We start from the raw sequence: 57,671 nt of genomic DNA on the forward strand, positions 1-57,671 counted from the left end.
TGCCGGCATTGGCACCATCATTTTGATCAAGTCATTCAAAAATTTTTCCCTCTGGAAGTTCAGCGGGATTGTGCCTCATGACGACTTGAAGGAAAAACAGGAACTGGTGGTCGAGGGCATTCACAAGTATTTGCGCCATCCCATATATTTAGGTCTGATTTTCATTTTTTCAGGCTACCTGCTATTTACACCAACTTGGACTTCCCTAATCCATTTAATAGCCTTGGCAATTTATCTCCCGGTGGGCATTAATTATGAGGAAAAGAAATTAATTGCCATTTTTGGGGCAAAATATACAGCATACAAGTCCAATGTGCCGGCATTACTTCCAAGATTTACAAAATGACTGAACTTATACTTTACGCCCTATTATTCCTTTTACTCATTGCTCACACCCTCATGGCATCCAAAATGTACATGACCGTCCACCAAGACGATTCCCTCACCTTGAGAGAAAAAAACGACTGGAAACTAAAAGCCCTCATCTTCCCCGCTTACTATTTCAGACAATACAAGAAACGTAAATAGTAGACTAGTAAAAAGGGGACACAGACCTGCCTGACGCAGGCAGGGTTTCGCCGAGTTTGTCCCGATATAGCTTTCGGGAGAGTTTAACAGTGGACTCTTCGCGGAGAAAATTTGAAGCGGAGAACTGGAACTGATTCCTCTTTGCCCCCCTTTATTGCTTTGCGGTTTATTTAAAAAACTCTGTGTGCTCTGCGCCTCTGTGGTTCATTTAAGGTTTCTTTAAAACCGCAAACAAATACGACAAGGTAAACTCCAAGTTCGTAAAATTCATATCATACACCCTCTCAAACCTCTCCGGCCTACCAAATTCATATCCAAACCTGACCTCCGCCTGAATGGTGTTGCGTCCCAAGAGTCTGGAAACTCCTACCCCTCCGGTAAGTCCGTACATAAAACGCTTCGGGTCATCCAGCTCCTCTCCATAGGTGGGCATCGCCGCAAAACCCAACTCGTTAAACTCGTGTGTTCGGCTGATATCCCTTGCACTTAGGAGGGTTCCAAAGTGGGGTCCTAACTTGATATGAAATCGGTTTTTATTCCCAAAGTAAAAATTTGAAAGCAATGGTATCTTTAGATAGTCCAGTTGGCTTTCGTTTACATTACCCAATGTGTCACTTTCGGCAAACCCATGGGTAACCCATTGCACTTCCAGTTGAGCGCCTGCATTTTTGGAGAAAAATTGCTCTATCACAATTCCAAAAGTGTTGCCCCTCACATCACCAGTTCGTCGATTAGGAGTTGCGGGAATGGAACGGTAACTCACATTGGAGGAGGAGATGCCATATCTTACCCCGATGCTAGTACTACTCTGGGCCTGTACTTCCATAGCCATCCCAAAAATTAGCATGGCCAATAAAACTATTCTTCCGATCATGGACCAAAGTTATGAAAATATATAATTATGAATGGATAATTATGAATTAGAGGGCCCCAAAAAGTAAAAGGCCATCAACCGATGGCCTTTTAGGCTTATTTTATTTTTCGTCCTTCTTCTTTTTGGATTTTTTGACATCCTCGATATCATCCCTATCTCTCAACTTCTTGTCATCGACATTTCTGTTGAGAAACTCATTGATCTTGTCAATGGGAAACGAACTGGATATTTCCCCAAAGGAATTGATCTTCATTTTGAACCCTTCAAGATCGGGGTTCACTTTAGGGTTTTCATCTTTTTTGGACTTCTTGGCCATGGCTAGGATTTGGGTTAAGCATTCACCTTTAGAGTATCTAACGCAAAATCAATCCTTTTGGATAACTCTTCCTTGCCAATGATTGCAAAAACTTCCATCAGATCAGGCCCGGCACCTACACCAGTCACGGCTAATCTTACTGCCTGCATCACTTTTCCAAGTTTTAGCTCATTCTCTGATGCTGACTCCTCCAAGAGGCTTTTGGCCTGCACCGGGTCAAGATCTCCTTCCAAGGCATTGATTTTACCTTTATAAGTTGATAACACGCTCACCGCATCATTGTTCCAGCGTTTTTCGGCTACCTTTTCGTCAAATTCAGCAGGAGCGATCAGCATAAACTTCCCTTCTTTCCACAGATCAGCAGGGAAAGTTGCTCTTTCCTTCATCAGGCCTGCAATTCTTTCAGCCTTTTCAGGAGAAAGTTCAATGCCTTCCTTCTTCAAATCATCCATAAGATACGCCGCCAATTCGCCATCAGATTTTGCTCTGAGGTATTGTTCGTTGTACCATTTGGCCTTGTTGATATCGAATTTGGTTCCTGACTTGCCGATTCTTTCTACTGTGAAAGCCTCAACTAGTTCCTCCTTCGTAAACATTTCCCTATGATCACCCGGATTCCAGCCTAGGAAAGCCAAGAAATTAATCATGGCCTCAGGAAGGTAACCCTGCTCTTTGAATCCAATCGCCACTTCTTCCGATTTAGGATCTTTCCAGTCCATTGGGAAGATCGGGAAGCCGTGCTTATCAGCATCTCTTTTGGAAAGTTTGCCATTTCCATCTGGCTTCAATAGCAATGGCAGGTGGGCAAACTGTGGCATGGTATCCTCCCAGCCCAAGTATCGATAAAGCAAGACGTGCAGAGGTGCTGATGGCAACCACTCCTCACCCCTGATCACATGGGTGATACCCATCAGGTGGTCATCCACAATGTTGGCAAGGTGATAAGTCGGCATGCCGTCTGATTTCATCAAAACTTTGTCATCCAAAGTACTGGAATGAACCATCACCCAACCACGGATCATGTCATTCAATCTCACTTCTTCCTTACGCGGGATTTTGATCCGGATCACATAAGGTTCACCAGAAGCCAAGCGCTCCTTTACCTCATCTTCCGGCAAGGTCAGGGAGTTTTTCATCTGTGTCCTGGTGATGGAGTTATATTGAGGGGAAACCACTCTGGCAGCGGTCAGCCTTTCGCGCATGGCGTCAAGTTCCTCAGAAGTATCAAATGCATAATAGGCATGGCCTTTTTCTACAAGGTCCATGGCATACTCCATGTACATTTCTTTTCTTTCAGACTGTCGGTAAGGCCCAACAGACCCGCCTACCCATGGACTCTCATCCGGGGTGATGCCAAGCCAGTCCAAGGCATCTTTGATATATTCTTCGGCACCAGGCACAAAGCGTGTCTGATCGGTATCCTCCACTCTAAGGAGAAATTTACCGTTGTTTTTCTTTGCAAAAAGGTAGTTGTAAAGGGCCGTTCTCACACCCCCAATATGAAGCCCGCCCGTAGGGGAAGGGGCAAAACGTACACGTACTTCTCTATTCATGGATCAGAATGTTTCCTTATATGATTACCCCGACGGATTTGCGTAGCATGCCGCCGGATTTTAAAGGGCAAAGATAGAGATTTTGAGGCGTGAAACCGATTTTTTGAGGGGGAAAAGGAGGGGAGCTAGATGTTGGATGTGGGACATCGGTCATCTCGCATCCGACACCGGGCAAAAAAAAAGGGGAACCATCTCTGGTTCCCCTTTTTCTTATTGTCCTGAAAATAAATTATTTTCTAGGTCTCATTTTCTCTTTAATCTTGGCAGCTTTACCATGACGTCCTCTCAAGTAGAACAATCTGGCTCTTCTTACCTTACCTTCTCTTAGCAATTCGATTTTTTCGATGCTTGGACCCAAGATTGGGAAAATTCTCTCCACGCCGATACCGTTAGAGATTTTTCTTACCGTGAAAGTCTCCCCGTTTGAGTTAGGATTCTTTCTTTGGATCACAGTACCTTGGAACTGCTGGATACGCTCTTTGTTACCTTCCGTAATTCTTACGTGTACATTGATGGTATCTCCTGCCTTAAAAGAAGGGAACTTAGATCGTACATCTTTGTATTCCTCTTCTACAACTTTAAGTAGTTCGCTCATATCTTTATTTATTTATATGCTTTCGCAAATTGAATTGCAAATGTATGCAATTTTTGGTTCTATTAAATTATCTGTCAAATATTTACGTTAATCGCCGTTCATCAACCCTTTGCCTTTGAGCAAGTCAGGCCTTCTCTCTTTAGTGCGGCGAACCGATTCTTCAAACCTCCAGGTTTCTATTTTGCCGTTATGTCCAGAAAGCAATATATCCGGCACTTTCATCCCATCATAATCTGCCGGCCTGGTATAAACTGGCGGGGCCAGCAAGCCATCTTGGAAGGAGTCTGTCAATGCGGAAGTCTCATCGTTGAGAACTCCAGGTATCAGTCGGATCACTGCATCAGCCACTACAGCTGCAGCAAGTTCTCCACCGGACAACACAAAGTCACCAATGCTGATTTCCTTGGTAATGTACCGCTGTCTGATCCTTTCGTCCACACCCTTATAGTGGCCGCAAAGTATGATGATATTCCCTTTAAGGGAAAGTGAGTTGGCCATCTTTTGATCGAATGGTTGCCCATCCGGTGTCATGTAGATCACCTCATCGTATTCCCGCTCGCTCTTGAGTGCATCAATGCACTTGGCGATAGGTTCCACCATCATGACCATCCCTGCACCACCACCGAAAGCATAGTCATCAACTTGATTATGCTTGCCGATGGCATATTCCCTAAGGTTATGCACCTTGACCATGGCCAGCCCTTTATCCTCCGCCCTTTTCAGGATGGAATGGGAAAAAGGCCCCTCCAACAGTCCAGGCACTACCGTAATGATATCAATGCGCATGGATCAATCCTCCAAATAAATGTCAAGTAAGCCTTCAGGCAAATGGCAGTAAACTTTCTTTTCTGCCTTGTCAACCTTGGTAATGATGCCATCCTGTATGGGAATCAGCACTTCTTTGCCTTTATAGTCGAGCCCGATCAAATCCTGGGTCTGAAGGTCATATAAAACTTTAATTTCCCCGAGCTCCCCGTGATTCTCGTCGATCACGGTAAACCCGATCAGTTCATGGTAATAATACTGGTCATCCTCCAATTGAGGAAGAGCATTGAGCGGCAGGAAAATCCCAGCGCCAACCAATGTTCCGGCGGCATTCACGTCATCATATTCCTCAAATTTGGCCAAGACCTTTCCTCCGGTCTGATAGACAAAGTGTTCGAGAAAGTATGGGACAAGGCGACCTTTCTGTTCCAGGAACACATGTTCCAGGTCTTCGTATTGCGAAGGGTCATCCACGTCCAATTTGACGGTCACCTCACCATGAAGCCCATGAACTTTTGAAATGTAGCCGATCTGGAAACAATTGTCTTTGTTCATGGAAGGGGGTACTCTTAAGCGTTGTTTTCTTCTTCGTTGGAATCAGCAGCTTCTCCACCTTCTTCCTGAGCAGGAGCTTCCTCAGCTGCAGCAGCGGCTTTGGCATCTTCCTCTCTCTTTCTGATAGCTTCAAGACGAGCTTCTTTCTTAGCTGTTTCAGCAGCAAGAGCAGCGGCACGTTTCTCTTCTTTGGCCTGAGCCAATTTGTCCACTTTGCCAGAGATAGCATCTTCTTTAGAAGCCAACCATTCTTCAAACTTCTTGTCAGCGTCTTCTTGCTTGATCGCACCTTTCAACACACCGATCTGAAGGTGTTTTTTCAACATCACACCTCTGTACGAAAGCATCGCTTTCACGGTGTCAGTTGGCTGAGCACCGTTCAACAACCACTTAAGCGCACGCTCATTGTTGATGTTGATAGATGCTGGGTCAGTGTTTGGGTTGTAAGACCCGATTTTTTCGATAAAGCGTCCATCACGTGGAGCTCTTGCATCAGCTACTACGACGTCATAGATGGCCATTCTTTTTCTACCTCTACGCGCTAATCTGATTTTTACTGCCATATTTTATTGATATTTAGTGTATTGATGGATCCCGTCCATCTTATTTTTGGACTGCAAAGATAGCTGAATTATCTTGAAAAGAACAACTTAGCTATACAATATTTGCGGAAGTACGGGAAATTGGTTTAAATTGCATGAAGATGAACGATGTCCGATGACAGATGACAGATGTCCGATGACAGGTGTCCGATGACCGATGAGAGTCAACCGCTCCCCCTTCGTACTTCTAACTTCGTACCTCTTACTTTCAAATATGGCCCCGTAGTTCAATGGATAGAATAGAAGTTTCCTAAACTTTAGATCCAGGTTCGATTCCTGGCGGGGCTACATAATCCTCAACTTATCATCATACCCAATTACCTCCTGCTTAGAAACGCCCAGGCCCTCTATACCCAACTCCACTACGTCACCTGCTTTTAAGTACTTTGGAGGGTTTAAACCCATGCCAACTCCTGATGGAGTGCCTGTAGAAATCACATCACCGGGAAATAAACTCATAAATTGGCTGATATAGCTAACCAGTTCTGGAATATCGAAAACCAGGTCAGAGGTATTACTGTCCTGCATTATTTCACCATTAAGACTTAGCCACAACCTTAGGCTATGTGGATCAGGAATATCTTCCTTGGTTACAAGATAAGGCCCGATTGGCGCAAAAGTATCATTACTTTTTCCTTTCACCCACTGACCTCCTCTATTCAACTGAAAGTCTCTTTCACTCACATCATTATGTATTGTATAGCCGGCTACATAATCCATCGCTTTTTCCTTGGACACGTAGGAGGCCTTTTTACCTATCACCACAGCCAATTCAACTTCCCAATCAGTTTTGTGTGATTCTCTGGGAATGATGATCTCATCAAAAGGCCCAGTTAATGATGAACTAGCCTTCATGAAAAGCACTGGCTCTTTTGGAACCTCCATCCCGCTTTCTTTAGCATGAAGAGAGTAGTTCAAGCCTACACATATGATTTTGGAGGGTCTTCCAATAGGTGAGCCCAATCTAATATCGTTGGGAATACTTGGGAGCGAATCTTTATGGCTGCTCAGGTATTCCTGAAGTCTTGTCAGTCCGTCTGTTTCAAAAAATAATTCATTCCAATCTTCACCAAATCCACTACAGTCCAGTCTATTGCCGGCTTGAGTCTCTATGCCCGGCTTTTCCTGCCCCGGGCTTCCAAATCTTATCAATCTCATCTTTAAGGTTTTAAATGTAAAAATCCACCATCTACAGGATAATTAGTCCCAGTAATAAAAGCAGCTTCATCTGAACAAATGTAATAGGCAAGAGAAGCAACTTCTTTTGTACTGCCCATCCGACCAATGGGCTGTGTTTGGGCAAGCTTTTCAAACATCTCCTGCTCTTTTCCAGGATAATTCTTACTCAGAAAATCATCCACAAAAGGGGTATGTACCCGTGCGGGTGAAATGCAGTTACACCTTATACCTTCCTTAATATAATCACAGGCAACAGACAAAGTCATTGACAATACCGCACCCTTAGTCATGGAATAGGCAAATCTATCAGGAATCCCGACTAAAGCCACTATAGAAGCCATGTTAAGGATAACCCCACCTCTACCTTTCATCTGAGCTATTGCCTCCTGAGTACAATTGTAGACACCTTTGACATTGATTTGAAATAATCTATCGAAATCTTCCTCAGAGGTATTTTCAATGTTTCCTACATGAGATACCCCAGCATTGTTGACCAAGATATCCACAGGAGCTTTTAACTGAGCAAACACATCTTTTACTGCTGACTGCTTACTGACATCACAGGATAAAAAAGTAACATCATAGCCCTTTTCTACCAATTCACTTTCAACTTTTTCACCTGCTTGGATATTGAAGTCCAGCATGATGACCGAAGCCCCTTCTTTAGCAAAACGCTCCGAAATAGCTAAGCCAATTCCACTAGCTCCCCCGGTAATTATTGCTGATTTTCCTTTCATACAATCTTAATTTAAACCCCTTAAAAGGTCATTTTTTATGACAAATAAGTTTCAACCCTGGAACATCCATAGGTAAAGTAGCTACATGCCATCTTCCCAGATTTGCTACATATAAAGTGGAATAATCCTTTCCGCCAAAAGCTATATTGGTGGGGTTGGCAAGAATATGGCCTTCCCAGTCATCAATTAAAAGGACAACCTCCCGTTGTTTACTAACTTTATAAATTCTATTTGGGGCATAACATGAAACATAAAGGTTTTCCTCCGCATCAAAAGCAATTCCATCAGGACAGGTTTGTGGCAAGGTGGCATATACATCTCTTTCCCCTGCACTACCATCATCCGAAATGCTAACCGTTTCTACTCCCGGCAGAAATGTCGAAACTATAAATAAGGTTTTCTCATCTTTGCTAAGAGCTAGGCCGTTGGCAAAATTGAAAGGCCCTTGATGCCAAATTTCTCCATCTCCTGAAGGTGAAAATTTGAAAATTTTACCCGTAATGGTTCGGAAAGCACCACTTTCGGACACATACAAATTACCTACTGAGTCAAATACCGGATAATTCGGAATTTGGAAATCCTCACCATCTGCTCCAACAGCAAATTTTTCGAGTTTGAAACTTTCAAGTTCCAGTTTCCACACACACTTATGCTTTAGATCACACAAGGCCAACCAACTACAGTCAGGCGAAAAAGCAATTCCTAAAATAAAACCTCCCGTAGAACAGATTTCCTCTGTCTTCTTGCCATCCGGAGAAATTTTATAAACCTGACCTGCTTCACCACCAGCCCAAACAGAACCATCCGGATGGACAGCAATACACTCAGGGTGGTCTAGCCCTTCAGCCAAAGTCCCTACATCTGCTATTGAATATTTCATGGTTATTTATCGGTTAATTCTGCCCACCTTCTTTCTGGCAGGATACTATACCAATCCGGCCTCTCCGGGTCTCTATCATAAGTATACCCACCTACTTCCTTATATAATTCAGCATATTTGAGAAGCTTTTCGCGGTCTAGTTCTACTCCAAGTCCAGGTCCTTCCGGCACTTTTATGCACCCGTCCTTATATTTCATTTTACCTCCTACTATAATATCATCTACTAGATGGTGATAGTGGGCATCGGCCGAAAAGGATAAGTTGGGTGTGGATGCCCCAAGATGAAGCATGGTGGCCAGTTGGATTCCAAGTTCTCCGGAACTGTGCACAGCTACTCCCAATTGAAACTTTTCACAAATTACCCCTGCTTTCCATGCCTGCCGTAGACCTCCCCAAAAAGTGGTGTCTAACAAAATCACATCCACCGAATTGGTTCGAATGCAGGAAGTCAGCTGCTCAAAGTTTACCACAACCGTATTGGTTGCAGTGGGAATGCGAACCTTTTCGCGGACTCTTCTCATGCCCTCTAAACCCCAAGTGGGATCCTCGAAAAAATCATTGGGCAAATCCTCAATAGCCTTACCGAATCTAATAGATTCCTCCACGCTCCACGCAGCATTCGGATCAATTCTAAAGGTATGCCCAGGAAAACTATTTGCCAACTCTCGAAAAACCTCCAGTTCGTGATCTGGATGAAAAACACCGGCCTTTAATTTATGGGACCTAAAGCCGTAAAGTTTCTCCAAGGACTTGGCATGCGCCACCATTTGCTCTACCGTTTCAACTTCTCCGAGGCCAGTATTTTTATTTGGATATCGGAAAAACAAATATGAGGCAAATGGGATATGCTCGCGAATGGCACCGCCAAGGAGATCACATGCTCTGATCCCCAGTTTCTTCCCGATAATATCAATACATGCAAACTCAATAGCCGCATGTAGCTGGGTTCTGTTGTTATAGAGTGAGGCAGTAGGATTACAAATCTTCCAGTACAGTTCTTCTAGCTGCATGGGATCATGACCAATCAAATAACTCTTTAATCCGTTAAATGCGTCTGCAGCTGACTGGCCTCCCCCACCCATTTCACCAAGTCCCACAATCCCCTCATCAGTTTCGACCTCTATGATTGTCCTGACAAATCTTCCCCAATGCGCACCATTTGCATGTCGAATGGGAGCCTCTAAAGGCATAGCGACCGTGTTAGCTTTAATATCTGTAATTTTCATTAAATGTCTTTTTTACTTCCCCCAATAGAAATTCCCAATCCTCCATCAATTCTAATGGCTTCACCTGTAATAAAGGATGCTTTATCCTCACACAAAAAAGCTATTAACTCCGCTACCTCTGTTGGCTCACCAATCCTATTAGTCAAATGCATATCCACACACTCCTGCATTACTTCATCAGGATTGGGTGAGAGAGCAATAGAATCGTGGACCATGGGGGTGTTTATAGTCCCTGGACATACCGCAACACATCTGACGTAAGGAGCATAGTCAATTGCAATACTTCGGGTAAGTCCCAGCATGGCCGTCTTGGCGGTAGTATAAGCCGCAACTTTTTGCTGGCTTACAAAAGCCTGTACGCTGGCAACATTAATAATTACGCCTTTCTTTTGGGAAACCATCAACGGCAGCGCATTTTGAGCACAGAGAAATGCCCCCTTCAAATTGACATCGAATACTAAATCCCAATCGGATTCTGAGGTTTCGGTTACAGAACCATATTTCTGAATGCCTGCGTTATTTATCAAATAATCTATGTGATCAAATTTGCTTTTTATCGATGAAAAGGCCTCTCGCACTTCTTCTCCCTTCGCAATATTACAGTTTTGGTAATGCCAATTTGCTTTAGTTTCAAAATCGAATGGCTTTTCAATATCTAGCACAATTACATTGGCGCCTTCATCATAAAATAGCGTAGCGCAGGCCGCTCCAATCCCTTTGGTTCCTCCAGAAATCACTACTGTTTTATCTTTGAATCTCATAAATACTCCCCCAATGAGGTTTTTAATTCTAAAATTTGATTCGCCCTTTTTTCTTTAATCTGAATAATACCATCAACAAAACTTACATCCTCAACACCTTCAAATGTTCTATCCAGGTTCATTTGAAAAGACACATACTTTTTATGAATACAAGCTCCAGCATCAAGGTAATCGAAAGTCTTTTCTCCAAACAATACCGGGTGAGAATGGATGAAATCTCCAAAGGGCTTATGCACCCCTGCAGTACCAAACTCAATACCTCTATACTTGATGATTCCCTCTTCAAAATGCTGCCATAGATGAATCCAGGGATAGTCCTCTCTCTTCCACATATAACCTAAAAGTAGCTGATGGGTAGGCGAATATGCTGTAATCCAACCCAAATTGTCTTCTTTGCTGCAGATGAATGAATAGACTGCATTTTCTACTGCTTTAGGGCATTCTAATGAAAATTCATTCCCGTTTTCTAATTTGCCTAAAGGCCAATTTATTGGAGTATTATCTATGGCCCCATCAAAAGACTGTTGAAAACCAACCTTTGCACTGCAATTCACTTGGGTTCCCTCATCCAAAAAAGGAAAAGTTAAAGTTGGATGTTGAACAATGGCACTTGCTCTTCCGAGTGGATTTATATTGGTTATTGTTTCAGCAACCCCGAAAACAGCCTCTGTCGGATCTAAACTCACTTTTCTTTCTACTCTTAGTCCTTCCAAGGGAGCTACGGCGCTCATTAATGACGTGAGGTTATCTTGCTCCCCTTTATCCCATTTTATATTGGCAACCTGGCCGTGATTGGGCAAACCAGCCATAATCTCTCCTTTAGAAGGCTCACCCCATCTCCCCAAGCATAAAAAATGCCCTTGGTATGGATACCCCCCCCGATTGTTGGAAGGCATTTGGTCAGGGTTAAACCGAAAGTTTAAAGGATTGATTTTATGATTAAGAAATTGAAAACCTGAAATTGCCCCTCCATTTAACTCCAATGTAACAGTGGATTTTCCATTTCTGAGGACAATCTTAGAGTCATGATCTTTCCCTGGTTCCTTAACCATAATATCCCTAATATTTTAAATTTATAAACCGTGGACGAAGGTGGTAAGGGTGTGCATGGATATCCGCCATAAAATCAAATGAGTTAACATTATAGCTTATTAATAACTCTCCAGGTTTTGATAAATGGGGGTGAGCCTTTGCATTGTAAGTATAGAAATCGATGTCCTCATATATTTCAGGAGTTTCGTAAATAGCTTTATATGGCTGGAAAGGCCCGGTAGGTGATTGACCAACTTGTATAGCTACCGTGGGAGAATTAGTATCTAGTTGGTAAACGGATATGACCCTTCCGTCTTCCATAAAACTGACACTCATTTCATTGGATATTCGACTGGTTAAGGCCGCAGCTTTATGAATATTTGAGTCCCATTCTGCCCCATTCCAATAATTCCATTCAGAAAATTCTTCAAATTCTAAATCTTTGACCCTTGCTACCAATAACTCCTTATTAGGCCCTCGTACACCATAAACATAAATATACCCATCAGGATTAGGTGCGCCAGCTCCTTCTGTATTGGCCAGGACGCTGATACCAAATGCGACTTTACCTTTCCCCTCACTATCCTTGTGGAAAAGTGGAGTTTCCAATTGCCGCTGTTCTTCAAAAGGTGGTCGGCTGCCCTTAGGTAAGGCTATCAAAGAAACCCCGACGTCATCAAATGGATAAACCCCTCCTGGCACATTTATAATCTCGTAGGCAAAAATATAGATGGTGCTATCTACTGCATGATTGAAAAAACCATCACCTAGCCAGAAATACTCTCCCTTTTCAGTTTTGGTTGATGGTTCAAACATTGAACTTGCCTCTCCATTATCACCATTCTTCCAATGGAATTTAATGTTTGAAGGATCTGGAACCGCTCCTTTCATATATCCAACAGAATTATGGACCATTTCCCAATCACTTTTGAGCGAATCATCTTTTATCTCACCAATTATGGTGTCACTGAACCAAAATAAAGTTTCTGTTTCATCAGCCTTTCCAGGTTTTTCTACACCATTTAAGGCTACAGAATAAACCCCATCAGCGCCTATCCACCCATTATCGTTTCTAAGCATTTCCTCCCATTCAGACACCGAAGTAGCTTTTATAGAGGATTCAGTCCTATTGCCCTGATTATTGCCGTTATTGTCTTCAGCATTAGTATTGCAGCTTGAAAGCACACCTAATAATAGAATGCCTGTCAAAATTGGGGGGATGTTAATTTTGTGTTTCATATCAGTTATTTTTTAGGCAGTAAATGCTATCAGTCCGTCCATTCATCTGTGCGGAAAGGGTAAGCAGGTAATCCTTCTTTATTTTGAAGATTGGTAATTGGATAATTGGTGAAGGCATATCGAACAGCTACCGGGGCATTAACCTCATTGGAATTAAGCACTATGCTATTATTATCAATTTTAGCGTCGGCAGGGTAGAAAACCTGATCGTCTCCAGCTACATAAAAATGCTTTGGTGCTTGTCCATCATTCGTAACTAATCCACTACCTAAACTTTCCTCTTCAAACTCAACTATTACAGTACTTTCATTTATTTCAAAAGAAGAAAAAAGAGGTCCTAACCAAGCCGTTTCATTTTTACCATAAGTTTTATTTAATGCCAAATTTGAAAGTCGGAGTCCTACATCTTTTTTGTTTCGAGGATGAATGTTGTCAACCTCACCTATATCCATGGTGCTGATCATACCTGTATTGGCCACCTGACTTAACACGGCCTCTTGGGCTTCTCTAAATCGGGCGTAATATGTTGCAGTGGAATCATTCTCCTCCCAATTATAGGCCGGCATTTGGACGTAATAAAAAGGATGGCCTTCACCTGGAAAATCCTTCCTCCATCCTTCGATCATTGCTGAACTTAATAAAGGATAGTGTTGTGCTTCAAGTTTATTGGATTCACCCTGGTACCACAAAAAGCCCCTAACTGAAAGATTTCTTATGGGATAGATCATACCATTATAGAGCAAGGTTGGGCGAGCCAAAATCTCGAATATTTCCTCAAAGGTTTCTACATTCTCCAAGCTTTCTTGAGGCTTATTACTTTTATCGTAAGGATCCAAATACTTGGATTTGATATCCTCATTTGTATTTAATGCCTCCCTGCTCGTCCATGCCTGAGCTGCCGAACCACCAAAAGATGACACCACTAGCCCTATAGGAATATTGAGCCTTTGATGTAACTCTCTCCCGAAGTAATAGGCAACTCCACTAAGGTCTCCAGCCGTTTGTAGTGTGACCAACTGCCAGGTTCCCTTAGCCTCTTCGATGGGCTCCTTGGTAAACTTTTTCTCAATCTTGATAAACCTGATTTCAGCAAAATCAGCCGCAGCAATTTCTCTCTCAAAATCTAACACCCCTTCCAACCAGGGTGGATTGGCTTCCATTTCCATATCCATGTTGGACTGACCGCTACATAACCAGACTTCTCCTATCAATAGATCGTGTAGCTTAATTTTTTCCACCCCTTGGGTAAGGGAAATATTATGTTTTGTAAAATCCCCTTCTGTGGCTTTAGGAACCATTATTTCCGCCAACCACTTTCCATCCGGATCAACCTTACTTTCGACTGGTTCTGAAGCCCAATCAGCTTGGATTCTTACCGTCTCACCTTGATTTCCAGTGCCCCACAAAACTAAAGTCTGCCCCTGCTGGATTACCATATGGCTTTGGAGCACTGGATTGATAGAAAACTCCCCCTCCCTGTGATAACTATCTTTCTTATTCAGGGCTTCACAATCATGAAAATTCATGAGTGTCAGCAAAAACATAAGGAAGGGGAAAATTTTCATTCAAAATAGGTTTAAGGTGGTCAGTTTCTCTTTCCCAATTTAGTCTTCTAATATTACTCGGATAAACCGTGGTCTGTACAGATTAGGATGATCCATTATTTCATTGAAAAAATCAAAAGAGTTGATGTTATAGCTTATTAATAACTCCCCTGGTTTGGAAAGATTTGAATGAACTTTCGCATTGTAACTGATAAACTCTCGCCCAACATTTACATCCTCAGACGCATCCCAAACCGGAATCATTGGACCAAAAGGACCTTCCGGCGATAATCCTAAACGCACCCCTACTTCTTTTCCAATTCCATCTTTTTGGAACACCATCGCATATCTGCCATCCTTTAATGGAGTTACGCTCATCTCATTTGAAGCTCTATCAGCTATGGCTTTCGCTTGACTCATTTCTGATTGCCAGGTCTCTCCATCATAAAAAGTCCAGCTAGAGAAATTTTCAATATCACTTGGCTTAACTCTAGCCACTACTACTTCCTTATTTTTGCCTCTAATTCCGTAAACATATAAATAGCCATCTGGCCTAGGTGCACCAGCGGCTTCAGTATTTACCATTAACCCCGCACCAAAGGATCCATGGCTATCCGCGGCATCACCTTCCATATAGAATGGAGTGTCAATTTGTCTTTGATCACTGAAAGGCGGTTCACTTCCTGCTGGAATTACAATTAATATGTTGCCTACTTCCTGAAATCCAAAAGTCTCTGCACCCGTGTTGGTGATTCTATATCCAAAAACATAAGTATCATTGTTTTTCTCTGTGTTCACAAATCCATCACCTAACCAAAAATAATCACCTTCATTGGTGTTAGGGGTTTTAGGAATAAAAATGCTTTTGGGATCTCCATTAGGTTCTTCGTCCCAATGGAAGGATAAATTCTCCTCCTTAGGTTCTACTCCTTTCAGCATCGCTATGGAGTTGTTGATCATTACATAAGAGCTATCTAATTCCCCGTCTTCAATTTCTCCTATCAAGGTATCGCTAAACAATATCATTGTGGTATTATCTGCAGCTGCTCCTGCAGAGTCTACCCCATTCATGGGAATAGCAAAAATGCCATCTCCACCAAACCACCCACTATTTCGATTAAATAGTTCTGACCATTCCGGCGCTTCAACTGTTCTAAAATTCAATTCTGTGATTGAGGTATTTTCTGCCACGGATCGTTCCTCAGATGGTCCGTCCTGTTGGGCACAACCCAGCAAAGCACCTGACATCAATACAGTTGCGGTAAACACAGTTCCTTTAATTGACTTCATAACTATCATTATTAATGTGTGTAATTATAATTTAATGTCTAACGGGAGGTTCGAAACTCCCCAGTTTTTATTTGGCTCTGGCCCTAACCAGATCTCCAGTTCCCCTCCATTGGCAAAATCCTCATGGGTAAACCAGAAATTCTGGAGTTCCTCACCATTCAGACGAGCCTTTTGTATGTAAATATTCTCTGATGAATTATCGAATGTTTTTATCACAAACCTTTCTCCTAGATAATACTTCTGATCAAGTTCAATACTTATCTCATCGAAAACTGGACTGGTAATTTCATAAAAGGGATTGCTGTTGACGTTACCTAGTATATTGAATAATCCAATTGACATCAAAGCGCTAACACCTCCCATTTGACCCTGATCTTCATCATGCCCCCCGTATCCCAAATCGGGAGTTACACCTCCGTAAGCTTGTTCATTAACTTTTCGCACCCAATACTGAGTCAACCATGGTTTTCCAGCGTGACTAAAAACATGCGCATTTGAGCATCCTGGCTGGTTGGCATAGCTTACATATCCATCATTATAGGCAAAAACAAAGTCTGAAGGTTGGGCTTGTTCGAATGCAAAGTTGAGTTTACTGGTTACCGTATCGGCACTTCCAGCAAGGCTTATCAAACCACTTATATCATGGGATACTCCCCATGTGGCTTGCCAGGCATTGGCCTCCACCCAGCCTTCTCCACTTAAGGGGTTGCTATGCAAAAAATTACCATTTTTATCTTTTGGAAACAGGAGGTTTTGCTCTGGGCGAAAAAGCTTTTTCCAGCCTTCAGATCTATTTTTAAAATATTGATGATCCTCCTCATACCCTAACTTTTCTGCCATCTGCGAAACTGCAAAATCCTGAAAGGCGGCTTCTATCGTTACGCCAGCATTTCCTGGCCAATAGCCATTTGCTGTATAAAACTCTATATCATCCTTATCACCCAACATTCCACCCGGAAGGTGATTTTGTTTTACAATTTGGTAGGCCTCTTTTTCATCCACCTTAGTCAGTAAGCCCTTCATAAAAGTACTTGCAATGAGATTAGTGACCGGATTACTAGTCATGATGTAAGAGTAGCCGCCTCCAGCTGGGCCTCGCGGTAGTAAGTATCCGTTTTTAGCATATTGGATCATTGAGGCAGACATCTCATCTTGCATTTCCGGCCATGCTAGTCCCCAGAGGACATTCAAATTCCATTGGCTAAGCCACCATGCATCAGAATTGTACATGTTGTATGCGAGACCACCATCCTCATTTTTTGGAAGGGTTTTTACTTTGAAAACGGCATCTGTAAAATTGCCATCTCTTTCCCCCTCCGTTCTGTCAGGATAATCACCATTTAGGTCATTGATTTTATGCCTGCCCAATAGCACATGCCACAAGTCAGTGTAAAATTTAACCTGCTGATCCATACTGCCACCAGTGACTGCAATCTTCCCTAACCAGTCATTCCAAATTGCTCTAGAATCTTCCCGTACCGCTTCAAAATCCCAAGAATTACATTCGGAAATTAAATTGTTCCTGGCATTCTCTACACTGGTGTAGGAAATACCAATCTTCATTTGAATTTCATCCCCGCCTTCCACACCATATAAGGCGGAAATTCCCGCATTATTCCCTTCTGAACTTGTGATGTTTTCTGATATGGAGTCTCCTTCCCAGCCATTAAGCGAGTCAAAGGGCTTGTCAAATTGAATTACAAAAAACACTTTGACATCTTTTGGGCCTCCCCAATACCTATCAATAGTACTAAAAGACCCCTCTAATTCATTCTCATTTACTTTATTCACCGTGGCATTAGTCATGGTACTGTTTCCCAAATACCCTCCCAAATTGGCGATGATCTGGGCCTCCATGTCTTCCGTGTAAGTGAATTTATAAAAGCTAACCCGATCGGTGGAAGTCAACTCTACCCAGGTTTTGTAGTCTCTAAGAAATACGCGTTGATATCCTGGCTGAACAATCTCATCATCATGGCTAAAGGTTGATTTCCACCCATTTTCTCCCAATGTAGGGTTCACATTCTTGGAGGTTGGCATAATTTCCAAACCAGCCATCATCCAGTTATGAATCTGGCCGAAACCTAAGATTTCGGTTTCATTATAATTATAACCGCCTCCATTTTGATTTTTATTCCGTGTATGTGGAGCAGCTCCTACCATTCCAAAAGGTCTTCCTCCTGGCACAAAAAAGAAATACCGCCCTCTGTTAGTTTCAATGTAGGGATCCACCAAACTCACATAGTCTACATTTGGCGAAGGGGCAGCATAAACCTCAATTTCCGAAAAACCTAAATCCTTACCTTTTCCGTCAGTTGTGACAAATTTTATCCACGTTACCTCCTTCGAATCAAAATGAACGGCCTTCGCAGTTCCATCATTTGGAATCTGGTTTACCCATACCTCAGACCCATCACTAAATTGTAGCCTACCTCCAGCAATATGGTCTTTAGCGATAGGCCGATCATACAATACAACTCTATTTATTGTTTGGGGCTCATCCCAAGTCAGCTTGATCCAAGGAAATCTCACATACCCCCAATCGGTGGTATCTCCCTCACTGGCCCATTCACCATTATTATGAATACCAATAACCCCATCCACCACATTTTCACCCCTAAAATCATTATTCAAGTCAGTTGAAGTTTCAACCTTAGCTTTGGGAGCAATATTATCCGGCCCAGCAACCACATTGAATAGTATAACAAGCATTAAGAGCCCTAAAAGAACAACTCGTTTCAATAGTTTTGTGAAATAGGTAGGTTGTGGTATTTTCATAAATTTAGTGTTTCCAGCTTAGCTCAATTTCTTCCAAAGTGCGCTGCTTTGTTTCCGGTATCATTTTATAGGTGAAAATCAACAGGATAATTGCGTTAACCATAAACACCCAAAAGGTAAATGCTCCACCAATATTTTCTAATAGGACGGGAGTCATTTGGGTAATCAAAACCACTCCGATCCACAATATTACGGTACAGAATGACATTGCTACCCCTCTGGTTTTAGTAGGAAATATCTCCGAAATTATCACCCAGGGTACTGGTCCCAATGAAGTGGCAAAACATGCTATAAAGCCCAAAATAAATATCAGTAACCAGGGTCCATCGGTAAATTGAAAGTGAAAACAGATTCCTACAGCAAATAAACAGAGTATCATTCCGCTCACCCCCCAAAGAAGCAGAGATTTTCGCCCTGCTTTATCAATAAGCCAAAGAGCAACAAAGGTGAAAAGAGTGTTCACTACTCCGATAAAAATCGTCTGCGAAAATGCTGAGTCGGTTGCAAAACCTACACTCTTAAAAATCTCCGGAGCATAATAGATGATGGCATTTATTCCAGTAATCTGTGAAAACAAAGCCAATACAACCCCTACTACTAAGGCTATGCGAAAGCCTGGCTTAAATAATTCTCTAACCGTACCCGATTCCATTGATAAGGCTTCCTTTATTTCATCCAGAACCTGTCTTGCCTTCTCAGGACCATTCACCTTTTCAAGAATAGTAAAAGCTTCTTTCTCCCTTTTATTTTTCACCAACCACCGTGGACTTTCAGGAACCAAAAACAATAATGCCATGAAAATTACTGCCGGGATAGTCTCTGAACCTAGCATATATCTCCAGCCATATTCTACATTCCAACTTTCAGGGTTTTGCACCGCTATCCGCATATTAATGAAATAAACAAGGTTTATTCCTACTACTATAGCCAATTGATATAAACTCACCAATGTACCGCGAATCCGAGATGGAGCAATTTCCGAAATGTAAAGCGGAGACAGCATAGATGCTGCACCCACTCCCAAACCACCGATAAATCTGGCAATAAAAAACTGAGTAAGAGAATTGGGAATAGCTGACCCAATCGCTGAGGCTGCAAATAAAAAGGCTGTAATGATTAGCATTTTCTTTCTACCGATTCTATCGCTCAGATACCCAGCAAACATGGCCCCTACGATACATCCCCAAATCGCACTACTGGCAGCCCAGCCAACCATGGCAGGAGATAGATTAAACTTAACTTGAAGGTACCCGATAGCACCTGCAATTACAGCTGTATCATATCCAAATAACAGCCCTCCCAATGCTGCTACTATTGACACCTTTAATACAAAAAGAGTAGCTGACTTAGGTGGCTTTTCTACCATGGAGATTGAGGATGAATTCATAGTATGGAAATAGGTTTAGGTTCTAACATAGGCTTTAATGGTTGCACATTGGCTTCCCTCCGACTCACCGTATGGGCGGATAGTATACTGCCCTACTGCGGCAGGAACTATAAAGGTTTCTGCGTAATGAACTACAAAAGGGTCAAAAGCACCGGATGGACTCTCCACAATAGCTTCTTTGCCCTCTACCAGATTTAAAACATTTACCTTTCCTTGAGTATCATGAGGCACTTGTTTGCTAAACCAATGGCGTCTTGTTTCTATAAATTCAAGTTCATTTAGACCGGTCCGTTCCTCTTTCCAACCCTCACCTTCACCTACTGTCTCTACAAGGTCCAAAGCATTTTCTTTTACCCAAGAAGCTGTTCTATCCCACTGAATAACTTTTTCTCCATGTTCTATATTAATTGGCCTTGGCTTGCCATCCAATCCCATTCGTCCCCAATCCCAAAGCTTAAAGGTGAAAATGAATGGAGTAGCGCTAATCTCCAAGACCATGCAGCCAGTTGCCGAACAATGCACCGTCCCTGCTGGTATTGAAACATGGTCATGCTTTTTTACTACCCATTTTTCTACATGTTTATCCGCATCGAATGAAGCTCCCTCCTGGGCTTCTTTCAATTCGGTAATCATTAATTCAGGATTAACGTCATCCTTAAGCCCTAAGTAAACATAAGGATCATCTTCCGCATCCAAAATGTAGTAGCTTTCATCTTGGGTATATTTCATCCCGAATTTTTCCTGGATATAACCCGTTAGCGGATGAACCTGTAAACTTAAATTTCCCCCTTTGATGGTGTCTAAAAAATCAAATCGAATTGGGAATTCTTCTCCAAACCGAGCATGAACTTTTTGTCCTAATAGATTCTTGGGCTGATTAAACACCAGGTTTATGGAAGGGATTTCCACTTTTACATCGCCATAAGCTAGCAATAAGCTATTCTCTTCCGGCACACAATCAAAACACCAGGCATAATTGACAGCGTCCCTATCTAAATCACAGACATCTTTCATCCACTGGCCTCCCCATGGTCCTGGATCAAAAAATGGCACTACTCTGAAAGGTCTTTTTGCTGCAATTTCTAACCCTTTAAGAATGTCTTTTCCTTCCACAAGTTTAGGGTGATTTGCAACATGGGTATCCAAAACATAATCCCACTTATGCATCAATTCCTTTTTATGCTTGTCCAACACCCTCCAGTCCACAAAAAAGGATTGCTTGTATTTTTCGGAAAACTCAGCATCCTTATTGCAAACACCTAAATTTGAGACTTCATTGGACCTCATTCTGGTCTGAATTTCCCAACGAGCCATATCCACATAGACAACCAGATCTGGGTTTGGGATCAAACGACTGGAGCCCATACCATATAATATAATGGTACCTTCACTAATCATGGTTAATCCTTGGGATAAGACTGATAGCTTTTGATTTGAAAAAAAATCATCGATTGACAGTCTGGTCATGAATCCAAATACCCGGTCATCCGTAACATCCGGACAGACCATTTCCTTTACTTCTTCGGTGCTTTTAAAGGCTTGGTCAGCATTAATCCAATTTGTATAATTCAATTTGGATTTCAATTCATTAAGAACCTCCTGATCATTTACCCCTTGGTAGCATTCAATTACGATATACTTAACCTTCTTTTCAACTGCGGAAATCCTTTCATTCAATGCCTCTGCTATACTCTCCCAATTTTCGATACAAGAAGTGTTTTCCTTTTCGACCTGTACAAATGGGTATTTATCGTAATTAGACCTCTTCAAAGCTTTAATTTTTTAAATTAGAAATTAAATAATCCATCCCTAACAACCCAGCATAATCAACTTGAACGGATGGTAAGATTCGAACATTCTGGGATGCTGGTGCCCATGCATGTTTTTTTACAAAATCGTTTAGATAAAGCAGTATGACATCCTTTTGATTCATAATACCACCTCCGATTATTATTATTTCTGGATCATATGAATGAACCATATTTACTACTCCAACCCCCCATGCTTTCAGACAATTTTCAACCAATTCCTTTGCTAATGCATCACCTTTTTCTGCTTCTTGAAAAAGGGTTTCAAAGTGCACTTCTTTTTGGCTTAAGCTGCTTTTATGAAAATGAGGATGTTTTTTGGCCTTTAAGGGTAGGCTCCAAGTAGACGCTTCTGTTTCCAAGCAACCTATATATCCACAGTTACATTTATCTCCATTCAAATTGATCGAGATATGCCCACCCAAGTTCCCAGCCATAAAGTTTTTCCCTTTCAAAAGATTACCTTCCACCAAAACCGCACTTCCTACACCGGTACCCAATGTCAGTAAAACGATATTTTCATAACCTTTTCCAGCCCCGTTTGACCACTCACCTAATAACGCTGCTCGAGCATCATTTTCTACTACACAGGGCAAGGACCATACATCCTGAGCCCATTTGTCAAAATCAAAAAGATGTGCATTTTTATATTTGACATATTCGGATAAGATTTTATTGTGATTTGAATCCACAATACCCGGGAAAGAAATACCTACACCACCTAGTTGCTCAAGAGTTATTTGATTATTGGTGAGCAGTTCATTTACTACCTTTACCACCTTATCAAGATTCCACTCCAATGATTGGTCGCTGCACGCTTTGATTTGAGTTGATGCTATTAATTCCCCAAGTTTTATTAATCCAATTTTTATATTGGTCCCTCCCAGATCAACTGCAACATTTATCATAATTGTAGTATTGGTAAAAGTTAATCCTAAATTTTTTCCGTCTCCGGTCTCCAGTCTTTCTTTCATAGGTATGCACATATGAACAAATACCTCCAAGTTATTAAAAATTCCCCCTGGAGAACCTCCAAGGGGAATCCAATCCATTAGTCGTAAACCCAAATATTATCTAGGCGTAGCTACATATGTGAAGATAAAAGTCTCCTCAGTGCTCTCGCCGAAATCGGAAAGGTCCATCGTTTGTTGCAACTGGATTTCTTCAGTTGTAAGCTCTACTATCATATAGGTATCTACAATGACCGTTTCTGGATCAAATATTCCATATCCTTCTCTAGTGAAATATTGAACACCATCTTCTTCAGTTATATACCACTCAGTATATTCAGTAAAACCATCAAAATCGCATGCTACATCACCATAGTCAATGTCTATTGACCCATCTTCATTCAATAACATTGAATTGTCCTTTTCACAATCATTAATACCCTCTTCATCCTCATTTACGTGGAAAACAGAAGTTAATAACCAACGTCTTCTCGTTAGATTATCAATTGGTGACATATTAACTACTAAGATCAAATCGATTTCTTCGGTTGCTCCAGTGGAGTTTGTCCCTCTAAAATTGAATCCAACCAATTGGTCTACATCATCTACCTCTGGGGTATAATTAAAGGCATGAGAAGATTCGTTTCCTGACAAATCAACAGTGGTTGAGCCACCAGTGCCATAATCTGCATCCACGGCATTGTTGACCGTTTTAGTAATAACTAGGTTAGTCAATGGGACGGCTGATTGCAAATTGACCGTCAAATTAACCTCATTCCCTGATTCAACTCTATAACTGTATTCACCTGGATTGGTGGATTCCACCTCTTCTCCAGATATGGTCATATTTATAGAAGGATCCGGCGTATTCTCATCCTCCGAACAGGAAGAGAACGCTGCCATAACAGCAAAAACTGTTAAGTACTTAAACATGTGATTTAATTGTTTCATAAAATTGGGTTTTAATTGTTAGTTATAATTTATTAATATCCTGGATTTTGAGTTAAATTAGGGTTGGTATTTCTTTCACGTTGGGGAATGGGAAATTTATAATAAATTGGATTTACAACTACCCCTTTAGCACTCTCTACCTTTTCTTCCAGTTTATTCAGCCTCACTAGATCAAACCACCTGTGTCCTTCTGCAACAAATTCCTTTCTCCTTTCCAATAGTATGGCCTCGATGAAGCTTTCACTATCTACAATATTGACCTCAGCCAATCCAGCTCTAGTTCTTACCCTATTTAGATTTTGATTGGCAGTGGCAAAATTCCCGAGTTGGGCTTCTGCTTCGGCTAGTATCAATAATACCTCTGAAAATCTGATTACCTGAAAATCATTGTAGGACCCACCTGCAGTGGGATCGGCTTCACTGTCCCAGTATTTGTGAATGTGGGGTCTTTCAAGTTCAATCACGTTGCCATTATCGGCCACAAAGTCGGTCATAAATGTGACATCTTTACGTGCATCATCCTCCGAATAGGAATTGAATAAATCAATAGTGGGTAACTGCCAACCATGTGTATTGGATACTGCGGCTCTGTGACGAGTTAGCTCCAATGGAAGTAATCTCACATTAAACTGACCAACCTCCCAAAAGGAAATCGCACCATCCCCATCGCCGAAACCAACTGAAAAAACGGACTCTCGGCCTCCTCTACTACTTAATTTAAAAACTTCAGAAAAATCATCCCAAAGTTCATAAGTTCCAGAGTTCACTACCTCTTGAGCTTTTGCTGAGGCATTTTGATAATCTCCACGAGTTAGGTACACTTTAGCTAACAATGCCTTTGCAGCTCCTTGAGTAGCTCTACCAAGTTGTATATCTCCCTTCTCAGGTAAATTTTCGGCAGCTGTTAAATCACTAATGATTTGAGCATATACCTCTTCTTCTGGACTAGACTCAGGATAAAGTGGACTATCTTCACTCAGAATTAAAGGCACATCCCCGAACATCCTTACCAGATTAAAGTACAACAATCCTCTTAAAAATTTTGACTCGTTTATAAATCTGGACTTTAAAGTCTCATCCATATCAATAAGTGCAATTCTCTCTATGGCGATATTGGCGAGGAAGATAGTTTTATAATGTATTTCCCAAATCTGTAAAACAGTGGAATTCTCCGCATTATATCCAATTATTGCCAATTCATCATTCTCAAATCTTCCCAATTGATTATTATCCATTTCATCAGAGGCCAATCCCTGGGTAAACCAAAGTCTACTATGGTAAATACCAGCTGTACTTCCGGATGAATAGGAGCCCAAATAGGCATAAACCGCATTCACTGCAAATTCCGCATCCTGAGCATTGACATAAAAATTACTTTGAGCAACCCTGTCATTGGGGTTTTCTTCTAAAAAACCTTCGCAGGAGAAAAGACAAATCACCAATAGACCTAGTATTGCAATTTTCTTCCCGATTTTAGTATGTATGAATGTATTTAACATCTTGATTCTAAATTAAAAGCCAAAATTCAATCCCACCAAATAGGTTTTTGCTTGAGGGTAATTCCCATTATCAATCCCCACTAAATTTGTTGTAAATCCATATGCATTTCCTTCTGGATCATATCCACTATAATTTGTCAATGTCCAAAGATTGGTAGCGCTTACATATAGCCTTAAATTTGAAACTTTTAGGCGACTTAAGAGGGAAGGGTTAAAGTTATACCCTACGGTTAGGTTTTTCAGGCGTAAATAAGATGCGTCCTCAATAATTCTCGATGAAAAGAAGTTGTCCGTAGAAGTTGCTAACGCCCTCGCATATCTATTGCTGGGATTTTGGGGAGTCCATCGGTTCAACCCTGCCTCTGCCAACACGTTTTGCTGTCCGTTTACATTTTCAAGGTTCAACAGATTCATATTGACCATGTCATTTCCATAAGACCCTTGAAAGAAGACTGATACTGTGAAATTTTTATAAGTAAAGTCATTGGTGATTCCATAGGTGAAATCAGGCTGGGCTGATCCAATCACTGTGCGATCATAGTCATTTATAATTCCATCAGGGACACCATCGGGACCACTCAGGTCCCGATACTTACGATCTCCTGCGCGGGGTTGCTGACCGACTATGGCAGCACTTGAAGCAGCCTCATCGTCACTTTGATATATCCCGTCAAATACATATCCGAAGAATGTTCCTATAGGATACCCTTCTCTTAAAATACTTCCTGCTCCTAAAAATATATCCTCATCAGAGGCAAGATTTAGCACTTTATTTCTGTTTATTGAGAAATTGAAGGCAGTTCTCCAAGAGAAATCTCCGTCAACATTTACGGAATTAATACCGAGATCAAAGCCTCTATTTCTTACATTACCAATGTTTAATAATGTGCTTTCAAATCCAGAAGTAAAAGGAATAGGCGTGTTTAGTAATAGATCATGGGTATTCTTTTGATAGATTTCAGCGGTAACGTTTATTCTGTTTTCAAACAATGATAAGTCCACACCAAGGTTACTCTGCTCAGTGGTCTCCCATTTCAAACCCCTATTTGGATATGACAACGGTTCTCTTCCTCTAAAAATAGTAGCACCTGCTCCACTATTAAAAACCCCTTCTCCAAATGGCCCTACTAATGCTAATGACTGGTAGGGACCTATGGCCTGATTACCTGTCCAACCATAACTCACTCTCAATTTCAAGTCAGAGATAAAATTGAGACCCTCCATAAAAGGCTCATCTGAAATCATCCATGCAAAAGCTCCAGATGGGAAATAACCGTATTTATTACCCTCTGCAAATTTAGAGGAGCCATCTATTCGGCCGGATAACGTAAACATATACTTATTGTGCAAGGAGTAATTTATTCTACTTAGATATGAAAGCATACTCCATTCAAGTTCCGAATTAAAAGGATTTTGAGGATTGGTAGCTGCTCCTAAGTTGTGCCAGCCCGTTCTGGGGTCAGGAAACCCAAATGCTACCGCAGACAAAGTTTCATTTCTGAATGATTGAAGCTCAACTCCTGCCAAAACGTTTAAATTGCTGCTGGGGCTTATGGCTTTATCATAGGTCAGAGTATTGGTATTAAGAAAGGTCATCGCTTCTAGCGTGGAGACTGTAGCCTCTCCCCTACTTGCTTCAGTCCTTTTAAGACCATCTGGTCCAAAAGTATTGGATTTTGTATTTAAACCGTCTATCCCCACGCTTGTCTTAAAACTAAGGCCGTCCAGTATTTTATAATTTGCCGAGGCATTGGCAAGAATTCTAGTAGTATTGGTAATAGATTCGTACTCTAAAGCTTCTGCTACAGGATTAGCTATATTTTCTTTAAGTAAGTGTTCAAAAGTATACCCTAATGGCTGGTTCGGGTTACGAACTGGAGAAATGGGGTTGAATTGAAATGCATTGGTAATTACCCCCGGCACAATGGTTCCAGGCCCAGTCAAAACCCCGTTGGAAGAAATCCTACTATAGGATAAACTTGTGCTTACAGTTAATCTTTCATTTATATCTGATTCCAGATTGACCCGAAATGAGTACCGATCGAAATCAGAACCAACAACTATCCCATCCTGGGAAAAATAACCCCCTGATATTGCATATCGAGTATTTGTATTTCCACCCGATATAGATAATTGATGATTGGAAATTGGCGCCACTTGGAACAATTCATTTTGCCAATCGGTCCCTTCCCCTAGTCGATCAGGATTAAGATAAGTAGGAACCCTTCCAGCATTTGTATTTGCTTCGTTTACCAATGTTGCAAACTCAGATGCATTTAACAAATCAAGTTTGTTCGCCACCTGTTGAACCCCGGTGTAAGTTTCAAAACTGACAGAACTTTTCCCCGCCTTACCCTTTTTGGTGGTGATTAAAATTACGCCATTAGCTCCTCTAGAACCGTAAATAGAGGTAGCTGAAGCATCTTTTAATATCTCGATAGACTCAATGTCATTAGGGTTTATAGTTGACAAAGCTCCTACCCGTGGTCCTCTACTACTTATGGCCATTTCATCGTTATTGCTGTTAATCAGCATTCCATCAATCACATATAATGGCTCACTACTGGCATTAATGGAACTTGTTCCCCTAATCCTAATATTAGTCTCCCCTCCAGGAGCTCCTGTAGTCTGCACAACTTGAACTCCAGGCGCTCTACCTTGTAAGGCCTGATCAAATGATGTAACTGGTATAGCTTTGATTTCAGCAGCTTTTACTGATGATACAGAACCGGTCAAATCGGACCTTTTTACAGAGCCGTAACCAATCACGACTACTTCTTCTAACTGGGACTCATCCTCAATAAGCGCGACGTCAATCACTGAATTATTATTGACTGCTACTTCCCTAGAACTATATCCAATGAAAGTAAATACGAGTACGCTTCTGGAATCAGCTTCAATGACATAATTCCCGTCTATATCAGTAACCGAACCCCTGCTCGGTGAATTTTTGATAATCACATTAACTCCGGGCAAGGATTCTCCCGTTCCTGAGTCTGTTACAGTTCCTCTAATCTGCATTTGGGCTTGAGATTCAAACCAAAAGAAAAAGCAAAATAGAAGGGCAGGGATGACTTTTTTCATAAAAGAGATAGTATGTACTTACATATGAACAAAGGCAAGTTTATGAATTTTTAACTATACTCAAAAATATTTAAGCAAAAAATATATTAAAAACCCAAAACTTAAAATTATTTACTCAGATTTTATCAAAATTATATTCTTCTACCCAAGTTTTAAAGCATTTGCCTCGCCCTGTTTTTATATCATTTTGAATAAAAATCGAAACATCGTTCTCTGAATTTATTTTCTGGATTTTTTTTAAAAAATTATGAGATTTTTGAAATATATATCTTTATGTATCTTTGTATGAACATAAACCTTTTAAATCTTGGAAGTAAAGCTTACAATTGACCATAGCAGCCCCATACCGCTGCACATTCAAGTTGAAACTTTGTTGCGCAGTTTAATTAATGAACCTGCTTACCAAAACGGCAAGTTACTCCCTAAGGAAGTGGATTTGGCCAAGCAGCTGGGTATTTCTAGAAATACCATTCGACAGGCGACAAACAAACTGGTTCATGAAAACCTACTGGATAGAAAAAAGGGGGTAGGTACAAAGGTTGCCAAGCACTCAGTTGCTACTAAACTAGATAACTGGCTTAGTTTCTCGAAGGAAATGCACAATAAAGGTATAGACTTCAAAACCTACAAGGTGGAAGTGAGCTGGGTAGATGCTAATGAGGAAATCTCAAGTTCTTTGAATATAAAAAAGAAAACAAAAGTACTTAAGCTCGAAAGGCTAAAAGGTTTTGAAGAAGGCCCTTTTGTTTATTTTATATCCTATTTTCACCCTAGAGTAGGCCTAACTGGGAACGAGGATTTCTCTGGTTATTTGTATGACATTTTAGAAAAGGATTACCATACCATCCCTTCGATCTCTAAAGAGGAAATTTCCGCAATCAATGCAACTTCATTCCTTTCCAAAGTTCTTGACTTAAAGAGTGGCGATCCTGTTCTATTTAGAAAAAGATTGGTTTGTGACCCGGGTGACAGACCAATTGAATATAACCTAGGCTACTATAGAGGTGATCAATTTAAATACACCATTGATATTAAAAGGTAGAAACCTTTTCGGAGCAATCTTTTAAATCATCAGTAAACAAAATAAAACCCCGCTAATTTAAAATAGCGGGGAGACTTGTTAACTTTTGTCGGAATGAGTTATTTTTCAAGTATTGGCAATATAGGCTGACCTGTGGTCCCATTGGGAAGTCGGGTTTTCAGCAACATTGCTAGAGTTGGTGCAATATCCGTTATAGTGCAATATTCAGCACTTTGACCAGCTGGGATATTCCATCCGTAAAAAACGATTGGTATATGGGTATCATAGGTATGACCGGTTCCATGTGAGGTACCTTTCCAGGCACTTGCCAACCAGGCAGGTTCCAAAATCAAAAGAACATCCCCTGACGTTTTATGGTTAAACCCCATCTGCAGCAAGTGAGATCGGCCTTTAGTGAATTCACTTCTCTTTAAATCAGAGGCTGTGTAGGCTTCCATGATTCCGTCGAATTTAAGCGTATAATCCGCCAAAGCCCGCTGCATTTCTTCAATATTTTTGCCTTTTTCAGCGATTAGCTCCCTATTGAGGTGGATTTGCTCACTGAAGTAATTGATAATCCAGTCGCCTTCACCAAACCTTTTTTGGGCATACTCCTTGAGCTTTATTAACAACAAGTTAGTATCCACACTTCCCGCCGGCACATTTTCGCTTTTCATATATTCTACAATATCAGCCACTCCATGATCAGAGGTTAAAAATACCACATATTCACCCTTTCCATAAGTGTCATCCATGAAAGATAGAAACTTTTCCATCTCCTGGTCAAGTCTTAAATAATTGTCCTCCACTTCCACTGAAGTCGGACCGAATCTATGGCCGATATGATCCGGTGACGAAAAGCTGATGGCCAAGAAGTCCGTTTCATCGCGCATCCCCAATTTTTCACCTTCAATAGCTGCATATGCCATTTCAAAGGTTAAAGTATTCCCAAATGGGGTACGGGCCACCATTCCAAATCCATCGTTATCCTGCTTGAGTTCAGCAAGATTATAGGGAAAATCCGTAGTTTCTTTTCCTTTATAGTTTCCTTCAAATTCATTGGCATCAGCAATACTTTGAATATAGGTTTCTACAGGATACAGAGTCTCCCAGGTTTTTTCAAGATATGTTGTGGATAATCCCTTGTTGTTAAAATCTTTAACCCATTGCGGAAGTTCGTTATGATAATAGGTAGAAGTCATAAATTCTCCTGTTTCCTCATCATACCAATAAGCATCACCAAGATGACCCGCTGGAAGAATAGCCCCTCTATCCTTCAAGGCGATCCCCACGGTCTTAGATCTCTTGTTGGTTGCAAAACGCAGTTCGTCAGTTATGGTGGTTGTTTTCATGTTTCGTGGAGACATTTGACCGGCGCCTTCAGAACCACCCACATAAGAAACTGTACTGTCCTCGGCACAATAAATGAGCTTATCTAGCTCCCTTACATACCAATGATTCGCCGTAATTGCATGGGTAGCGGGAGTGGTTCCTGTATATATAGACGCATGTCCAGGTCCCGTGTAAGTAGGGATATAATTATAATGAGCATTTTGCATCATAAAACCGTCATTGACGAGTCTTTTAAAGCCCCCTTCCGAAAATCTTTCTTTGTATTTATATAGGTATTCCTGACGCATCTGGTCTACGACAATACCAACTACAATTTTGGGCTTTCCTACGCTTTCTTGTGCAATTGCAAAACCTACTGTCATCATCCAAAACATGGATACCAGAATAATTATTTTCTTCATGGATAAATGGGTTAATTATCAACAAGTCTGCGACGAAGATACCAAATCCCTGAGAAATCGGAAGTAGAATGGCATAAATGAGTTCAGCAACTCAATTCTCTCGTCCCACCCCTCTACTTCACCAAAACCACCAAATTTCCTTTGAACTTCTATTCCCTACCCCTACCTCAATACCTCCTCAAACGCAATATCCTGCGCGGCTAGCACAAACACTTTCGTGGGCAGGGAGGAGGTGTTCTCTTTAAGTTTACTGTAGTACTCCTCAAAGCCTTTGCCCCCGCGCGAAAAGCCCAGCCCCATCATCACCAGGTCGCTATTGGCTGATTCTCTTTTCTGTATTTCCCAGAAGGTCTCATTTTTGGCTACTAGAATCTGGTACTGAAACCCCGTCCGCATTTGGGAAAAGAGCTCGTCCAGGTTTTTCTGGGCATCCACCCGACCTTCTTCGGAAGCTACCACCATTTTGATGTTCACTGTGGCGCGGTACCATTTGGGGGTATTCTTCAGCAAGTAAGCCAAAATGATCATCAAACTTCCGTTCCTCTTCAACCCTCCCCACCAGATATCGATCACCCTATGATGGCGGAAACCCCGGTTATCATCATCCTGTACGATAAGCACATTCTTTTTGGATTGGTGAAAATGATCGATCATCTTGGCGTAAGGGGTATGGTGCTTAGTCTCTTTGGTGTCCCCCAGCAAAATAGTGTTAGGCACCAAAGGTCCCATTCCGTAAGCATCCACCAACTGCACTGCACCTGTAAAAGGGTTAGCCGCCCTGATCACCCTCACCAAGGCCTGCACATTTCTGCGCTGCAGGTAATCACTCATCTGCTTTTCAAATTTGAGGACCTTATCCTGCCCCACGCTGTTTTCAGGTAGGATAGTGCTCACTGTAAAAAGGGCGTTAGCCTGCGTAAGGTCATTGGCAAACTCAATCAGACGCCATCTTTTGTTGGGAGAGCCTGATAGGACCAGCACATTGGGCCTCCAGCTTTTAGGATGCGCATCTTTGCTTAACCTCATGATGGCATACCGGATCAGGGTCAGATACATTCCCCGTGTCACATCACCCCAAGTTGCCTCCATTCTCCTTCTCTTCAACCATAGGAAAATCAGTGAAATCACCACCATTGCCGAAATGGTCGCCAGAGGATTGATCAAAAACATGGCAGCAATACAACCCACCGCCCCCAGCAGGGAAAAAATCCAGTGGATCTTAAATTTGGGTCTAAAAGATGGCGACCTAAGAAACCTTTCAATCCCCGCTGTGATGTTTAAAACCGCATAAGTGGTCAGGAAAAACATGGTCAAAATGGGCGCAATCATGTCCAGATCCAGGAAATAAACCGCCAGCATGGTGAGGGCCATGGTAAACACCGTGCCCGCCCGCGGGATGCGCTCCTTGCCAGCCCCCTTACCTAGTATATTCAATTTCTTAGTGAAAATTCTGTCATTTACCAAGGCCTGCAATACCCTTGGTGCACCCAAAAGAGCACCCATAGCACTAGAAAGGGAGGCACCCCATAGTCCCAAAATTATAGCACCACCCCACCAGGCAATTCTCTGCATTACCAATGGGTCCGCCACCAGTGTCGCAGCATCCGCCCTGCTGGCCAAGATAAGCGGCAGCCCCATATATATCAAATAGCTGACACCTAAAGTCATAAACGTGCCCTTGGGTAGAGACCGGGCTGGGTTTTTCAAATCTCCAGACATATTGACCCCCGTAATGATCCCAGTCACTGCTGGAAAAAACAAGGCAAACAAGGGCCAAAAACCAACGGATTTCACTGCAGGCACTGACCACATCTCAATCTCGGTATCCTCCAATGGCCTTCCCAATACCAGGGAGAGCAAGGAAAACCCTATTATAGCTAATATGAAATACTGAGCCTTGATGGTGGCATTGGTGGAAAACAAGGCCAGGGAGCCCAGTAAAAATATGGTAATCATGCCCACATACCTTGGATCCCAGCCAGGAAATATGGCCTGCATACTTTCCGAAAATCCGGAAATATAAAACGCAATCGAAAAAGCCTGGGCAAAATACAGCGGTATCCCTACTGCACCTCCTATTTCAATCCCCAGGGATCGGCTGATCAGAAAATAAGCCCCACCACCCTTCACTGGGGTATTGGTTGCAATGGTGGCGATGGAAAGGGAACTCAGAAAAATGATGAAAGTAGCCAAGGTAACGATCCCCAAAGTACCCAACAGACCAACATTACCTACAATGTACCCCAGGCGCAGGTACATGATCACACCCATCATGGTTAGTAGAGATGGAATGAACACCCCCCCAATTGTGCCTAACTTTCTATCGGAAGTCCCTGATGAATTTTTGATAGCTTTAAAATTTAATTCCTAAAATAGTAATCATTACCCAACTCCCCTAAACCGCTCCTAAAATTTATAGCGGAGGCCTATAAAATTTACCCCGTTACCCTAAAAAATCTATACTTGCCCCGCCCCACTACCATTTGATCCATGGACAGGGTACGGATCTGATATGATTGTGGTATGATGGTGATATGGGCACCACTGCGCTTTGAGTCGGCCGAGACACGAGGGATGGTCGGGAGATAATCGGGTTCACCATATAATCCTGGAAAACCCTTATGAAATTCATGGATAAATGTCACGAAAAGCTAGAAAAAATCTTTTCTGCATTCCTTGTAAAATTACGAATACAATTGATTTTTACCAAATTTAAAACAATAAAATTTTATAATAATCCCAATTTACCTATAAAACTACGGAGTATGAAGATACTCACCGGAAATTTTTTTCTTCCCCAATTAATTTTGAATTTTATAGAACCATAAAGCATTTTCCGATATGTCTTCTATTATCTCAATCCGTAAAATATTCTTGAGTTTAATCACTGCATCAACCTTTTACGTGGGCTGCAATCCCTCTCAAGATGGTTCAATTGTGGAATCCAGGTGGCTGGAACTTTTCAATGGGGAGGACCTGGAGGGTTGGACGGTGAAGATCACCGGTCATGAAGTGGGTGAAAACCATGCGGAAACCTTTCGGGTGGAAGATGGCTTTTTGACCGTTTCTTACGATGGATATGAAAACTTTGACGAGCAGTTTGGGCATATCTTTTACGATGAACCATTCTCTGCCTACTTGCTAAGAGTAGAATATCGTTTTATTGACGAACAAGCGCCTGGAGGTGAGGGCTGGGCTTATCGAAACAGTGGGGTTATGTTGCATGGGCAGTCAGCCGAAAGCATGGGGCTCAATCAAGACTTTCCCATTTCTATCGAAGGACAAATTCTAGGCGGAGACGGAGAAAACGAACGACCAACCAGCAACCTGTGCACTCCCGGTACACACGTGAAAGTTGACGGTGAATTATTTACCCCCCATTGTCTTAATTCAGATTCCAAAACTTATCATGGTGATCAATGGGTTACAGCCGATTTTTTGGTGTTGGGTGATTCTCTTATCGAGCATAGGCTGGAGGATAGGGTGGTATTGAGGTACACCAATCCGCAAATCGGTGGCGGAAATGTCTCCAACCATAATCCGGATCTCTTTGAGGAAGGTCAACCGCTGACAACTGGCTATATTTCACTTCAAAGCGAAAGTCATCCTATTCAATTCAGAAAAGTTTCTCTATATAATTTGGAAAGGCATATGGGTGACCAAGCAGCACTTCAAAGCAAACTTAAGGAATTGCTTTAATTAATTCCGGGCACACCTCCATCCCAAGAGGCATGCAAAAAATCATACCCGGCGTAAAAAAATCTAGGGTGGCAACTTAATAATTTAAAGCTCCGTCATTATACTGACTTTGGTTAAAAACCCATTTCTTATATTCTGTCAACAGCCTTTTGGCTTTTGGAGGGAAGTCAATCATTTGGGTTTTGATTCCTTTGGAAATCTCCCTTGCCCTGGTCTTCTCCATCTGGCTTAAAAATCGGGCTTTAAGTTCTTCGTGTTTGCTAAAATTTCTCATATCAACAGGTAATTAAATCCGAACTTACACTTTCAATCTTCGTGCCCACAGCTAGATTTTTACTAGAAAAATTTAAACTTTTTCGCATTTAGATACAAAAAACACTTTTACGATATTTTCATGCATTTTATTGTCGTTTTTTGAATCCCTTTAAGTTTCGCAAGGCTTGTTATTTGATTATCTTTATAGAAACCTTTTAACAAATTGCATATGAAGTCGATCCTTTACGCCACAGATTTTTCCGAAAACTCGGAAAGAGCTCTTCCCTTTGCTTTAGGACTAGCAGATATGCACGGGTCCGAGCTTTTCATGGTTCACATCCTTCCTGTGGCCGATGAATCCAGTATTTATAAGGCCAGCAGCAAAATGAAGAACTTATTTTCTTCCTGGGCAAAGAATATTTCAACCAAAGTTCACTACATGGTAGAAGATCACAAGTCTCAATCGGAAGGGCTATTACGAGTGATTGACCTGTATTCCCCAAATTTGGTGGTAGTGGGATCAAAAGGTGGCGGAATGATAAAGGAAACCATCATGGGAAGTACAACCAAGACCTTAATTAGAAAATCAAAGTCCCCTGTCTTGGCCGTACCGGAAAATGCCGCGTATGTAGACTTCAAGGAAGTATTATACACTTTAGATTATCACAATGCAAATGTGCCGGCACTGCAAACACTCTTGAAAATATTCCAAGGCTATGAACCTGCCATCACTGTAGTCCATGTAAGGGATCACGAGGAAGAGGTAGAGGGAAACTTGTTCGATTATTATCGGGATGAGATACAGCAAAAAATCCCCTATCCAGCTATCAGGGTCAAGCAGTTTTTTGCGACAAACATCTATCAGGAATTGCACAACCATATTCAGCAGCACAAATATGATCTGGTGGTGATGGTAGAGAAGGAAAGGTCAAATTTTCTCGACAGGCTATTTGAGGAAGATTTGGTTCAAAAAATGGAATCAGATCTTAAGGTGCCTTTGTTGAGCTTTTCGGAGAAGTATTTGGTGTAGGATGTTGGATGACCGATGACCGATGATTGATGTGATGACTTCATTATTCATTATTCATTATTCATCATTCATCATTTCGCACACAGCCAAGTTATATTAAGGAAACATCTCCCTTACGGCATCGGAAAATTCTTCGGTCAGGGCTCTATAATCTTCCCCAAATTCTTCTTGCCTACTCAGAAAAGCTTCTGCCAAGCTGTAATAATACCAGTTTTGTTGTTCATAAGGTGCGTTGAATCGGTCCCAGATAGCTTCCCCCACCCTACGATAATCCCGGGTAATTGCCCGGATGTTATCTAGTTTATCTGCCAGTGCCAGGGCCAATACGGCTTCGTCCTTTTCTCTGGCCACGTAATCGATGGTGTGGGACTTGCGCTCCTTCCAAGGCGCCTCTTCCTCCCCTTCCTGCTGATAAAGCTTAGAAGGCTCGGTGGCACCTTTTACCAATTGAGCTACTCGAAGCCCAAACGCCTGCTCCACCTCCTCTATAGTCACAGGCGTATCCTCAACCGTATCATGCAATAATCCGGCAACAGCTACCTCCTCGTCGTAGCCATATTCCAGCAAAATCTTCATCACATTGGTAAGGTGGGAAACGTAGGGGATGTTTGTCCCTTTTCTAAAATGTCCCTCATGCGCCTTGCAGGCAAATATTATCGCTTCAAAAATCATATTCAATTTGAAAGTTTAAGGACAATCACAAGCTCGTCCACACTTCATCAAGTTAACCACTCTACCGCTTAATCCAAAACTAATTTATCATCATTCGAAAAAACTACTTTAAAATGGCCTTCCTTTTTAGTAAAAAATTCATCAGCCTTTCCTGAAACCCATAGATGAGTAAGTGACTATTGTCACGCAATCACCCCTTAGGAATGTTTAAATTTGGAGTTAATCTGAATATTTCCATTACTATGAATATAAAAGCATTATTAGGAATCTTAATTTTTTCTTTGGCAGTGGCTCATATCAAAACGCTCTTTGACGAAGAACGGGATAAGAACCCCGGCCGAACATATATTGTGAACGGTGGAGACCTCATCCAGGGAAGCGGCTATGCCTACTTTTCAAAAGGTGATATCTTCCCTGAGATCGTGAAAAAAATGGGATTTGACCTGTTGATTCCCGGAAACTGGGAGGTAGTCTACGGCAAGGAGTCCATGATGGAGGTTTTGAATGCCTATGATACACCTGTGATCGCCCAGAATATGTTCCATGAGGAGGACAATAGCCCACTGTTCCCTGCTTATCACATGGCGGAAATTAAGGGAGTCAAATTAGGTTTCATCGGGATAAATGACCCGGATGTCCCGGTAAGACAGAACCCCATATTCAGTGAAGGGATGGCCTTTTCTGGCATCGATGAAGAGGTCGAAAATTTAATTAAAGAGGTAAAACATGAAAAAGGCGCAGATGCTTTGTTCCTGCTCACCCATATTGGGATTTTCAAGCAGGTGGAGTTGGCCAACAATGAAATTTCAAAAGACGTGGATTACATTTTAGGGAATGACACCCATGAAAGAGTCCGCCAACCCATACAGGGCAAATATGCTAAAGTCACCGAACCTGGGGCCTTTGGCTCATTTGTAGGGAAATTGGTTTTACATTTTGTAGATGGCAAGATTGTCAAAGAGGAATACGAGTTACTGGATGTGGATCCAGAAGTGTATCCGGCTGATCCCGAGATCCAGGCTTTGGTGGACAAAGCAAAGGAACCTTACAAGGACAAAATGGAAGCAGTGATCGGCTACACAAGCACACCTATTTTCAGATACCTAACGGTAGAAAATCCAATGGACAACATGATCACAGATGCGGCCCGATGGAAAACGGGAGCGGATATCGCCATTTCAAACGGGTTTAGGTTCGGCAACCCCATCATTCCGGAGGATGGGAAACCTGCTCCCATCACCAGAGCCAACCTTTGGAACCTGATCCCAATGGACGAAAGAGTCAAAATGGGCAAGGCCACCGGCAAACAGATTAAGGACTGGTTGGAACAGGAGATGCACAATGCATTTGCTGAGGATGCCACCGAAAGGTTTGGAGGATGGCTTGTGCGTTTTTCAGGAATGGAAGTTGACTTTACCAGCAAAAACCCCAAGGGGGAGCGTATTAATGCCATCACCGTCAAAGGGAAGCCCATGCAGGATGATGAATATTACACCATTTCGGCCTGTGAGCGTCCGGGTGATCCCGAACATGTGCTGTGCAGACTGCCAAATGCAGTTGACATAGAATATAAGGATTACACCATTCACCAGGTAGTAGAAGAGTACCTGCAGAAAAACTCCCCTGTCGCCCCTGTCATTGACGGAAGGGCCTATAGTAAGGACTTGGGGGTTTATTCCTTCTCAACTGTACCAGGAACCGATTACAAGTTCAGGTAAATAATTCAGGCCGTTTAAATGGGACGGCCTTTTTTTCAATTTAAAATCGCCTTCCATTCTGGCAAGGGCGGCTTGTCAATGGTACGTTGATATGCATCTTGGAAGGCTGTTTTATACTCGGGGTTAACTTTTAAAGGAACAAGCTGGAACACACCTACTTCGGCCAATAGTGCTTTAAAGGCTTTTTCAAAGGAAGAAAAGGTCTTGAGGTAGTTCACATTTTCCAGTTTGTCAACCTCCAGATCGGGCTCAAAGTCAAAAACATTAATTTCGGGTGTGATGTAAAAATACTTTTCTTCCCCTTGCTCTCCCGAGCGGTAAAACACAGTAGATCCATTTTCTCCCCCCAATTCCAAAATGAGATCGAAATCCTGATTGGCCTTGAATGAGTCCACAACTCCCTCCAATACTTCCAAAGTTTCCTCCCTAAGATTGGCCGAGGAAAAGTAGGTTTGGGGATCCGCTTGATTGATCCTCTCATTGGAAATCTGGTCCTCCAGATGAATGTGAATCACTTCGGCCAAGATTCCGGCTTTTTTAGCATACCTGATAAGGTTAGCAAAATCATCATCATAGCTGTGCCCTGAGCAATATTCGACCACCAAAGTATTGCCATCCATAAGGGTCAGCAAGCCCTCCTCACTGGCATGATTGTAAATCTGCACAATCCCATCTAACTCCTCCAGCGCCTGAAAATGACCGAAAAGCTCTTTGCTGATTTTAGCTAAGTCAAAAACAAAATGGTCAGTTGAGGAGGCATAGTTTTTCTCGATAAAAGTTGTCTTTCCCGAACCCGCCGGGCCGGTAATAAATTTTATTTTGGCCATAATGATGAGTAATACAGTTAAAAAGAATGTCAAACCTAGACGGCAAATTCCCAAAAAACGCTAGCAGCTAAATTAATATTTTGGAGTAATGTAACTTAATAGAAGCCAGAAAGTTAAAAATTACAATTACAAGTTACGACCATTTGGGTCCAATTACCAAAGATGGGGACATTGATTGTCGCACTTTGATTTAATAAACCGCACAATCAGGGCTACGGTTAAAATAAACCGCCAAGAACGAGAAGGGGCGCAAAGAAAAATAAGTGAGAATAGTTTAACCCTATCTCTCTGAGCCCTCTGCTCCTCTGTGGTTTTTTTGGTAATTCAGTCCACACTTAATGTGTGGCAAATTTCAGGATTTAAACGTATTTTAGATCTCCGGTCTTCGGTCTTCGGTCTTCCGTCTTCCGTCTCCCGTCTCCCGTCTTCTACCTTTTACCCACATAAAAACATGAGGTTAGCCATCATCAACTTTTTCCTTGCCTTCACCATTTTTTCAACGCAGGCACAACAACTATCTCAAGTCGTCGAGGAGGTTGAGGGTTTAGCGGGCCGGCAGGAATATCTTTCTTCCCCTTTTGTCACGGCAGGCGACCGGGTCTATATGGTAGGCCACCAAGACGGTACTTTTCCAGATTTGGGCTGGCATGTGGAAGGCGAAATGGGCGGCATCTGGAACCATCCCATTAAACTCTTGGATGGGTTTACTGCCTCGATAGGTTTGGAAAACGAATTCTATTGCCTAGATAAAGCAGACAAGTTCATCAATTACCCTTTTGCCAACAAGCATCTTTTTCAATCCACTGTTCCTGAAGTCCAAATTGAAAGATTTCAGTTTGTTCCCGATGGCAAACAAGGAGCCGTGATAGAATTCACCATTACAAACCTTTCGGAAGACAGGAAGGAACTTAGCTTTGAGTTCACCGGGCATGTCGATCTGAGGCCAGTTTGGCTGGGGGAAAAGGCGGGGATGTTTGATCATCCAGATTTATTGAAGTTTGATGATGAGCGAAATGTCTGGACCGCTAAAGATGAGGGCAACGAGTGGCATGCTGTTTTTGGAGGTGATCTGCCTGCCCAGATGCATCTGAGAGCCTCTCCGCACTGTGATTACGAACCGAAAGGAAAAGGTGCTGCGGCTGGACTGGTCTATGACATTTCCTTGGAAAGCTCCGGAAGCCAAACCCTGACTATCTACATTTCAGGCTCCTATTTATCACTGGAAGAGGCATTGGAAACCTTTGAAGACTTACAAGGTAATGCCCACACCTATTTAGAAGAAAAAAAGCTGCAGTATGAGTCTCTAGCCTCCAAATCCAAGGTAACCATTCCCGACAAAGATCTGGAAAAAGCTTTTGAATGGGTAAAATACAACACCGAATGGCTCGTCCGGGACGTGCCGGAAATCGGACGTGGGCTGGGTGCAGGCATGCCGGATTATCCCTGGTGGTTTGGCGTGGACAATGAATATACGCTGCAAGGAGCGATCGCCACGGGCAGAAAAGACCTGACTTATGAGACCATTGATTTGATCCACCAGCTATCCTTGGAGGAAAATGGCAACGGCAGGATTATCCACGAAGTCAGCACAAACGGGGTCGTATTCAATCCAGGCAACATCAACGAGACGCCGCAATTTGCCTCCCTGATCTGGATGGTGTATAACTGGACTGGCGACAAGGATTTTTTGGCCAAATATTATCCAACAATCAAGAAAGGTTTGGAATGGCTGCTGGAGGAAAATGACCAAGACGGCAACCTTTTTCCCGATGGGTATGGCATGATGGAAATCCATGGGCTGGAATCAGAAATGGTGGATGTGGCCAGCTATACCCAGGCTGCTTTTGCAGATGCGGCAAAAATGGCTGAGGAACTGGATGACCAAAAACAAGCCGTCTATTATCAAGGACTTGCCGATAAACTCAGAGAAAAGATCAATGAGGAGTTCTGGGTGGAAGAGTCCAACTCCTATGCTGACTTCATCGGGACGGCTTCCGAAGCCCTTCATCTGATAGAAGCCGCAATTATCAGAGCCGACACTCTCGACAAACCATGGGCAGTGGAAGAATTGAAGGCAATGAAAAGCAAAGTTTCCGCCCTACCCCCCAACCAAAAACAAGGCTTTGTGGTATTCCACAACTGGGTGGTCAACACTCCGATGGAAATGGGAATCGCTGATAGGGAAAAGGCTATAAAAGCACTCGACAAGGGTGCGAGGTTTGTCAACCCGTTTGGGATTTTCGTCACCGGTATAGACCGGGATGACTCTTCCGATCTGGAGGATGGAGCATTTGCGGGCAGCAGGGTTTTTTCCTACACAGGAGCCGTGATGACCTTGCCGACGGGCGTACAGGCTATCGCAGAAAACAATTACGTCAGACCGGACCAAGCTTTGGACTACCTGCAGCGCATGACCCGGTCCTTTGGTTTTGCCCTGCCAGGTTCTATTTATGAGGTTTCCCCGGATTATGGGATGATGGCACAAGCCTGGAATTTATATAGCTATGCGGTTCCTATTGTGACCCAGTTTTTTGGGATTAAACCTCAGGCAGGCAAGAAAAAGGTGGTCATTTCTCCCCTAATGCCTGGTGACTGGGAGGAGGCTTCGATTGAAAATGTGATGATCGGAGACAATGACATCAGTTTGGCATTTACCAGGACTGAGAAAGGGATAGAACTGGAACTCACCCAACAAAAAGAGGACTGGGAAATAGAGTTCTCTTTCCCCGACGGACAATATGAGACCTGGATCCTAAACGGTGAAGAACTTACTCCTGAACGAGCTGAAAGAAACCAGTTTATTAAATCAAAAGGAAATAGAATCACCGCCCGTTTTCATTAATCTTCTCTCTTCCTGAAATCCATATTATGGATCAACCAAAAGGTAAGACCATGCCTGAATACCGTATTGTTGGTCTGGGGAATTACCCGCCAGTGGTAGCCGGCGAGCACCGAAAGGTTGCGATAGGTGAAGGTAGGAAGAATATAAAGCCTGTTTTGGTCTATGCCATTGTGGATTTTCCCACCAGCATTATAGAGGATTTCGTCCATAATCCTCAGCTGGATGTTGGTATGGGAGTTAATGGTATGGATTGGAATTCTCACGGTGGCCATAAACCTCAACCTATTATAAAACAGGCGATCATCTAGGACATTAATACCTTCTACCATCTGTCGGAATCGGGCATCATAGCGGAATCGGAGCTGATAACTGATTTGGTCATTGATCCAAAAATTGCCCACAACCTGCCCCCAAGGACGGTGCTCATTTCGGATCAGCCTATCAGAAAAGGAAGTAGCCGTCACCACATAGGCATATCCTCCGGAGATACTTACTTTGGGGTCAAAAAAGTAGGTCAATCCATGTCTGTTGACAAAAAAGGAAGTGGTCGCCCAATGGAAATCATTCCAGATAGCCCACTTTTCGCTCACACGCAAAGAGGAGATATAAGAACCCCAAAACTCCCCTTGGTGCTCTACTGTCTGTGCAGAAAGATTGCTTATGCTGAAAATCGAAAAAAGTACTACGCTCCAAATCCGGCGCATGTTATGGGGTTTTGCAGTTGTCTATAGCGTCTGAGTAGGTCTTCGCAGAAACCAATCCAACATTTTAACTGAATTGTTTTCCCCGCAGGACATTCTAAATTTAATAATTGCTGAGGACATAAAGGTAAGAACCCCAATGAAAAATATGGAATGGGCTATCCCCAGCCAGTCAGCAATGATTCCCGTCAAAATTGCTCCGATAGCATAACCCAAATCCCTCCACAAACGGAAAATCCCAATACTTTTTGCCCGGTCACCCGGATGGGTATTTTCAGCAATAGTAGCCAAAAAGGTAGGATAAACCATGGCCGTTCCCCATCCCAGCACTGAGGAAAGCACCACAAACTGGGTCATGCTTTGCGCCCAGACCAACCCTATCAGGGCTAAAGCCTGCAAAAGCATTCCGGTAAACAACATGTCCTTCTTGCAAAACTTATCCGCCATTTTCCCGGTAAACAATTGCCCTATCCCCCAAACTCCGGGATATACAGCGGTTAAAATACCGATTTGTTCTAGGGAGAAATTCTTATTGGCTAGCAAAATGGGGAAAATCCCCCAGGCCATGCCATCGTTGAGATTGTTAATCAATCCAGCTTGTGTGACCGAACCCAAATTTTTGTCCTTCCAGGTGGTGTCCCAAAAGATGTTTTTAAGTTTTTGCAGCGGGCTATCTATAGTCTCCAAGGCCACATGATGCTGCGTGTCTTTGATCAAAAAAATACTCCCTACCAATCCAAGGACCACCAAACCAATTCCCAAATAAAAGGGATATGGCCTTACCCCAAACTCACTGGCAATATATCCAGTCAGAAATGCCACCACCGCTACAGCCAGATAGCCGGCAAATTCGTTCAGCCCCATGGCAAAACCACGTTGTCTTTCACCCACCAGGTCGATTTTCATGACCACGGTGCTGCTCCAGGCAAGACCTTGGTTGATTCCCAAAAACACATTGGCGGCAATTACCCAGTTCCAGTTGGGGGCAAACATCAGGATGAAAGGTACAGGAATGGCAAAAAGCCAACCTGCGACCAACAGCTTTTTCCTGCCAAACCTGTTGGCCAAGGCCCCAGCATAATAATTAGAAATGGCCTTGACAATGCCGAAAACCACGATAAAGGAAAGAATGGCGGTCTTGGCGGCAATGCCAAATTCCTGCTCAGCAATTTGCGGCAAGATGGATCGCTCCAGCCCCACCATGCCCCCTACGAAGGCATTGATGATGACCAACAACGTGAATTGCTTCCAGTTTTCCTTCAGTCCTAATTGGATTCCTGACATTCCATTCTTGATTTTTCAACTGCAAAGTTAAGGATTTCCTTGAGGCAAAATTGTGAGTTAGGTTACAAAAGCCCACGAAAAAAGAGGCCCATTCCTGAGCCTCTCCCATCACTTTTCCTCATCGGTCATCCGACATCCGACATCCGACATCATTTAGTCAAAGCCTTCTCCCTTTGCACCTCCATCATATCCACCGGAGGAGGAGTATTGTCCCCGAGCAGATGCTGGACGAAGTAGTCACCCATTCTCCAGAAGAAGTATTCGGTCATGTCGCCGAACCCATGTCTCTGTCCAGGCAGGGTGATAAAGTCGAAGCGTTTGTTGGCCTTTATCAAGGCGTTTGCCATACGGATGGTGTTGGCCGGGTGTACATTGTTGTCCACGTCTCCGGTTACCAACAATAGGTGACCTTTTAGGTTTTTGGCCAAATCAGGATTTTTCTCCACGTCATAAATGAACTTGGATTCTCCGTCACCGTTTTCAACCTCTTTCACACCATGGTGCTTTTCTGACCACCAGCGGTTGTAGATGTTGTTTTCGTGGTTACCGGCACTTGATACCGCTACCTTAAACACATCCGGGTAAACAAGCAAGGCCGCAGTAGACATAAAACCTCCGCCTGAATGGCCATGAATACCTACTTTGGACCGGTCGATGAAGCTATGTCTGTCCGCAAGTTGCTCCACGGCTGCTTTCTTATCCGCCAATCCGTAGTCTCTCAGGTTTCCATAGCCGTAATTATGATACCACTTGGACCTTCCAGGGTGGCCACCACGGTTACCGATCGTAACTACCACAAAGCCCAACTGCGCCAAGCGGTCAACTCTATCCATACCTTTGCTAAAAGTTTTGTTCACCGCTTCGGTTTGAGGACCTGGATAAACATACTGGATCAAGGGGTAAGATTTTGTTGAATCGAAATCATATGGCAAATACATCACCCCAAATAAATCGGTAATGCCATCATCAGCCTTGAAAGTAAAAGGCTTCGGGAATTTATACCCTGCAGCAAAAAGCCTGGAAAGGTCAGTTGTTTCCAAATCCATCACTTTTTTGCCATTGGCATCCATCAATTCTGCTACTGGGGCGGCATCAACTCTTGAGTAATTGTTGACAAAATAGGTGGCGTTGTCATTGACATTGGATGAATGGTTGAAATCACCATTATTGAGCAGCGTCATCGGACCACCGTCCAAGCTGACGCTGTAAAGGTGCTCGTAATATGGATCTTCACCCTTCTCCTTGCCATTGGCGACAAAGTAAACCTTTTTGTTTTTCTCATTTATCCTTTCCACTTTATCCACATGGAAAGCTCCAGTAGTTAGCTGTCTTTTCAAAGTTCCGTCTACCCCGTAAAGGTAAAGGTGTCCCCAGCCGTCCCTTTCGGACCAATGGATGATATCCCGGCCATTATTGACAAGCTCAGGTTTGTTGATGTCAATGTAGGTATTGCTTCTTTCCTCCACGATGACTTCCTTCTTGTTGTCTTTCAAGTTCCAGCGAACGATGTCTACCTTTTTTAAATCCCTTGAAGTAACGGAGAAGAAAAACTGCTCATCGTCTCCCAACCAAATTACCGGTCTGAATTCATCATCTCTCGTATTGTTTGGTCTTGAGGCAGACCAAAGACCTATATTCTGATCCACAAAAGTGGCGATCTCGAGTTTTTGAAGTTCTTCGTTTGTAAATGAATAGTGATAAAGCTCCTGAACAGGCTGCTCTTTCTCACCCGGCATGGCATACTTGTAGGTTTCCAAAGTTGGGCGCGGGTTCTTGGAGTTATGGATAACCCAAAGATCTTTTACTTTTCTGCTGTCTGAGCGGCTGATAACAAACTGCTTGGCATCTGGAGACCACATCGCCATGGCTCTTTTGCGCTTATCTTTGTTTTTCTCCCGATCTACATTATCCTCACCACGGCCTCCAATGCCATAATCGTAATACTCCTCACCATCCTCGGTCAGCTGATGTTCCACGATGGTGCTGTCTTTTTCATCCTCCACTGCCTTCAGGAAATTCTCCTTGTCCATCCAATAAAGGTTGTGGTGCTTAGCAAAAACTACCTTGGAAGAATCCGGTGCTATGTTTGCCCAAGCCATTCTCTTGTCCTCCTTATCGTCCTCGATTTCGGTCAGTTCTCTGGAAGTAAGATCATAATGGAAAGTGAAAACCCTGTTTTCTAGGGAATCTTTCGCGTTTTTATTCTTTTCCTTGATCTTGTCCCAGTCCTTTTTAAGGACTTCCTCGGAGCTTTTAACCTTGAACTTGATGGTATTTTCATCATCCAAAAATCTCAAGCCGGTCAGGTCGAGGTGCTGCCCGTCAAATGGATCTTTTACCACTTTCGTAATCTCCATAGCCAATTGGTCACGGTCAAACAATGGCGTTTTAGTCTTTTTGGCTGGGTCTACTAGATAGAAGAGTTTTCCATCCTGGGTTTCGTAGCTGTACCAAAACTTATCCGATTTCTTCAGCCAGTGGGGGTCCACTTGGGTAGAGAAAACCATCTTTTTCACCTTCTCGGGGCTGAATTTTGCCGCCAGTTCGTAATTTCCTTTCTGCCCAGACTCCTGTCCAAACGCCCCAAAGGAAAGCAGCATCATCCCGATGCCCAATAATCTATATTTCATATTTAGGATTTTTTCAAGTCCTAAACTAAGGCTAATAGGACAAAAGAAAGATACCGCTGATGTAAAAGTGCTGGACGGAAGACAGAAGACCGAAGCCGGAAAATAGGGGCATTTATAAAAATTTCACCGCAGAGAATGAAGATATATATTCATCTTATTACAAATTCACATAAAGTTGTAGATATACCTTCAACTTTTATTGAATATCATTATTTCTGAACACACAGCTGCAACTTTATAAGAAGAAATTTCCTCTTCGCACTTCCAACTCCTAAAAATTCTTTTTAACTTTTAACCCAGATTTAAACAAAACAAACTGAGCTTCAGCACGGTATAACGCCATGGAACAATACGCCCAAGTCTTAAATATTGCCATGCCCATATTTCTTGCCCTGATCTTGATCGAGCAGTTTTTCGAGTGGAAACTGGGCAGGAAAGTATCCAATTCCCTGGACACAGTATCGAGCATCAGCTCGGGCCTTACCAATGTGATCAAAGACGTTTTGGGGCTTACGGTTTCCATTCTTTCCTACAAATGGCTGGTGGATAGAGTGGCGATATTTGATATAGAAAATGTGTGGATGGTTTACCTCATCACTTTCGTAGCCATTGACTTCAAGGGCTACTGGCAGCACCGTTGGGAACACAAGATCAACATCCTGTGGAACCGTCACGTGATCCATCATAGCAGTGAGGAGTTCAATTTGGCTTGTGGATTGAGGCAAACAATTTCGACGGTGTTCAGTTACTTCGCCTTCCTATTGGCCCCAGGGGCCATTGTGGGGGTCCCGGTTGAGGTTATAGCTACGGTTGCCCCCTTGCATTTGTTCCTGCAGTTTTGGTACCACACCCGCCTTATCGGCAACTTGGGAGTCTTGGAACATGTAATCGTCACCCCCTCCCATCACCGCGTCCACCATGCGGTGAATAAGGAGTATATGGATAAAAATCTGGGACAGATATTCATTGTTTGGGACAAATTGTTTGGCACCTTCCAAAAGGAAATGCCCGAGGTGCCTTGTGTTTATGGTATCTCGAGACCCGCCCGTACCTGGAATCCTATCAAGATCAATTTCCAACATTTTTGGGTTCTTGTCAGGGATGCTTACTATGCTAAAAGCTGGTGGGACAAAATGCGGATCTGGTTTATGCCTACGGGTTGGAGGCCAAAAGATGTAGAGGAAAAATTTCCCCTAGTCAGCATCAAGGACCCCTACACCTATCAAAAATACGGACAGGAAACCACCAAAGTCTTCCAGCGATGGGCTTGGGTTCAGCTGCTTTTTAATTATTTCCTATTAATTTACCTCTTCGCCTTTATTCAGGATATTGGGTTTACGGGAGCTGTTGTATACGGTGTCTTCGTCGTCCTTTCCGTGTATAGCTACACTGAACTAATGGACCGAAATCCGCTTGCCCTATATATGGAGACAGTTAAATCTCTGCTTGGCCTAGGTCTTATATTCTACATGGGAAGCTGGTTTGGCGCCACGGAGAATGTTGGATTTTGGTATACCGGTGTAGTGGGATCTTATATGGTATTGTCGGCTGGCATGGCGGCGTTTTTTATGGTCAAGGGATCGGTGAGTACCAAGTACCAGGTACTAGGTACCAAATAATTTTTTCCGTAAATTTCATTATTCATCATTCGACATTCATCATGATTTTTGGGGTACAAAGTACGTTTCCTTCGTATTTCGTACTTTTACACTAACCCTCTAACCCGTTCCCGCAGGGAACATCTACTCCTCTACCCTAAAGCTCAAAAACGTCTCAAAATCTTCCGGTTCATAGATTTGAATTTGGTCGCGGATGGTGGAGGGGCCTTGGGGGTGGGTGTGGAGATCCATGTATAGGCGGCCATCGGCTAACAAGGCCACTTCATCATCTGACAAATCAAAGGTTCCAAAAAAGGTCCCACTATCTCCGTCATCATGCATCTTAACCTCCAATTCATATAGATAGGCATTTTCTTCACCTGGAACACCTGGGTGTATGTGAACAACGGGAGTTTGGGGTTGTTCGCTGTTATCCTGCATCTGGATATTCAGGTTCTCAAACTCACCCGTGACGGTAAGCTCATTACCCAGTAAGGTCAGTTTTGCTCCCCCACTGGCAGGGGTGATCTCCCCCATACTTGCCGTGGCTACGTTTTCTTGAACCATCATTACCGAAAAGGTCAACACCTCTTCATCAACTGTTTGCACCTCCTTGGTGCTGCAAGCATACATGGCCAGGCAAAGTATAAAAATTATAGGTTTCATAGGTCGTATAGTTGGTTGTCTATATAACCTCCACAACGGCAAATCGTTTGTCGAATTAACCGCTAAGAAAAAAAGAAGCGCAAAGGGAGGAGCTTTTTTGTCCTCAACATCTGACATATGGATTAAGCCCATATGTCGGAAAGGGTTGAACTTTTCAGTAACCGTAAGTTTGATAATTCGAATAAAGCGCAGGCTAGAGATTTTTAGAAACGCTTTAAGATTCCATCTATGAAAGACAGCCCAGATTAGCTACCACAATGACCTTGGACTTTTAGAATGGGAGGAGTCCATTAAGGCATAAATTAGCAACCGGTAATCTCGTGAATACGATCACAAAGAAACTTTTAAAAACGCCGTTTACCCCTTATATTGGGAAAATAATCAATGATGTCAAAGTGAGAGAATCATTCTATTCTTATTTTAAAACTAATAAACCCCGATGGCAAATAAAACCTCTCTTTCAGGCCAACTTGAGAAAAAATCTAAAATAGCAAAGCCACTTCGATTGATTGGTATTTTAATATTAATCATACAACAAATTCTGTGGCTGGAATTATTTGATTTCCCTTTTTCAAAATATCTGCCAATAGCGACCATAACTATTTTCTCTATTTACTTTATTAATATTTATATTGTTTATAAGAATTTAAAACAATCGAAATAATCCTTCCACCTAACATGAGAAGACTGGATGCTTTATACCTCACCATAAGGCATAGTGGGATATGCACCTAGCATACGAAGTTCAATGTGGGCCTGCTGTCTTGAAGACAGTAAAATGAAATTAGATGCTTCAGGACCCGACGCGGGTATATTAGAATTTGTTAGGCTTGAATAGATGTTAATAAAATAAAAAGAAATACATGGCCCTATCCCTACTCTTTCAAAAACTTCTTCACCTGCCTATTGCTGCCACTGCCGACTTCAATCAAGTAAATACCAGGCCTCAAAGCCTCCAGTATTTCCTCAATCTTTTCAATTTGGATAATTTCATCCTGGTGGAAAATCACTTTGCCGGTCATGCTTGAGATTTTAACCCAAGTTCCTTCTTGTTTGGCAAAATTCAGGTTTACCTTGCCACTTAGGTGAGGATTGGGGTAGAATTCAAAAAGTTGGGGAAGCTGTTCCTGGCTTCTTATTGCACGAACCTCACTAAAGGTGGACCTTCCGTCATAATCTATTTGCTGGATCTGATAATAAACCGAGTTGTTCCAGTGGTTTTCATAATAGGAAAAAACATACTCGCTAATGCCTTCATGATCTCCTTTGCTTTGAACCTCCCCTATGGGCACAAACTTATTGGCGCTGCCGATGGACCGTAGGATCACAAACTTCTCATTCCCAAATTCCTTAGCTACCGACCAAGTCAATCGGGTTTCCCTGTTCTGATAACCTGCCTTGAAGTCAATCCAGGTAAGTGGAAGAATTGATAACATCCCAGTACTGCCAATGGTAAAGGTCTGGCTTTGCAGTTCATCGAAATTCAGGTTTCGTTTAGCCAAAAAGTATCCATAATCGGCACCTTGCTCATGGTTCCCCGGTGCGGCATGTGTATCACTGACGATCCTAAGGTCATCGGGATCCACCACAATCAACTCATCAGCCCTAATTTTCATGGTAAGATCGTTCATCACTGAAGGAGCTGCAAGGATCTCGTAATAACTGTTCAGCTTGTGAAGTATCGGTGTGCCATCTCTATCGCTGAAACCTGGGTTGTGATTGATCCCTGGGACTTCGACATTTTTGATATGTAGAGGTGAGTTAGTGGCTCCGGGACTTCCGAGAAGCTTCAAACTCCTCAACCCATTCACCTCCCTGTCATAAAAAGGGAAGGTAGCGTTGGCTTCATTCATGTCATAGGGAAGCCTGTTGAGGGTAAAAGAAGGTAAATTGATCCAGCTGCCGGACAGATATAGGTAGTCGGGCTTTTCTAAAATTAGCTTATGCCCCTCGAAATTGAGGTCCCCACCTATGTGGTGGAAGCTTTCAGAAATCTGCACATCATGATTAAAGCCAACTAGCCCTGCTGTTTTATCCACAGTTAGTGCATAAAGGGGTTTGCCTTTGCGATCGATGTTTTGAGTATAGGAGCCGGTCAGGCGGTAAACGGTGTTGTTATCCAAAAGGGGACCTTCTCCATCATAATAAAAATCACCTGTAAAGCTAATTTCGTCAGTTATCGTTTTCGAGGAAGCATTTAAAAATTGAAGGCTATGATATGAAGTGATGGAGTGATTCCCAATCTGAAGTAATCCTTGGTTTCCTGATGGACTGGAGTAAATTAGCTCGCCTTCTAGCCGAAGGTCATTGGCCAGCAAATAATTATTATTTTGAGTTATTTCGAGCTCCGCTCCTAATTCGATATAGAATTGACCAATGGGATTGTTGTCAGACCGAAAAGCAATATTTCTGGTGCAATCAGAAATTAGTCTAGCACCATTTTTCACAATTACAAACCCTTCTCCATATGGCCCCTCATTATTTGCAGAAAAGGTTGAACATCGAATTGGAGTGACGCCTCTGTTTTCTGTTTGAATTAATTTACCTGAATTTATGGTAAACCCAATTGATTTAAAAGGCTCTTCTAAAGTCAATGTTTTCCCTTCGCCTGGGTCAAAAACAACTGTGTAACGACTATTGGTATTAAATCCACTCCAGGCACCTCTTGTAATTATGGTCCGACTTTCTCCCTTAAAAACAATCTTGCTCTCGACACTATTTCCAATCCAATTTTGACTGTTCCAAGTACCACCTGGCTCCCCAGGTGCTGTACCTTTGAAAGCATTTAAAGTCCCATAAACAAACAGAGACCTGCCATTTAAAGTCAGCTTTTGACCAGCGCCTGTATCTGCAAAAATGAAAACATTACCAATCTCTTCATCTTTGGCTAACCTAACAGTATGCTTATCTTCAATATAAATCTCATCCTCCCTCCCCGGCAGCCGAGTAGCAGCTCGCCACTCCTCACCATCCCAATGCATCCAAGTATTTAAGGCATCAAAATTACCAGTCCGGGCAGACCGGAAACTATTCAGGTTTTGGGCTGGGCAATATTTTGCGTTAATTGCAAGATTAAACAGCAATACAAGGATTATCTTGTATTTTCGTTGTGAAAATAAGTCAAGCAAGCTCATATAAGTGTGAAAAAGGTCAGGGAAAAAAGTACGCTACACGGTAATCAAAAAGCTATTCCAGCAAATGGAAAAAAGTATGTACAAGATAACCAAAAATCTATTCTTAATGCAATAGTTCTAATATTTTTTTTCACCCTAACCCCCTTAATATCAGCCGCCCAGACCCAACGTTATCAAATCAGCCTACTGACCTGCGATCCGGGTGAGGAGCTGTACAGCTCCTTTGGCCATAGCGCCCTGAGGGTACTGGATATGGAGACCGGCAAGGACCTGGTATTCAACTGGGGCACCTTTGATTTTGACGATCCTAACTTCTACATCAAATTCGCACAAGGCCGATTGGATTATTTTCTTAGCCTGAGCACCTTTGAACAGTTTCTTTACCATTATCGGTATTTCGAGCGGGGTGTTCGCGAACAGGTATTGGACCTTTCCCCCGAGCAAGTTGAAAGGACGGTGGCATTGCTGAATGAGAACGCGAAACCTGAAAATGTTTATTACCGCTATGATTTCTTCTATGACAACTGTTCGACCAGGATCAGGGATATCATGGAGGCTGTCTTGGGCAGGAATCTGGATTGGAATGATCCTGTGAGCTATGAGCCTAAAACGTTCAGAGACCTCATTTTTGAATACGTTTATCGTTTACCTTGGGCGGATTTTGGGATTGACTTGGCATTAGGCAGTGTTATTGACCAGGAAGCGTCGGAAAGAGAAAGACAATTCTTGCCCGATTACATGGAGGCAGCCTTTGCCCGAGCTGTAATCGTGGGAGACGGCCCTACCCGACTTTTGGCCGAACCCGCCAGAGTTGTTCTTGATTACCCATTGGTAGACCAGGAAAATGAAGTGTTAAATCCTCACATGTTATTTTGGTTATTGGCCATTGGGTTTATAGTTTTGACATTTATCGGCTATATAAGGAAGAGGCTATTTGTTGGTGCCGATATGGCCTTGTTTGGCATTCTTGGATTGATCGGGTTAGTCATTACTTTCCTGTGGTTTTTCACAGAGCATACCACCACCGTTTACAACTGGAATATCCTTTGGGGCTTCCCGGTACATTTAGTCTTGCTTTACGGCTTGCAAATGAGAAGACCAGCAAATTGGGTCAAGCAATATTTGTTTTTTGCCATGATGCTGGCCAACCTGACCTTGGTGTTTTGGATCCTTGGATTCCAAGACTTCCACTCCAGCATCATCCCTATATTGTTGATCATTATATTGAGGAGCAATTATTTGTATTATCATTTGGAAAGGCTGAGGTTTATAAGAGGAGAAAATAAATTAACCGCAGAGGCGCAGAGGGTGCGGAGGTGAAAAAATTAGATAACCCTCTGATTCCTCTGCGACTCCGCGGTTAACTTTTAACCACAGAACAAATTTGCCCGAAAAAGCATTCTTTATCTAGCTTGGGGTACTGAGCGTTTTTAATTTAGAAGCTGACTATGAATTTCAAGATAATTTCTGACTACGAACCCACTGGAGACCAGCCGGTGGCAATAAAAAAACTTACGGACTCCGTCAATTCTGGCGAGCGCTCCCAGGTTTTACTGGGGGTGACCGGGTCGGGTAAAACTTTTACCGTGGCCAACGTCATCCAAAATGTACAGAAACCCACCTTGGTACTCAGCCATAACAAAACTCTTGCTGCCCAGCTATATGGTGAATTCAAGCAGTTCTTTCCTGACAATGCGGTCGAATATTTCATTTCTTATTACGACTATTATCAGCCGGAGGCATTTATTCCCACCAGCGGCACCTATATTGAAAAAGACCTAAGCATCAACGAGGAGATAGAAAAACTTCGATTGAGCGCAACCTCTGCATTGCTATCTGGGCGAAGGGATGTGATCGTAGTGGCATCCGTTTCCTGCATTTATGGTATCGGAAACCCTGAAGAGTTTGGCAAAAACGTCATCCGCTTGCAAGTAGGCGACAGAATTCCCCGAAACCAGTTTTTGTACAAGCTGGTGGACATTCTTTACAGCCGGACCAGCGCGGAGTTTACCCATGGTACATTCAGGGTAAAAGGAGATACAGTTGACATATTTGTGGCTTACGCCGATTTTGCTTACAGGATTTATTTCTGGGGGGATGAGATTGAGTCCATTCAGCGCATAGACCCGCAGTCGGGTAAAAAAATCGCTGATGAAAATATCATCTCCATTTTCCCCGCCAACCTTTTTGTTACCGGTAGGGATGTGATTGATGTGGCAATTCATGAAATCCAGGACGACCTGGTAAGTCAGGTTGCTTTCTTTGAAAAGGATATGAAATTGATGGAAGCCAAAAGGTTGAAAGAACGGACCGAGTTTGATCTAGAGATGATCCGGGAATTGGGTTACTGTTCGGGTGTGGAAAATTACTCCAGGTATTTTGACCGTAGGCTTCCCGGTACAAGACCATTCTGCCTGTTGGATTACTTCCCGGATGACTTCTTGATGGTCATAGATGAGAGTCACGTGACCGTGCCGCAGGTACGTGCCATGTGGGGTGGTGATAGGGCCAGAAAGGTCAATCTGGTAGATTACGGTTTCCGACTGCCATCAGCGATGGATAATAGGCCGCTGAAGTTTGATGAATTTGAGGCCTTGATCAATCAGGTCATTTTTGTGAGTGCCACCCCTGCCGATTATGAACTTGCCCAAACTGAGGGGGAGGTTGTGGAACAGATAATCAGACCGACAGGTCTGCTTGATCCGGTGATCGATGTGAGGCCAAGTGGCAATCAGATTGATGATTTGCTGGAGGAAATTGACCAGACAATCAAGGCCGGAGACCGGGTGCTGGTGACTACGCTTACCAAGCGGATGGCAGAGGAATTGAACAAGTTCTTGGAAAGAGCTGGGGTAAAAGCCCGTTATATCCACTCGGAGGTAAAACCCCTAGACAGGGTTGAAATTTTGCGGGAGCTTCGACTAGGTGTATTTGATGTTTTGGTGGGTGTCAACTTGCTTAGAGAAGGATTGGATCTTCCGGAGGTTTCTTTAGTAGCCATTTTGGATGCCGACAAGGAAGGCTTTTTGAGAAACGAGAGGAGCTTGGTGCAGACAATCGGACGAGCTGCGCGAAACGAAAACGGTCGGGTGATCATGTATGCTGATAAAACTACCGCGTCCATGCAGGTGGCCATCGATGAGACCAACCGAAGAAGAGCAACCCAGATGGCCTATAATGAGGAGCATGGTATTTCTCCAAAAACTGTCATCAAGTCCAGAGAAAAAATCATGGGTTCCACCAAAGTTGCTGATAGTAAGAAGGGGGCTAAGTTCTACGATGGGGAAATTAGTGTGGAACAATCCGTGGCTGCTGACCCGGTTGTTCAGTATTTGAGCAAGGATAAACTAGAAAAGTTGATCAACCAGACTCAGAAGCTGATGGAGAAAGCCGCCAAGGAATTAAACTTTATGGAGGCGGCAAGGTTAAGAGATGAGTGGCAGGGGCTTAAAAAGCGCCTAGAAGAGTTGAACCGTAACGTAATTTAGCATTTTATACTATTTATAGGTTATATTGTCAATATAATAGACTCAAATGAAAAAGTACATACTACTCTCCTTTACATTCGTTTTTCTAATGTTCTCCGAGCTCCAAGCGCAGCAGGGCGAAGGATCCATTATGGTTGCAGGAGGTGGTGACATTTTCCGCACCGACCTCCCAGGGGTGTTTCAACGCTACCAGGCAGGGTTTGAAGGGCATTATTTTGTAAGATATTTCTTAAGTCTCTCAGCGGGTTATGAGATCAATTCAGATTTCTCTAACCAAGTTTCGTTAGGTTCTAGGGTATATTTCGGAGACCCCATTTTTGTGCGGATACGGGGACTCTTAGGCAGTCAAAGCGATTTGGCATTGGGAGCCGGCTACAGCCACAATCTTGGCTATAGGTTCCGACTTGAAGGAATTGTGGATTATTATGCGGTTACCCAAACAGCGGGAATAAGAGCTGGAATAAGTATCCTGCTAAACTAATTTGAAAAATGACCCTCCGGGAGGTGGCCAACCTTGCTAAGCAGGGTGAAGGCTTACATATTGAGTTCAAGAAAAAAGTAGCCCACCCTGATAAGATTATCAAGGAGGTTATCGCCTTGGCCAATACCGATGGAGGATACCTACTTATCGGCGTGGATGATGACGGAACCGTAAGCGGCCAGCGCTACGTGGATGAACATGTATTCCTTTTGGACAAAACCATTGCCGAGCATATTAAACCGAAACTAATTTACGAAAAGCACATCCTTCCTATCAATGCCAAAAAAGGCGTGGCGGTTTTTAGGTTTGATAAAAGCCCTTCCCGTCCTCATTACTTTCTAGAAGAAAAGAAGAGGCGATCATTTATTCGGGTAAAGGACAGGAGCGTGCAGGCCAGTAAGGAAGTGTGGGAAATCCTCAAAAAACAAAAGAGGGAGCAGGATGTATTTTTTCAGTATGGGGAAAAGGAGGATGTGTTAATGAAGGCTTTGAAAGAACAAGAGACCATCACCCTTAAGCAATTTGCAAAATTAGCCATGCTGCCCCGATTTGCCGCCTCCCGTATATTAGTCCGAATGGTATTGGCAAATGTATTGGAAATCATCCCCCAGGAGGGAGAGGATTTGTATACTTTAAAGCTAAAGGATTGAAGAACAAGTTCTCGCAACGGCGCAACGAAAAACGCAACGGGCGCAACGTGGCCATTTCCTAAAAAAAAATGGTCACTAAGGAGCGCAAAATTTTAATAAAGTCGCACTAAGTTTTTTTTAAGGAGTTAAGTTTTTTCTGCTACAATGCCTAAGATTCTCTCAAAACATCTTGTACCAAATCCATTTCAAACCCTCTAGCTAAAAGATATTTCATCACTTTTTGGCGTTTAATAAAATCGTCCTTATCCTTCACGCTTTCCCATTTCTTTTCAAAAACCACTTTCAAAGTAATCCAGTAATCCTCCGGATCAATTTCCTTCATTCCTGCTTTTATACAATTCGGGCTGATGTTGCGGAGCTTGAGTTCCCGTAGAATTTTGTTTCTCCCCCACTTTTTGATTCTAAATTTCCCTCCCACGAATGCTTGGGCGAACCTTTCCTCATTGAGAAAGCCTTCCGTGATTAGAAAGCTGATCAACTCCTCCACATCATCGGAATGTAATCCATAGGTATATAATTTATCCCTCACTTCCTGTTGACACCGTTCCTGATAGGCACAAAATGCACCGATCTTCACCTTGGCCTGGGAAGGGGTCAGCTTTTTTTGAGCTTTAGATTCAGCATAATCTTTTCTTTGGAAAGACATTTGCGTATTTTTAACCTTTTAAAAATCTAGAAAAATCAAACCGATAACCATACAAACATGAGAAAAAAAATAGTAGCAGGCAATTGGAAGATGAACTGTACCTACGATGAGGGACAGAAGTTGACATCAGAAATCGTCAATATGATCAAGGACGAACGTTCAAAGGATGTAACCGTAATTCTTAACCCTCCATATTTGCACCTTCCAAGTGTCAAGAAGCTAGTGGGGGAAGTGTCCAACCTTTTTGTTGGTGCCCAGGATTGCTCCGATCAAGAATCCGGTGCCTATACAGGACAGGTTTCTGCCAAGATCTTGGAATCTTTCGGGGTGAAGTATGTCATCATCGGGCATAGTGAAAGGAGAGAATTTTGCAGTGAGAACAATGACGTGTTGGCCGACAAAGTTAAACAGGCCTTGAAATATGGTTTGACTCCCATTTTCT

At 42.7% G+C, this 57,671-nt stretch carries 48 protein-coding genes and 1 tRNA gene (1 of these 49 running past the window's edge); 15 read left to right on the top strand and 34 right to left on the bottom strand.

The features are described from left to right. Together FPL27_RS18755 and FPL27_RS18760 are read left to right on the top strand one after the other, a co-directional pair. On the top strand, positions 1-346 hold a 346-nt coding region (locus FPL27_RS18755), incomplete at its 5' end, for a methyltransferase family protein (RefSeq protein ID WP_143962776.1). Next, on the top strand, positions 343-528 hold the full coding sequence (locus FPL27_RS18760; RefSeq protein WP_143962777.1) for a hypothetical protein: 186 nt from the start codon (positions 343-345) through the stop codon (positions 526-528). The genes FPL27_RS18755 and FPL27_RS18760, both read left to right, overlap by 4 nt. Before the next feature lie 208 nt (positions 529-736). Here FPL27_RS18760 and FPL27_RS18765 read toward each other — a convergent pair whose 3' ends face one another. The 7 genes from FPL27_RS18765 to FPL27_RS18795 all read right to left on the bottom strand — a co-directional run bounded on the left by FPL27_RS18765 (position 737) and on the right by FPL27_RS18795 (position 5,749). After that, the gene (locus FPL27_RS18765; RefSeq protein WP_143962778.1) at positions 737-1,402 is read right to left on the bottom strand and encodes a porin family protein; all 666 of its coding nucleotides are present in this window, start codon (positions 1,400-1,402) and stop codon (positions 737-739) included. 100 nt (positions 1,403-1,502) lie between these two features. Further along, positions 1,503-1,718, bottom strand: a complete 216-nt coding sequence (locus tag FPL27_RS18770; RefSeq protein WP_143962779.1) for a hypothetical protein — start codon at positions 1,716-1,718, stop codon at positions 1,503-1,505. Between the two features lie 14 nt (positions 1,719-1,732). Then, a complete protein-coding gene (gltX, locus tag FPL27_RS18775; RefSeq protein WP_143962780.1) occupies positions 1,733-3,271 on the bottom strand; it encodes a glutamate--tRNA ligase in 1,539 nt (512 codons plus the stop codon). Positions 3,272-3,500: 229 nt separating this feature from the next. Further along, complete coding sequence (gene rplS / locus FPL27_RS18780) at positions 3,501-3,866, bottom strand: 50S ribosomal protein L19 (protein WP_143962781.1); 366 nt, start codon at positions 3,864-3,866, stop codon at positions 3,501-3,503. 87 nt (positions 3,867-3,953) lie between these two features. Continuing rightward, positions 3,954-4,652 (bottom strand): tRNA (guanosine(37)-N1)-methyltransferase TrmD, encoded by a 699-nt coding sequence (gene trmD / locus FPL27_RS18785; RefSeq protein WP_143962782.1) that lies wholly within the window; start codon positions 4,650-4,652, stop codon positions 3,954-3,956. 3 nt (positions 4,653-4,655) lie between these two features. After that, complete coding sequence (gene rimM, locus FPL27_RS18790; protein ID WP_143962783.1) at positions 4,656-5,186, bottom strand: ribosome maturation factor RimM; 531 nt, start codon at positions 5,184-5,186, stop codon at positions 4,656-4,658. 14 nt (positions 5,187-5,200) lie between these two features. Next, positions 5,201-5,749 (bottom strand): 30S ribosomal protein S16, encoded by a 549-nt coding sequence (locus FPL27_RS18795; protein WP_143962784.1) that lies wholly within the window; start codon positions 5,747-5,749, stop codon positions 5,201-5,203. Positions 5,750-6,004: 255 nt separating this feature from the next. On the opposite strand from FPL27_RS18795, the gene FPL27_RS18800 reads away from it, so the two are divergent. After that, positions 6,005-6,076 (top strand) — tRNA-Arg (locus FPL27_RS18800). Here the strand turns inward: FPL27_RS18800 and FPL27_RS18805 are convergent. The 16 genes from FPL27_RS18805 to FPL27_RS18880 all read right to left on the bottom strand — a co-directional run bounded on the left by FPL27_RS18805 (position 6,074) and on the right by FPL27_RS18880 (position 28,133). Beyond that, positions 6,074-6,946 (bottom strand): fumarylacetoacetate hydrolase family protein, encoded by an 873-nt coding sequence (locus tag FPL27_RS18805; protein WP_143962785.1) that lies wholly within the window; start codon positions 6,944-6,946, stop codon positions 6,074-6,076. The genes FPL27_RS18800 and FPL27_RS18805 overlap by 3 nt on opposite strands. Before the next feature lie 2 nt (positions 6,947-6,948). Continuing rightward, entirely contained in the window at positions 6,949-7,704 is a 756-nt protein-coding gene (locus FPL27_RS18810; RefSeq protein WP_143962786.1) for an SDR family NAD(P)-dependent oxidoreductase, read from the bottom strand. Positions 7,705-7,732: 28 nt separating this feature from the next. Further along, the gene (locus tag FPL27_RS18815; protein WP_143962787.1) at positions 7,733-8,584 is read right to left on the bottom strand and encodes an SMP-30/gluconolactonase/LRE family protein; all 852 of its coding nucleotides are present in this window, start codon (positions 8,582-8,584) and stop codon (positions 7,733-7,735) included. A gap of 2 nt (positions 8,585-8,586) precedes the next feature. Beyond that, positions 8,587-9,810 (bottom strand): enolase C-terminal domain-like protein, encoded by a 1,224-nt coding sequence (locus FPL27_RS18820; RefSeq protein WP_143962788.1) that lies wholly within the window; start codon positions 9,808-9,810, stop codon positions 8,587-8,589. After that, positions 9,810-10,571, bottom strand: a complete 762-nt coding sequence (locus FPL27_RS18825; RefSeq protein WP_143962789.1) for an SDR family oxidoreductase — start codon at positions 10,569-10,571, stop codon at positions 9,810-9,812. The genes FPL27_RS18820 and FPL27_RS18825 overlap by 1 nt, the downstream gene beginning before the upstream one ends. Continuing rightward, the gene (locus tag FPL27_RS18830) at positions 10,568-11,623 is read right to left on the bottom strand and encodes an aldose epimerase family protein (protein WP_143962790.1); all 1,056 of its coding nucleotides are present in this window, start codon (positions 11,621-11,623) and stop codon (positions 10,568-10,570) included. Before FPL27_RS18830 ends, FPL27_RS18825 begins: the two co-directional genes overlap by 4 nt. Before the next feature lie 7 nt (positions 11,624-11,630). Further along, on the bottom strand, positions 11,631-12,842 hold the full coding sequence (locus FPL27_RS18835) for a DUF4185 domain-containing protein (protein ID WP_143962791.1): 1,212 nt from the start codon (positions 12,840-12,842) through the stop codon (positions 11,631-11,633). Positions 12,843-12,871: 29 nt separating this feature from the next. Continuing rightward, a complete protein-coding gene (locus FPL27_RS18840; RefSeq protein ID WP_143962792.1) occupies positions 12,872-14,407 on the bottom strand; it encodes a sialate O-acetylesterase in 1,536 nt (511 codons plus the stop codon). Between the two features lie 39 nt (positions 14,408-14,446). Next, complete coding sequence (locus tag FPL27_RS18845) at positions 14,447-15,676, bottom strand: DUF4185 domain-containing protein (protein WP_143962793.1); 1,230 nt, start codon at positions 15,674-15,676, stop codon at positions 14,447-14,449. 24 nt (positions 15,677-15,700) lie between these two features. Then, on the bottom strand, positions 15,701-18,454 hold the full coding sequence (locus FPL27_RS18850) for a GH92 family glycosyl hydrolase (protein WP_143962794.1): 2,754 nt from the start codon (positions 18,452-18,454) through the stop codon (positions 15,701-15,703). Between the two features lie 4 nt (positions 18,455-18,458). Beyond that, complete coding sequence (locus tag FPL27_RS18855) at positions 18,459-19,841, bottom strand: sugar porter family MFS transporter (protein WP_235893500.1); 1,383 nt, start codon at positions 19,839-19,841, stop codon at positions 18,459-18,461. Between the two features lie 15 nt (positions 19,842-19,856). Then, positions 19,857-21,611 carry a class I mannose-6-phosphate isomerase gene (locus tag FPL27_RS18860; protein ID WP_143962795.1) on the bottom strand — a complete coding sequence of 585 codons (1,755 nt, stop codon included), beginning with the start codon at positions 21,609-21,611 and terminating at the stop codon, positions 19,857-19,859. Positions 21,612-21,615: 4 nt separating this feature from the next. Continuing rightward, positions 21,616-22,623 (bottom strand): ROK family protein, encoded by a 1,008-nt coding sequence (locus FPL27_RS18865; RefSeq protein ID WP_185974422.1) that lies wholly within the window; start codon positions 22,621-22,623, stop codon positions 21,616-21,618. 96 nt (positions 22,624-22,719) lie between these two features. Beyond that, on the bottom strand, positions 22,720-23,550 hold the full coding sequence (locus tag FPL27_RS18870) for a hypothetical protein (protein WP_143962797.1): 831 nt from the start codon (positions 23,548-23,550) through the stop codon (positions 22,720-22,722). 32 nt (positions 23,551-23,582) lie between these two features. Next, on the bottom strand, positions 23,583-25,049 hold the full coding sequence (locus FPL27_RS18875) for a RagB/SusD family nutrient uptake outer membrane protein (RefSeq protein ID WP_143962798.1): 1,467 nt from the start codon (positions 25,047-25,049) through the stop codon (positions 23,583-23,585). Between the two features lie 12 nt (positions 25,050-25,061). Then, positions 25,062-28,133: a SusC/RagA family TonB-linked outer membrane protein gene (locus FPL27_RS18880; RefSeq protein WP_143962799.1), complete on the bottom strand. Its 3,072-nt coding sequence runs from the start codon at positions 28,131-28,133 to the stop codon at positions 25,062-25,064. Between the two features lie 307 nt (positions 28,134-28,440). Between FPL27_RS18880 and FPL27_RS18885 the strand changes: the two genes are divergently transcribed. After that, positions 28,441-29,175 carry a GntR family transcriptional regulator gene (locus tag FPL27_RS18885; RefSeq protein WP_143962800.1) on the top strand — a complete coding sequence of 245 codons (735 nt, stop codon included), beginning with the start codon at positions 28,441-28,443 and terminating at the stop codon, positions 29,173-29,175. Positions 29,176-29,273: 98 nt separating this feature from the next. Here the strand turns inward: FPL27_RS18885 and pafA are convergent, their stop codons facing one another. Then, complete coding sequence (pafA, locus tag FPL27_RS18890; RefSeq protein ID WP_143962801.1) at positions 29,274-30,908, bottom strand: alkaline phosphatase PafA; 1,635 nt, start codon at positions 30,906-30,908, stop codon at positions 29,274-29,276. Positions 30,909-31,070: 162 nt separating this feature from the next. Beyond that, positions 31,071-33,206, bottom strand: coding sequence for an APC family permease (locus FPL27_RS18895; protein WP_262712105.1), 2,136 nt, complete (start codon positions 33,204-33,206; stop codon positions 31,071-31,073). 543 nt (positions 33,207-33,749) lie between these two features. On the opposite strand from FPL27_RS18895, the gene FPL27_RS18900 reads away from it, so the two are divergent. Further along, entirely contained in the window at positions 33,750-34,607 is an 858-nt protein-coding gene (locus FPL27_RS18900; RefSeq protein ID WP_143962803.1) for a 3-keto-disaccharide hydrolase, read from the top strand. Between the two features lie 76 nt (positions 34,608-34,683). On the opposite strand, the gene FPL27_RS18905 is transcribed toward FPL27_RS18900, so the two are convergent. After that, on the bottom strand, positions 34,684-34,881 hold the full coding sequence (locus tag FPL27_RS18905) for a hypothetical protein (protein ID WP_143962804.1): 198 nt from the start codon (positions 34,879-34,881) through the stop codon (positions 34,684-34,686). 210 nt (positions 34,882-35,091) lie between these two features. On the opposite strand from FPL27_RS18905, the gene FPL27_RS18910 reads away from it, so the two are divergent. Then, positions 35,092-35,892, top strand: coding sequence for a universal stress protein (locus FPL27_RS18910; protein WP_143962805.1), 801 nt, complete (start codon positions 35,092-35,094; stop codon positions 35,890-35,892). Between the two features lie 96 nt (positions 35,893-35,988). Here the strand turns inward: FPL27_RS18910 and FPL27_RS18915 are convergent, their stop codons facing one another. Continuing rightward, positions 35,989-36,564, bottom strand: coding sequence for an HD domain-containing protein (locus FPL27_RS18915; protein WP_143962806.1), 576 nt, complete (start codon positions 36,562-36,564; stop codon positions 35,989-35,991). A gap of 242 nt (positions 36,565-36,806) precedes the next feature. Between FPL27_RS18915 and FPL27_RS18920 the strand changes: the two genes are divergently transcribed. Next, entirely contained in the window at positions 36,807-38,282 is a 1,476-nt protein-coding gene (locus FPL27_RS18920) for a bifunctional metallophosphatase/5'-nucleotidase (RefSeq protein WP_221936630.1), read from the top strand. A 35-nt stretch (positions 38,283-38,317) separates the two neighbouring features. Here the strand turns inward: FPL27_RS18920 and FPL27_RS18925 are convergent, their stop codons facing one another. Next, positions 38,318-39,109: a DEAD/DEAH box helicase family protein gene (locus FPL27_RS18925; protein ID WP_143962808.1), complete on the bottom strand. Its 792-nt coding sequence runs from the start codon at positions 39,107-39,109 to the stop codon at positions 38,318-38,320. Positions 39,110-39,560: 451 nt separating this feature from the next. On the opposite strand from FPL27_RS18925, the gene FPL27_RS18930 reads away from it, so the two are divergent. Then, positions 39,561-41,951, top strand: coding sequence for an alpha-L-rhamnosidase-related protein (locus FPL27_RS18930; protein WP_143962809.1), 2,391 nt, complete (start codon positions 39,561-39,563; stop codon positions 41,949-41,951). Here the strand turns inward: FPL27_RS18930 and FPL27_RS18935 are convergent. The 3 genes from FPL27_RS18935 to FPL27_RS18945 all read right to left on the bottom strand — a co-directional run bounded on the left by FPL27_RS18935 (position 41,948) and on the right by FPL27_RS18945 (position 46,566). Beyond that, complete coding sequence (locus tag FPL27_RS18935) at positions 41,948-42,655, bottom strand: DUF2490 domain-containing protein (RefSeq protein WP_143962810.1); 708 nt, start codon at positions 42,653-42,655, stop codon at positions 41,948-41,950. The genes FPL27_RS18930 and FPL27_RS18935 overlap by 4 nt on opposite strands. A 21-nt stretch (positions 42,656-42,676) precedes the next feature. Then, positions 42,677-43,936: an MFS transporter gene (locus FPL27_RS18940; RefSeq protein ID WP_143962811.1), complete on the bottom strand. Its 1,260-nt coding sequence runs from the start codon at positions 43,934-43,936 to the stop codon at positions 42,677-42,679. Positions 43,937-44,085: 149 nt separating this feature from the next. Then, the gene (locus FPL27_RS18945; RefSeq protein WP_143962812.1) at positions 44,086-46,566 is read right to left on the bottom strand and encodes a S9 family peptidase; all 2,481 of its coding nucleotides are present in this window, start codon (positions 46,564-46,566) and stop codon (positions 44,086-44,088) included. Between the two features lie 341 nt (positions 46,567-46,907). Between FPL27_RS18945 and FPL27_RS18950 the strand changes: the two genes are divergently transcribed. Next, complete coding sequence (locus FPL27_RS18950) at positions 46,908-48,185, top strand: sterol desaturase family protein (protein WP_143962813.1); 1,278 nt, start codon at positions 46,908-46,910, stop codon at positions 48,183-48,185. A gap of 123 nt (positions 48,186-48,308) precedes the next feature. Here the strand turns inward: FPL27_RS18950 and FPL27_RS18955 are convergent, their stop codons facing one another. After that, positions 48,309-48,830: a CHRD domain-containing protein gene (locus FPL27_RS18955; protein WP_185974423.1), complete on the bottom strand. Its 522-nt coding sequence runs from the start codon at positions 48,828-48,830 to the stop codon at positions 48,309-48,311. 439 nt (positions 48,831-49,269) lie between these two features. On the opposite strand from FPL27_RS18955, the gene FPL27_RS18960 reads away from it, so the two are divergent. After that, on the top strand, positions 49,270-49,494 hold the full coding sequence (locus FPL27_RS18960) for a hypothetical protein (protein WP_143962815.1): 225 nt from the start codon (positions 49,270-49,272) through the stop codon (positions 49,492-49,494). A gap of 211 nt (positions 49,495-49,705) precedes the next feature. Here FPL27_RS18960 and FPL27_RS18965 read toward each other — a convergent pair whose 3' ends face one another. Continuing rightward, on the bottom strand, positions 49,706-51,964 hold the full coding sequence (locus tag FPL27_RS18965; protein WP_143962816.1) for a T9SS type A sorting domain-containing protein: 2,259 nt from the start codon (positions 51,962-51,964) through the stop codon (positions 49,706-49,708). Positions 51,965-51,970: 6 nt separating this feature from the next. Between FPL27_RS18965 and FPL27_RS18970 the strand changes: the two genes are divergently transcribed. The 4 genes from FPL27_RS18970 (at position 51,971) to FPL27_RS18985 (ending at position 56,583) form a co-directional block, all read left to right on the top strand. Continuing rightward, on the top strand, positions 51,971-53,284 hold the full coding sequence (locus FPL27_RS18970) for an Lnb N-terminal periplasmic domain-containing protein (RefSeq protein ID WP_235893501.1): 1,314 nt from the start codon (positions 51,971-51,973) through the stop codon (positions 53,282-53,284). Between the two features lie 128 nt (positions 53,285-53,412). Next, positions 53,413-55,452 carry an excinuclease ABC subunit UvrB gene (gene uvrB / locus FPL27_RS18975; protein WP_143962817.1) on the top strand — a complete coding sequence of 680 codons (2,040 nt, stop codon included), beginning with the start codon at positions 53,413-53,415 and terminating at the stop codon, positions 55,450-55,452. A gap of 46 nt (positions 55,453-55,498) precedes the next feature. Further along, the gene (locus FPL27_RS18980; protein WP_143962818.1) at positions 55,499-55,933 is read left to right on the top strand and encodes a hypothetical protein; all 435 of its coding nucleotides are present in this window, start codon (positions 55,499-55,501) and stop codon (positions 55,931-55,933) included. Positions 55,934-55,941: 8 nt separating this feature from the next. Continuing rightward, positions 55,942-56,583 carry an AlbA family DNA-binding domain-containing protein gene (locus tag FPL27_RS18985; protein ID WP_143962819.1) on the top strand — a complete coding sequence of 214 codons (642 nt, stop codon included), beginning with the start codon at positions 55,942-55,944 and terminating at the stop codon, positions 56,581-56,583. A 148-nt stretch (positions 56,584-56,731) separates the two neighbouring features. On the opposite strand, the gene FPL27_RS18990 is transcribed toward FPL27_RS18985, so the two are convergent. Beyond that, positions 56,732-57,229, bottom strand: coding sequence for a regulatory protein RecX (locus FPL27_RS18990; protein ID WP_143962820.1), 498 nt, complete (start codon positions 57,227-57,229; stop codon positions 56,732-56,734). Between the two features lie 57 nt (positions 57,230-57,286). Between FPL27_RS18990 and tpiA the strand changes: the two genes are divergently transcribed. Then, positions 57,287-57,671: the 5' portion of a triose-phosphate isomerase gene (tpiA, locus tag FPL27_RS18995; protein WP_143962821.1), read on the top strand. 377 nt of this gene lie beyond the right edge of the window; the window shows 385 of its 762 coding nt (coding positions 1-385); its start codon is at positions 57,287-57,289; its stop codon lies off the right edge, out of view.

This window comes from Litoribacter populi (assembly GCF_007483685.1).
Classification (GTDB): Bacteria; Bacteroidota; Bacteroidia; order Cytophagales; family Cyclobacteriaceae; genus Litoribacter; species Litoribacter populi.

Bases quoted from the DNA above. Each gene is read 5' to 3' on its own strand.
- FPL27_RS18870 (WP_143962797.1), bottom strand. From the start codon at position 23,550: ATGAAACAATTAAATCACATGTTTAAGTACTTAACAGTTTTTGCTGTT.
- FPL27_RS18830 (WP_143962790.1), bottom strand. From the start codon at position 11,623: ATGGTTAAGGAACCAGGGAAAGATCATGACTCTAAGATTGTCCTCAGA.
- FPL27_RS18845 (WP_143962793.1), bottom strand. From the start codon at position 15,676: ATGAAGTCAATTAAAGGAACTGTGTTTACCGCAACTGTATTGATGTCA.
- FPL27_RS18900 (WP_143962803.1), top strand. From the start codon at position 33,750: ATGTCTTCTATTATCTCAATCCGTAAAATATTCTTGAGTTTAATCACT.
- FPL27_RS18825 (WP_143962789.1), bottom strand. From the start codon at position 10,571: ATGAGATTCAAAGATAAAACAGTAGTGATTTCTGGAGGAACCAAAGGG.
- FPL27_RS18940 (WP_143962811.1), bottom strand. From the start codon at position 43,936: ATGTCAGGAATCCAATTAGGACTGAAGGAAAACTGGAAGCAATTCACG.
- rplS (WP_143962781.1), bottom strand. From the start codon at position 3,866: ATGAGCGAACTACTTAAAGTTGTAGAAGAGGAATACAAAGATGTACGA.
- FPL27_RS18955 (WP_185974423.1), bottom strand. From the start codon at position 48,830: ATGAAACCTATAATTTTTATACTTTGCCTGGCCATGTATGCTTGCAGC.
- FPL27_RS18925 (WP_143962808.1), bottom strand. From the start codon at position 39,109: ATGGCCAAAATAAAATTTATTACCGGCCCGGCGGGTTCGGGAAAGACA.
- FPL27_RS18945 (WP_143962812.1), bottom strand. From the start codon at position 46,566: ATGAAATATAGATTATTGGGCATCGGGATGATGCTGCTTTCCTTTGGG.
- FPL27_RS18795 (WP_143962784.1), bottom strand. From the start codon at position 5,749: ATGGCAGTAAAAATCAGATTAGCGCGTAGAGGTAGAAAAAGAATGGCC.
- FPL27_RS18760 (WP_143962777.1), top strand. From the start codon at position 343: ATGACTGAACTTATACTTTACGCCCTATTATTCCTTTTACTCATTGCT.
- FPL27_RS18980 (WP_143962818.1), top strand. From the start codon at position 55,499: ATGAAAAAGTACATACTACTCTCCTTTACATTCGTTTTTCTAATGTTC.
- FPL27_RS18950 (WP_143962813.1), top strand. From the start codon at position 46,908: ATGGAACAATACGCCCAAGTCTTAAATATTGCCATGCCCATATTTCTT.
- FPL27_RS18935 (WP_143962810.1), bottom strand. From the start codon at position 42,655: ATGCGCCGGATTTGGAGCGTAGTACTTTTTTCGATTTTCAGCATAAGC.
- rimM (WP_143962783.1), bottom strand. From the start codon at position 5,186: ATGAACAAAGACAATTGTTTCCAGATCGGCTACATTTCAAAAGTTCAT.
- FPL27_RS18815 (WP_143962787.1), bottom strand. From the start codon at position 8,584: ATGAAATATTCAATAGCAGATGTAGGGACTTTGGCTGAAGGGCTAGAC.
- FPL27_RS18770 (WP_143962779.1), bottom strand. From the start codon at position 1,718: ATGGCCAAGAAGTCCAAAAAAGATGAAAACCCTAAAGTGAACCCCGAT.
- FPL27_RS18855 (WP_235893500.1), bottom strand. From the start codon at position 19,841: ATGAATTCATCCTCAATCTCCATGGTAGAAAAGCCACCTAAGTCAGCT.
- FPL27_RS18835 (WP_143962791.1), bottom strand. From the start codon at position 12,842: ATGAAACACAAAATTAACATCCCCCCAATTTTGACAGGCATTCTATTA.
- FPL27_RS18810 (WP_143962786.1), bottom strand. From the start codon at position 7,704: ATGAAAGGAAAATCAGCAATAATTACCGGGGGAGCTAGTGGAATTGGC.
- FPL27_RS18840 (WP_143962792.1), bottom strand. From the start codon at position 14,407: ATGAAAATTTTCCCCTTCCTTATGTTTTTGCTGACACTCATGAATTTT.
- FPL27_RS18965 (WP_143962816.1), bottom strand. From the start codon at position 51,964: ATGAGCTTGCTTGACTTATTTTCACAACGAAAATACAAGATAATCCTT.
- FPL27_RS18850 (WP_143962794.1), bottom strand. From the start codon at position 18,454: ATGAAAATACCACAACCTACCTATTTCACAAAACTATTGAAACGAGTT.
- FPL27_RS18805 (WP_143962785.1), bottom strand. From the start codon at position 6,946: ATGAGATTGATAAGATTTGGAAGCCCGGGGCAGGAAAAGCCGGGCATA.
- FPL27_RS18985 (WP_143962819.1), top strand. From the start codon at position 55,942: ATGACCCTCCGGGAGGTGGCCAACCTTGCTAAGCAGGGTGAAGGCTTA.
- FPL27_RS18990 (WP_143962820.1), bottom strand. From the start codon at position 57,229: ATGTCTTTCCAAAGAAAAGATTATGCTGAATCTAAAGCTCAAAAAAAG.
- FPL27_RS18910 (WP_143962805.1), top strand. From the start codon at position 35,092: ATGAAGTCGATCCTTTACGCCACAGATTTTTCCGAAAACTCGGAAAGA.
- pafA (WP_143962801.1), bottom strand. From the start codon at position 30,908: ATGAAGAAAATAATTATTCTGGTATCCATGTTTTGGATGATGACAGTA.
- FPL27_RS18880 (WP_143962799.1), bottom strand. From the start codon at position 28,133: ATGAAAAAAGTCATCCCTGCCCTTCTATTTTGCTTTTTCTTTTGGTTT.
- FPL27_RS18875 (WP_143962798.1), bottom strand. From the start codon at position 25,049: ATGTTAAATACATTCATACATACTAAAATCGGGAAGAAAATTGCAATA.
- gltX (WP_143962780.1), bottom strand. From the start codon at position 3,271: ATGAATAGAGAAGTACGTGTACGTTTTGCCCCTTCCCCTACGGGCGGG.
- FPL27_RS18765 (WP_143962778.1), bottom strand. From the start codon at position 1,402: ATGATCGGAAGAATAGTTTTATTGGCCATGCTAATTTTTGGGATGGCT.
- FPL27_RS18930 (WP_143962809.1), top strand. From the start codon at position 39,561: ATGAGGTTAGCCATCATCAACTTTTTCCTTGCCTTCACCATTTTTTCA.
- trmD (WP_143962782.1), bottom strand. From the start codon at position 4,652: ATGCGCATTGATATCATTACGGTAGTGCCTGGACTGTTGGAGGGGCCT.
- FPL27_RS18915 (WP_143962806.1), bottom strand. From the start codon at position 36,564: ATGATTTTTGAAGCGATAATATTTGCCTGCAAGGCGCATGAGGGACAT.
- FPL27_RS18865 (WP_185974422.1), bottom strand. From the start codon at position 22,623: ATGAAAGAAAGACTGGAGACCGGAGACGGAAAAAATTTAGGATTAACT.
- FPL27_RS18820 (WP_143962788.1), bottom strand. From the start codon at position 9,810: ATGAAAATTACAGATATTAAAGCTAACACGGTCGCTATGCCTTTAGAG.
- uvrB (WP_143962817.1), top strand. From the start codon at position 53,413: ATGAATTTCAAGATAATTTCTGACTACGAACCCACTGGAGACCAGCCG.
- FPL27_RS18905 (WP_143962804.1), bottom strand. From the start codon at position 34,881: ATGAGAAATTTTAGCAAACACGAAGAACTTAAAGCCCGATTTTTAAGC.
- FPL27_RS18960 (WP_143962815.1), top strand. From the start codon at position 49,270: ATGGCAAATAAAACCTCTCTTTCAGGCCAACTTGAGAAAAAATCTAAA.
- FPL27_RS18920 (WP_221936630.1), top strand. From the start codon at position 36,807: ATGAATATAAAAGCATTATTAGGAATCTTAATTTTTTCTTTGGCAGTG.